General features: G+C 62.9%; 52 protein-coding genes and 5 pseudogenes (1 of these 57 running past the window's edge). 32 read left to right on the forward strand and 25 right to left on the reverse strand.

Features of this window, described 5'->3' with window-relative positions:
• Window positions 1–109: 109 nt before the first annotated feature.
• From FHS96_RS27895 to FHS96_RS27910, 4 genes are read left to right on the forward strand one after another with little or no spacing between them, the layout of a single operon-like run.
• Complete coding sequence (locus tag FHS96_RS27895; protein ID WP_429599709.1) at window positions 110–2,329, forward strand: hypothetical protein; 2,220 nt, start codon at window positions 110–112, stop codon at window positions 2,327–2,329.
• A 4-nt stretch (window positions 2,330–2,333) separates the two neighbouring features.
• Window positions 2,334–3,071, forward strand: a complete 738-nt coding sequence (locus FHS96_RS27900) for an SDR family oxidoreductase (protein ID WP_429599711.1) — start codon at window positions 2,334–2,336, stop codon at window positions 3,069–3,071.
• 32 nt (window positions 3,072–3,103) lie between these two features.
• On the forward strand, window positions 3,104–4,156 hold the full coding sequence (locus FHS96_RS27905; protein WP_429599713.1) for a zinc-dependent alcohol dehydrogenase: 1,053 nt from the start codon (window positions 3,104–3,106) through the stop codon (window positions 4,154–4,156).
• A complete protein-coding gene (locus FHS96_RS27910; RefSeq protein ID WP_429599716.1) occupies window positions 4,153–4,896 on the forward strand; it encodes an SDR family oxidoreductase in 744 nt (247 codons plus the stop codon). Before FHS96_RS27905 ends, FHS96_RS27910 begins: the two co-directional genes overlap by 4 nt.
• 140 nt (window positions 4,897–5,036) lie before the next feature.
• Here FHS96_RS27910 and FHS96_RS27915 read toward each other — a convergent pair whose 3' ends face one another.
• Entirely contained in the window at window positions 5,037–6,428 is a 1,392-nt protein-coding gene (locus tag FHS96_RS27915; protein WP_429599719.1) for a patatin-like phospholipase family protein, read from the reverse strand.
• On the opposite strand from FHS96_RS27915, the gene FHS96_RS27920 reads away from it, so the two are divergent.
• Window positions 6,351–6,638 carry an alpha/beta fold hydrolase gene (locus tag FHS96_RS27920; protein WP_429599722.1) on the forward strand — a complete coding sequence of 96 codons (288 nt, stop codon included), beginning with the start codon at window positions 6,351–6,353 and terminating at the stop codon, window positions 6,636–6,638. The genes FHS96_RS27915 and FHS96_RS27920 overlap by 78 nt on opposite strands.
• Window positions 6,639–6,978: 340 nt before the next feature.
• Here the strand turns inward: FHS96_RS27920 and FHS96_RS27925 are convergent.
• A pseudogene (locus FHS96_RS27925) lies at window positions 6,979–7,222 on the reverse strand (IS30 family transposase); the annotation flags it as partial.
• 208 nt (window positions 7,223–7,430) lie between these two features.
• On the reverse strand, window positions 7,431–8,372 hold the full coding sequence (locus FHS96_RS27930; protein WP_429599724.1) for a GlxA family transcriptional regulator: 942 nt from the start codon (window positions 8,370–8,372) through the stop codon (window positions 7,431–7,433).
• A 125-nt stretch (window positions 8,373–8,497) separates the two neighbouring features.
• Between FHS96_RS27930 and FHS96_RS27935 the strand changes: the two genes are divergently transcribed.
• Window positions 8,498–9,298, forward strand: a complete 801-nt coding sequence (locus FHS96_RS27935) for an SDR family NAD(P)-dependent oxidoreductase (RefSeq protein ID WP_429599726.1) — start codon at window positions 8,498–8,500, stop codon at window positions 9,296–9,298.
• Between the two features lie 42 nt (window positions 9,299–9,340).
• Entirely contained in the window at window positions 9,341–10,105 is a 765-nt protein-coding gene (locus FHS96_RS27940; protein ID WP_429599729.1) for an SDR family oxidoreductase, read from the forward strand.
• A gap of 363 nt (window positions 10,106–10,468) precedes the next feature.
• On the opposite strand, the gene FHS96_RS27945 is transcribed toward FHS96_RS27940, so the two are convergent.
• Window positions 10,469–10,744: a hypothetical protein gene (locus FHS96_RS27945; RefSeq protein WP_429599732.1), complete on the reverse strand. Its 276-nt coding sequence runs from the start codon at window positions 10,742–10,744 to the stop codon at window positions 10,469–10,471.
• A gap of 476 nt (window positions 10,745–11,220) precedes the next feature.
• The gene (locus FHS96_RS27950) at window positions 11,221–11,634 is read right to left on the reverse strand and encodes a BLUF domain-containing protein (RefSeq protein WP_429599734.1); all 414 of its coding nucleotides are present in this window, start codon (window positions 11,632–11,634) and stop codon (window positions 11,221–11,223) included.
• Between the two features lie 142 nt (window positions 11,635–11,776).
• On the opposite strand from FHS96_RS27950, the gene FHS96_RS27955 reads away from it, so the two are divergent.
• Entirely contained in the window at window positions 11,777–12,433 is a 657-nt protein-coding gene (locus tag FHS96_RS27955) for a response regulator transcription factor (protein ID WP_429599736.1), read from the forward strand.
• 118 nt (window positions 12,434–12,551) lie between these two features.
• Here FHS96_RS27955 and FHS96_RS27960 read toward each other — a convergent pair whose 3' ends face one another.
• The 3 genes from FHS96_RS27960 to FHS96_RS27970 form a co-directional block, all read right to left on the reverse strand.
• Window positions 12,552–14,090 carry a PAS domain-containing sensor histidine kinase gene (locus tag FHS96_RS27960; RefSeq protein ID WP_429599739.1) on the reverse strand — a complete coding sequence of 513 codons (1,539 nt, stop codon included), beginning with the start codon at window positions 14,088–14,090 and terminating at the stop codon, window positions 12,552–12,554.
• A gap of 215 nt (window positions 14,091–14,305) precedes the next feature.
• A complete protein-coding gene (locus FHS96_RS27965; RefSeq protein ID WP_429599741.1) occupies window positions 14,306–14,533 on the reverse strand; it encodes a hypothetical protein in 228 nt (75 codons plus the stop codon).
• A gap of 180 nt (window positions 14,534–14,713) precedes the next feature.
• Window positions 14,714–15,106 (reverse strand): hypothetical protein, encoded by a 393-nt coding sequence (locus tag FHS96_RS27970; RefSeq protein WP_429599744.1) that lies wholly within the window; start codon window positions 15,104–15,106, stop codon window positions 14,714–14,716.
• Window positions 15,107–15,870: 764 nt separating this feature from the next.
• Here FHS96_RS27970 and FHS96_RS27975 point away from each other — a divergent pair.
• Window positions 15,871–16,173: a DUF6894 family protein gene (locus FHS96_RS27975; RefSeq protein ID WP_429599746.1), complete on the forward strand. Its 303-nt coding sequence runs from the start codon at window positions 15,871–15,873 to the stop codon at window positions 16,171–16,173.
• Here FHS96_RS27975 and FHS96_RS27980 read toward each other — a convergent pair.
• Window positions 16,091–16,846: a Crp/Fnr family transcriptional regulator gene (locus FHS96_RS27980; RefSeq protein ID WP_429599749.1), complete on the reverse strand. Its 756-nt coding sequence runs from the start codon at window positions 16,844–16,846 to the stop codon at window positions 16,091–16,093. The genes FHS96_RS27975 and FHS96_RS27980 overlap by 83 nt on opposite strands.
• A 353-nt stretch (window positions 16,847–17,199) precedes the next feature.
• On the opposite strand from FHS96_RS27980, the pseudogene FHS96_RS27985 reads away from it, so the two are divergent.
• Window positions 17,200–17,601: pseudogene (locus tag FHS96_RS27985) on the forward strand (transposase); the annotation flags it as partial.
• Window positions 17,602–18,021: 420 nt separating this feature from the next.
• Complete coding sequence (locus FHS96_RS27990) at window positions 18,022–18,381, forward strand: response regulator (protein ID WP_429599751.1); 360 nt, start codon at window positions 18,022–18,024, stop codon at window positions 18,379–18,381.
• 415 nt (window positions 18,382–18,796) lie between these two features.
• On the opposite strand, the gene FHS96_RS27995 is transcribed toward FHS96_RS27990, so the two are convergent.
• Both FHS96_RS27995 and FHS96_RS28000 read right to left on the reverse strand, forming a co-directional pair.
• On the reverse strand, window positions 18,797–21,634 hold the full coding sequence (locus tag FHS96_RS27995) for a PAS domain-containing protein (RefSeq protein WP_429599754.1): 2,838 nt from the start codon (window positions 21,632–21,634) through the stop codon (window positions 18,797–18,799).
• A gap of 392 nt (window positions 21,635–22,026) precedes the next feature.
• Window positions 22,027–22,371 (reverse strand): transposase, encoded by a 345-nt coding sequence (locus tag FHS96_RS28000; RefSeq protein ID WP_429599828.1) that lies wholly within the window; start codon window positions 22,369–22,371, stop codon window positions 22,027–22,029.
• A 1,190-nt stretch (window positions 22,372–23,561) separates the two neighbouring features.
• On the opposite strand from FHS96_RS28000, the gene FHS96_RS28005 reads away from it, so the two are divergent.
• Together FHS96_RS28005 and FHS96_RS28010 are read left to right on the forward strand one after the other, a co-directional pair.
• Entirely contained in the window at window positions 23,562–24,386 is an 825-nt protein-coding gene (locus FHS96_RS28005) for a DUF2243 domain-containing protein (RefSeq protein ID WP_429599756.1), read from the forward strand.
• A 161-nt stretch (window positions 24,387–24,547) separates the two neighbouring features.
• A complete protein-coding gene (locus FHS96_RS28010) occupies window positions 24,548–24,670 on the forward strand; it encodes a hypothetical protein (protein WP_429599759.1) in 123 nt (40 codons plus the stop codon).
• A 309-nt stretch (window positions 24,671–24,979) separates the two neighbouring features.
• Here the strand turns inward: FHS96_RS28010 and FHS96_RS28015 are convergent, their stop codons facing one another.
• Window positions 24,980–25,543 (reverse strand): DNA-3-methyladenine glycosylase, encoded by a 564-nt coding sequence (locus tag FHS96_RS28015; protein WP_429599761.1) that lies wholly within the window; start codon window positions 25,541–25,543, stop codon window positions 24,980–24,982.
• Window positions 25,544–26,122: 579 nt separating this feature from the next.
• On the opposite strand from FHS96_RS28015, the gene FHS96_RS28020 reads away from it, so the two are divergent.
• The 6 genes and pseudogenes from FHS96_RS28020 to FHS96_RS28045 all read left to right on the forward strand — a co-directional run bounded on the left by FHS96_RS28020 (window position 26,123) and on the right by FHS96_RS28045 (window position 31,866).
• The gene (locus FHS96_RS28020) at window positions 26,123–27,565 is read left to right on the forward strand and encodes a DUF7125 family protein (protein ID WP_488168735.1); all 1,443 of its coding nucleotides are present in this window, start codon (window positions 26,123–26,125) and stop codon (window positions 27,563–27,565) included.
• Window positions 27,566–27,602: 37 nt separating this feature from the next.
• Complete coding sequence (locus FHS96_RS28025) at window positions 27,603–27,971, forward strand: response regulator (RefSeq protein WP_429599766.1); 369 nt, start codon at window positions 27,603–27,605, stop codon at window positions 27,969–27,971.
• On the forward strand, window positions 27,971–29,587 hold the full coding sequence (locus FHS96_RS28030) for a PAS domain S-box protein (protein ID WP_429599769.1): 1,617 nt from the start codon (window positions 27,971–27,973) through the stop codon (window positions 29,585–29,587). Before FHS96_RS28025 ends, FHS96_RS28030 begins: the two co-directional genes overlap by 1 nt.
• Window positions 29,588–29,817: 230 nt before the next feature.
• Window positions 29,818–30,330: a TerD family protein gene (locus FHS96_RS28035; protein WP_429599772.1), complete on the forward strand. Its 513-nt coding sequence runs from the start codon at window positions 29,818–29,820 to the stop codon at window positions 30,328–30,330.
• Window positions 30,327–31,070: an acetoacetate decarboxylase gene (locus FHS96_RS28040; protein WP_429599774.1), complete on the forward strand. Its 744-nt coding sequence runs from the start codon at window positions 30,327–30,329 to the stop codon at window positions 31,068–31,070. The genes FHS96_RS28035 and FHS96_RS28040 overlap by 4 nt, the downstream gene beginning before the upstream one ends.
• Window positions 31,071–31,109: 39 nt before the next feature.
• Window positions 31,110–31,866 (forward strand): annotated as a pseudogene (locus FHS96_RS28045) (3-hydroxybutyrate dehydrogenase).
• Window positions 31,867–32,007: 141 nt separating this feature from the next.
• Here the strand turns inward: FHS96_RS28045 and FHS96_RS28050 are convergent.
• Together FHS96_RS28050 and FHS96_RS28055 are read right to left on the reverse strand one after the other, a co-directional pair.
• Complete coding sequence (locus FHS96_RS28050) at window positions 32,008–32,430, reverse strand: hypothetical protein (RefSeq protein WP_429599776.1); 423 nt, start codon at window positions 32,428–32,430, stop codon at window positions 32,008–32,010.
• Window positions 32,431–33,369: 939 nt separating this feature from the next.
• Window positions 33,370–34,335 carry a PepSY-associated TM helix domain-containing protein gene (locus FHS96_RS28055; protein WP_429599777.1) on the reverse strand — a complete coding sequence of 322 codons (966 nt, stop codon included), beginning with the start codon at window positions 34,333–34,335 and terminating at the stop codon, window positions 33,370–33,372.
• Between FHS96_RS28055 and FHS96_RS28060 the strand changes: the two genes are divergently transcribed.
• Window positions 34,297–34,485, forward strand: coding sequence for a hypothetical protein (locus FHS96_RS28060; protein WP_429599834.1), 189 nt, complete (start codon window positions 34,297–34,299; stop codon window positions 34,483–34,485). The two genes, FHS96_RS28055 and FHS96_RS28060, sit on opposite strands and share 39 nt — an antisense overlap.
• On the opposite strand, the gene FHS96_RS28065 is transcribed toward FHS96_RS28060, so the two are convergent.
• Together FHS96_RS28065 and FHS96_RS28070 are read right to left on the reverse strand one after the other, a co-directional pair.
• Window positions 34,482–34,610 (reverse strand): hypothetical protein, encoded by a 129-nt coding sequence (locus FHS96_RS28065; RefSeq protein ID WP_429599780.1) that lies wholly within the window; start codon window positions 34,608–34,610, stop codon window positions 34,482–34,484. The two genes, FHS96_RS28060 and FHS96_RS28065, sit on opposite strands and share 4 nt — an antisense overlap.
• 5 nt (window positions 34,611–34,615) lie before the next feature.
• The gene (locus FHS96_RS28070) at window positions 34,616–34,909 is read right to left on the reverse strand and encodes a hypothetical protein (RefSeq protein WP_429599782.1); all 294 of its coding nucleotides are present in this window, start codon (window positions 34,907–34,909) and stop codon (window positions 34,616–34,618) included.
• A gap of 51 nt (window positions 34,910–34,960) precedes the next feature.
• Here FHS96_RS28070 and FHS96_RS28075 point away from each other — a divergent pair, with 51 nt between their 5' ends.
• Complete coding sequence (locus FHS96_RS28075; protein ID WP_429599784.1) at window positions 34,961–36,181, forward strand: TerD family protein; 1,221 nt, start codon at window positions 34,961–34,963, stop codon at window positions 36,179–36,181.
• Between the two features lie 5 nt (window positions 36,182–36,186).
• Here the strand turns inward: FHS96_RS28075 and FHS96_RS28080 are convergent, their stop codons facing one another.
• Window positions 36,187–36,432: a hypothetical protein gene (locus FHS96_RS28080; protein WP_429599836.1), complete on the reverse strand. Its 246-nt coding sequence runs from the start codon at window positions 36,430–36,432 to the stop codon at window positions 36,187–36,189.
• On the opposite strand from FHS96_RS28080, the gene FHS96_RS28085 reads away from it, so the two are divergent.
• Window positions 36,352–36,735, forward strand: a complete 384-nt coding sequence (locus FHS96_RS28085) for a DUF2243 domain-containing protein (protein ID WP_429599831.1) — start codon at window positions 36,352–36,354, stop codon at window positions 36,733–36,735. The genes FHS96_RS28080 and FHS96_RS28085 overlap by 81 nt on opposite strands.
• On the opposite strand, the gene FHS96_RS28090 is transcribed toward FHS96_RS28085, so the two are convergent.
• Window positions 36,624–37,511: a LysR family transcriptional regulator gene (locus tag FHS96_RS28090; protein ID WP_429599787.1), complete on the reverse strand. Its 888-nt coding sequence runs from the start codon at window positions 37,509–37,511 to the stop codon at window positions 36,624–36,626. The genes FHS96_RS28085 and FHS96_RS28090 overlap by 112 nt on opposite strands.
• A 104-nt stretch (window positions 37,512–37,615) precedes the next feature.
• Here FHS96_RS28090 and FHS96_RS28095 point away from each other — a divergent pair, with 104 nt between their 5' ends.
• Window positions 37,616–38,482 (forward strand): SDR family oxidoreductase, encoded by an 867-nt coding sequence (locus FHS96_RS28095; protein ID WP_429599790.1) that lies wholly within the window; start codon window positions 37,616–37,618, stop codon window positions 38,480–38,482.
• A gap of 152 nt (window positions 38,483–38,634) precedes the next feature.
• Window positions 38,635–39,661 (forward strand): annotated as a pseudogene (locus FHS96_RS28100) (IS110 family RNA-guided transposase).
• A 218-nt stretch (window positions 39,662–39,879) separates the two neighbouring features.
• Here the strand turns inward: FHS96_RS28100 and FHS96_RS28105 are convergent.
• The 6 genes from FHS96_RS28105 to FHS96_RS28130 form a co-directional block, all read right to left on the reverse strand.
• Complete coding sequence (locus FHS96_RS28105) at window positions 39,880–40,857, reverse strand: DUF4336 domain-containing protein (RefSeq protein ID WP_429599792.1); 978 nt, start codon at window positions 40,855–40,857, stop codon at window positions 39,880–39,882.
• On the reverse strand, window positions 40,772–42,976 hold the full coding sequence (locus FHS96_RS28110) for a xanthine dehydrogenase family protein molybdopterin-binding subunit (protein ID WP_429599796.1): 2,205 nt from the start codon (window positions 42,974–42,976) through the stop codon (window positions 40,772–40,774). Before FHS96_RS28110 ends, FHS96_RS28105 begins: the two co-directional genes overlap by 86 nt.
• Window positions 42,973–43,953 (reverse strand): FAD binding domain-containing protein, encoded by a 981-nt coding sequence (locus FHS96_RS28115; RefSeq protein WP_429599798.1) that lies wholly within the window; start codon window positions 43,951–43,953, stop codon window positions 42,973–42,975. The genes FHS96_RS28110 and FHS96_RS28115 overlap by 4 nt, the downstream gene beginning before the upstream one ends.
• Entirely contained in the window at window positions 43,950–44,450 is a 501-nt protein-coding gene (locus FHS96_RS28120) for a 2Fe-2S iron-sulfur cluster-binding protein (RefSeq protein WP_429599800.1), read from the reverse strand. Before FHS96_RS28120 ends, FHS96_RS28115 begins: the two co-directional genes overlap by 4 nt.
• A 217-nt stretch (window positions 44,451–44,667) precedes the next feature.
• Window positions 44,668–45,663 (reverse strand): SDR family oxidoreductase, encoded by a 996-nt coding sequence (locus FHS96_RS28125; protein ID WP_429599803.1) that lies wholly within the window; start codon window positions 45,661–45,663, stop codon window positions 44,668–44,670.
• The gene (locus FHS96_RS28130) at window positions 45,660–45,869 is read right to left on the reverse strand and encodes a hypothetical protein (protein ID WP_429599805.1); all 210 of its coding nucleotides are present in this window, start codon (window positions 45,867–45,869) and stop codon (window positions 45,660–45,662) included. The genes FHS96_RS28125 and FHS96_RS28130 overlap by 4 nt, the downstream gene beginning before the upstream one ends.
• Before the next feature lie 505 nt (window positions 45,870–46,374).
• Here FHS96_RS28130 and FHS96_RS28135 point away from each other — a divergent pair.
• Window positions 46,375–46,545, forward strand: a pseudogene (locus FHS96_RS28135) (3-hydroxybutyrate dehydrogenase); the annotation flags it as partial.
• A gap of 333 nt (window positions 46,546–46,878) precedes the next feature.
• Entirely contained in the window at window positions 46,879–47,040 is a 162-nt protein-coding gene (locus FHS96_RS28140; RefSeq protein ID WP_429599807.1) for a hypothetical protein, read from the forward strand.
• A 40-nt stretch (window positions 47,041–47,080) separates the two neighbouring features.
• Here the strand turns inward: FHS96_RS28140 and FHS96_RS28145 are convergent, their stop codons facing one another.
• Window positions 47,081–47,575: a Ros/MucR family transcriptional regulator gene (locus FHS96_RS28145; RefSeq protein WP_429599809.1), complete on the reverse strand. Its 495-nt coding sequence runs from the start codon at window positions 47,573–47,575 to the stop codon at window positions 47,081–47,083.
• Window positions 47,576–47,842: 267 nt separating this feature from the next.
• Between FHS96_RS28145 and FHS96_RS28150 the strand changes: the two genes are divergently transcribed.
• The 6 genes from FHS96_RS28150 to FHS96_RS28175 all read left to right on the forward strand — a co-directional run.
• Window positions 47,843–48,745 (forward strand): endonuclease/exonuclease/phosphatase family protein, encoded by a 903-nt coding sequence (locus FHS96_RS28150; protein ID WP_429599812.1) that lies wholly within the window; start codon window positions 47,843–47,845, stop codon window positions 48,743–48,745.
• Window positions 48,746–48,925: 180 nt separating this feature from the next.
• Window positions 48,926–49,849, forward strand: a complete 924-nt coding sequence (locus FHS96_RS28155; protein ID WP_429599815.1) for a nucleotidyltransferase and HEPN domain-containing protein — start codon at window positions 48,926–48,928, stop codon at window positions 49,847–49,849.
• A 956-nt stretch (window positions 49,850–50,805) separates the two neighbouring features.
• Window positions 50,806–51,849 carry an SIR2 family protein gene (locus FHS96_RS28160; protein ID WP_429599818.1) on the forward strand — a complete coding sequence of 348 codons (1,044 nt, stop codon included), beginning with the start codon at window positions 50,806–50,808 and terminating at the stop codon, window positions 51,847–51,849.
• On the forward strand, window positions 51,846–53,558 hold the full coding sequence (locus FHS96_RS28165) for an ATP-binding protein (protein WP_429599820.1): 1,713 nt from the start codon (window positions 51,846–51,848) through the stop codon (window positions 53,556–53,558). The genes FHS96_RS28160 and FHS96_RS28165 overlap by 4 nt, the downstream gene beginning before the upstream one ends.
• A 47-nt stretch (window positions 53,559–53,605) precedes the next feature.
• Window positions 53,606–56,068 carry an NACHT domain-containing protein gene (locus FHS96_RS28170; RefSeq protein WP_429599822.1) on the forward strand — a complete coding sequence of 821 codons (2,463 nt, stop codon included), beginning with the start codon at window positions 53,606–53,608 and terminating at the stop codon, window positions 56,066–56,068.
• A gap of 465 nt (window positions 56,069–56,533) precedes the next feature.
• On the forward strand, window positions 56,534–56,795 hold the start of the coding sequence (locus tag FHS96_RS28175) for a phosphorylase family protein (RefSeq protein ID WP_429599825.1). The gene runs 5,108 nt beyond the window's last position; only the first 262 of its 5,370 coding nucleotides appear in the window; it begins with the start codon at window positions 56,534–56,536; the stop codon falls past the right edge of the window.

The raw sequence follows: 56,795 nt of genomic DNA on the forward strand, positions 1-56,795 counted from the left end.
CACCGCCATCGCCGTTGATCCGTCAGCCTACACTGACACACGAGAATCAACGACGATTCCAGCCGGTTCCTTCAACCTGCCAAAGTAGTGCTAGTAGGAGGCGTTCTTCATGCCGACCAAGGCCGCGCATGCGACCTATGCGGTTACCCCGAACTTTCTGTCGCTGCGCGACGCACTTCGCGCCGTCGACGAGCCGATCGCCCGCTTTGACATGGGGGAGCTTCGGGTCGAGATCAGGGCCGTTCATGACTCAGTCTTTGCCCTAATTCGCCGCCCGGGTGCCGGGGGACTGGCGATCCGCGCCGCCTATTTGAACGCATCATTCAGCTGCAAATCGGTTCGGGCCAAATCGGGTGAAGCCGCTCGGATCGCGGTTACCAGCGGGATGGGCGAGCACGAAATCATGTTCGTCAATAGCCGTGAAGCGCTTGAACGACTGCGGATCACCGTCCGCCTGACACCTGCCACGGATCTGATCCTGCCCTTCGCGCCACGAGACATTTATCCGTTGGGCACCGACGATGACCCTTTGAGAGCTGCAGGAACCATCGAAGCCTCTCAGCGGGGCCTGAACGCTGGAATTCTGTACTTCAGGATCGACGAGCCCGCCTTCGGCAATGTCCTGTACCTGCAAAACCTCACTGCTCTGAACGACTATTTTCGGGCAACTGGAGCGAAGCCGAAGGAGGTGGTCGGCGGGGAGTGGCCCGAACTGGGTTACCTGCTGCCCACGCCCGAGGCCGACGCTTGTCCTGCTGATGTCTCGCTGAAGCAGGGCGAACCGGTGACATTGTCGGATGTGATCCTGGTTTTCCGGCATGAAGCGCCGCCACACGAGCGCGAATCGGCGCGCCAATTCGTGCAGATGCTCGGCAGCGCCTACAAGATGCTCGATCTTCCGCCCGTCCAGTTTCGCGATTGGGCAGACCGTGCAGAACGGGCGGCAGGCGATCTGGCGGAAGCGCCGGAAGCCACCATCCGACACTATGGCAACCTCTATGTGCACCCCTACACAGCAGCGGAATATCCGGACATCATGGTCCAGATGTCGGTGATCACGGCATTGCACGATTGGGGCAAGTGGCGTGGCGAGCCCCATCCGCTCGAGGCGAAACTCAAAAAGGGCCTCCGGAAATTCTACGATCCCAAGCTCAAGACCCTCCGGCGATATCTGCCGAACGTCGGGAAGGACAAAAATGCCGACGCCGTCGACAGCTGGTACCTTTATCATCCGCTGTTGAATCTTGGCATCCTCGCGCTCGACGGGGATGAGGATGCCCGCGCTCTCTTCCTCGATTCACTCGATTTTGCAATCCGGGCGGCCCAGCAATTCGACTACCGGTGGCCCGTCCAGTACGACATCACCGACTTCTCCCTCATCGAGGAGACGGCGCCGGCCGACGGGAGAGGTCAGACGGATGTCGGCGGGATTTATGCCTGGGTCATGCTTCAGGCTTTTGAGCTGACCGATGACAAGCGCTTCCTCGATGAAGCCAAGGCGGCGATCGAAGCCGCGATCGGATTGCGATTCAATATCAATTATCAGGCCAACCTGACGGCCTGGGGTGCTGCCGCGTGCATGAGGCTCTGGCGGATCACCAACCGCGACGTCTACCTCGAACAGAGCTATGTCTACCTGGCGAGCTTCCTCCACAATGCCGTGATCTGGGACAGCCAGATCGGGCACGCCGCGCATTACGAGACATTCCTGGCGGTCACCTGCCTGCAGGACGCCCCGTATATGGCGATGTACGAATGTTTCGACAGCTTTGCGGCTTTCGAACGCTATCTTGACGATGGCGGCCCGGATCTCGAGCCCGAGGCGCGAATGCTCGTGAGCGAATATTGCAAATATGCGCTGTCCCGAGCCTGGTTCTATTATCCGGACGCGCTCCCTCCTGAGGCGATCTCGCAAAAGCAGCGTGAGACGAACGGCCATATCGACTCGGAACTCTCCTTCCCGCTGGAGGACTTGTATCCCGACGGCCAGCCTGCGGGGCAGGTCGGCCAGGAGGTCTATGGCGCCGGCGCCGCCTTCATCTTCGCATCCCGCGCCTTCCATCATGTCGAAGGCGCCCCCTTCCGTGTTTACTGCGACTATCTGGTCCGCGGCATCGAGAGAACCGGTGATCGGGCGCTGACGATCACACTCCATGGCGGCGAGGCCTGCACAGCCAATCTGCGCCTCGTCCGGTTGAAGCGCCGCAAGTTGACCAAGAGCACGGTGACGACGGCTGAAGGAGACATGGTGCGACCGCATGAAACGTCGGACGATCGCATCGACTATCATGTGCCCGCAGACGGGCGCGTAATTGTTTCGTGGGAGTAGGACGATGCTCGAACACACGGACCTGTCGGGCAAGCGCATCCTCCTGACCGGCGGCACGACCGGCATCGGTCGTGCGACGTTGGAGCTGCTGGCAAGCGAAGGTGCGCGCATCCTAACCTTCGGTCGGGACGAGGAGGCGCTTGCCGACACGCTCACCGGCACCTCCGGCGGTGCTGCCGTGGTCGGGATCACAGCCGATGCCGCGACCGTAGAAGGTATCGAGCACGTCTTCCAAGCCGTGGACGCGAAACTCGGCGGGATCGATATTCTTATCGCCTGTGCGGCACTCGGAGCCGATCCGATCGATCAGATGGCCGAAGGAGACTGGCGTTACGTCGTCGAGACCAACCTCGTCGGCTATCTGGCCTGCGCCAAAGCCGCGATCGAGCGGATGGAGGCACAGGGCGGCGGCCACCTGCTGTTCGTCGGCTCGATCAGCACCGAGATCAAGGCGGTCGGCGAGAGCGTCTATTCCGCGACGAAGGCGGGCATCCAGGCCTTCGCCGAAACGCTGCGCAAGGAGGTCGCCGATCGCAACATCCGGGTCAGTGTCGTCCAACCCGGATCGGTCGACACCGATATGCAGGAATGCAGCGCCGAGGAGAAACGCGCCGCACGCTCGCGGCACGAAATGCTGCAGGCTGAAGAGGTGGCCGAAGCGATCCGCTTCATCCTCACACGCTCGCCGGCCTGCGACATCGTCAACCTGCGGATCGAGCCCCGTCTCCAGAAGACGAGTTGAGGCCGATACACCCTAAAAGCGAGACCTTGCGCATGAAGGCTGCCCTCAAAACCGCCGAAGGTACGTTCGCCGTCACCGACGTCGAGCGGCCGATCCTGCCGACATCGAACTTCGTGCTTGCGCGGGTCCGCGTGGCAGGCATCTGCGGCACCGATCTGCGTCACTGGAAGAAGCAGGAGCCGGAGCTCGAATGCCACATCATGGGGCACGAACTCGCCGGTGAAGTGGTGGAGGTGGGCGACGCGGTCACCAACGTGAAGCCCGGCGACCGTGTCGTCATCGAGACGGTGATGGGTGATGGCACCTGCGAATATTGCCGCATCCAACGCTACAACATTTGCGAGCATCTCTACGATGTGCGCACTCAATATGTGTCGCGCGCTTATGCCGAATATGTGGCGGGCCCGGCCGAGAAATTCTACAAGCTGCCCGATCATGTGAGCTTCGAGGCAGCGTCGTTGATCGACACCTTCTCGGTCTGCCTGCACGCACAGCACCTTTCGGGTCTCGGCATCAACGACAAGGTGGCGGTGATTGGGGCGGGGCCGATCGGCCTAGGCCAGATGATGCTGGCAAAGGCGAGCGGCGCCGACGTGATCATCTGCGACCTGGTGAAAAGTTCGCTCGATTTGGCGACGGAACTCGGCACGGACGCGGTGATCGACAGCGGCACGGAGGATGCGGTCGAGCGAGTGAAGGCGTTCACCGGCGGGCGCGGCGCGGACATCGTGTTCGAATGCGCGGGGGGCGAATCCATGCCGCATACCCTGCCTCTTGCGACGAAAATGGTGCGACGTGGCGGCAAGGTCGTGATCGTCGGCGGCTTCGATGCCGGCGAGACTGCGATCCCGCTCGAATGGCAGCGGATCCAGATGTCCGAAATCCAGCTTATCCCCAGCGCCAGCTTTGCCATGCACGACATCTACCGCGAGCAGGGAATGGTGCTCGACCTGATCGCGAAAGGACGGATCGACGTGAGTAAGATGATCACCCACCGATTTCCGATCGACCGGATCAATGAGGCGTTCGACGTCGCCGACCGCAAGCAAGAGACGGGTGCGGTGTTCGTGGCGATCACGTTATGAGCGACGCCACGGTCCTGGCAGGCAAGCGGGTGCTCATTACCGGCGGCGCGGGCGGCGTCGGCCGAGCGGTCGTGGCGCGAATGCTGGAAGCGGGCGCGCTGGTGCTGCTCACCGATCGGCCGGACGCGGACCTGTCCGGTATCGCAGCCCCCGCGGGTGCAACCGGGACGCTGTATCGCCATGCGGCAGACCTGGGGCATAGCGACGAGGTCGCCGCATTGTTCGACGCGGTGGATCGCCAGCTCGGTGGGCTCGACATCTTGGTCGCGTGCGCGGGTGTCGGCTCGGGGCCCTTGATGGAGATGGACGACGCCGGCTGGCGCAACGTGCTCGACAGCAATCTGGCGAGCTATGTCGCCTGCACCAAGGGGGCGGTTGACCGTATTCGCGCTGGCGGAAGTGATGAGGGGATGATCATCCTTGTCGGTTCGATCAGCGTCCACATCAAGGCAGTCGGCGAAAGCGTCTACAACGCAGCCAAAGGCGGCGTCGCATCCTTCGCCGAAACGCTACGCAAGGAACTGATGCCTGAACGCATCCGGCTGACGCTGATTGAACCCGGAGCGATCGGTTCAACGATGCAGCCCTATACCGCCGCCGAACGGCAACGCTTTGTTGAGCAGTATGAAATGCTCCCGCCCGACGAGGTCGCCGACGCTATCCTCTACGCGGCAACCCGGCCCAAAGGTGTTGATGTCGTGACGCTCAGGATCGAGCCGCTTCATCAGAAGATCTGCTAGCCGGAAAAGCCGCCGACCGCCTGCGGTTTCGCCGCCAACGCGTTCGCGCGCCTCGTGCGTGACCGGCACAACCATTTTTCCCCTATGCGCGACGTTGCCGCGTAGTGGCGATGTGAGCTTGTGATCTCTACGCCGGGTGATTAGCCGGTAAGTGGCGCCAACCCCCATTGAACGCTCGCGAGCCGGTGCTGGTCGTCGGGCGCGAGCACAGCCAGGCCGGGCTGCCCCAGGGCATGAGCCGGGGCAGAGAGCTGCTCCAGCGCCCGATCGACTGTCTCGAAGCCGGCCCGCCAGCGTCGCGCGGCCGACTTTGGAGAGAAGTCGAACGCCTTGAGGCTGACCTCGTCGGCTTGGTTCGCATAGGCGAGGTGCAACAGGGTGACCGATGCGGCATCGCCTTGCCGTGCGCGCTCGGCAAAGAGCGCCTGCCATGCCGCGATCGCCCGGCGGCTTTGCGTTGCGAACATCAGGTCCTGCGCGCGTGTGAGGGTCTCGCCCAAGTTTAGCGGGCGCGGCGCGCGGAGCGGCAGCAAGTCGATCGCGATGCAGAGCAGCGGCTTGTCCTGTGGTTGCGCGAGCACGACGTCGAGCGGCAGGTTGATCGAGATGCCGGCATCACCGAGCAGCCGCCCGCCGATCTCGACCGGCGAATAGACCGGCAACAGCGCTGCGCTGGCGCGTATATGCTCTGGCGCTACGTGTGCTTTGGCGCTGTCGAACAGGACATCCTCACCCGTATCGATGTCAACCGCGGTCGCAAAATAGCGTGTGGCGCCGCCATTGAGCCGCTCGAAATCGACGAGCTTCTCGAGCGTCGCCTCGAGCGGAAGGGCATCGTAGAGACTCGACGGCTCGAGGTTGCCGAACGGATTGAACCAGGGGCCATAAAGCGCCCGCGGGTTGAACAGACCGGGTTGGCCGAAAGCGAGTGACGATATCGCCGATCTCACGCGGCGAGCTTCTTCGGCGGACTTAAGATCGAATGTCGGCATCTCATTGTTCAGTGCGGGGCGCCACAATCTTTCGAGCGCGGCGCGGCGCTCGCCCGGCGGGTTGCCGCAGATGATCGCCCCATTGACCGCGCCGACGGAGGCGCCCGCGATCCAGTCGGGGACCAACCCATGTTGTTCCAGTGCGCACCATGCTCCGGCCTGAAATGAGCCGAGGGCATTGCCGCCGCTCAGGACAAGCGCAAAGCGATGGTCGGCGAAGGGAGGAGCTGTGTACATCTGACGGTTAACGCCCAGCCAGCATGATGGTGTCGGCAAGACGGGTTGGTGCCTCAAGAAATTGGCTGATCCATGTAAAGGGCAAAAACGGTGGCCCCGGCGCCCTGTTGGGACTTGATGACGTCGTCCTCGCTGCTCGAACCCGGCTGGAGGGAAGCCCGCCGGCGAGCCCATAACCTCGATCTGCATGTCGTCGAGGCGGGTGAGGACCGCGCTCCGCTCGTCATGCTTCTCCACGGCTTCCCGGGATCCTGGTGGGCATGGCGCAAGCAGACCACGCCGTTGGCTGAAGCCGGCTATCATGTCGTAGTGCCTGACCTGCGCGGCTATGACCGAGGCGACGCGCCCGAGGTGGTCGAGCACTATAGGCTCGGATTGCCAGTTGCCGATGCGGTCGCGCTAGCAGGCGACTATGGCGCAGGGGGCTTCGATCTGGTTGGGCATGACCCCGGGGCTTGCTCATTACCTGGTGGGCGGCAGCCCATCATTCCGAGCGGCTTAAGCACGCCGTGATGATGGACGGACCACATGCCGATGTCTGGCGGCACCAGGCTTTGGAGCACCCGACGCAGGCGCTGCGCAGCACTCATATCCTGGCGTTCCAAATCCCATGGCTGCCGGATGCAGTGCTGACTGCTTTCGGCTTCTCAGCACTCCGCACACTTATGCGGAGTAGCGCACACAAGGACATGTTTGAGCCCGGCGCGCTCGATCGCTAGGTCGAATGGTGGAAATGCGGCTCGATCACCGCTATGCTCGATTACTATCGGGCATTACGCCAGCTAGAGGATGGCAAGACGCCACGCATTCGTGTTCCGAGCCAGGGCGCGCCTAAGCCGGGCCGCCGGCGCCCCATCGAACGGCCAGAAACCAGAGCTCGCAAGATCTCTTCCCGCTCGGACGCGGTCAGCGCCCATACCGATCGCCTGCGCTCGGCCGGCCGTATCCTGCCGACGGCGACAGCACCGAAAAGATCGATGACGACTGCCGGTCGAAACGGCGACCGATCGATTTCATCGACTCGCCGCGCTGCCAACGGTCCCAAATCTCAGCCCGCTGCGCTGCCGAGTAATAGAGATAGGCTGCCGCTGCTTCATCGCTCACACCCCTTTTCGCCTCGAGAATGACGTGTTGCAACCACGCGTCGACCCCGCCTCCAGGATCCGACGCTCGCGTCTGGCAGCAGTCCACCACTTTGCGACGTCATTGATCAGCTACGCGAACGGCAGATTGAGGCAAAATTCGCTGTTCTTTGCTCCTGCATTCATCGGCAGGCAGGCACCTAAGCCGAAATGGATTGGGCATCTACGCCACTCTGGCTAGCCTGCGCAGGGTCTGCGGTGGTTGACCATATTGGCGCAGGAAGGCCTCGCGCATGCGGCGGATGTCGACGAAGCCGGCCTCGCGCGCGATCTGGTCCATCGGATGACGTGTTTCTTCGATCATCAGCCGCGCCGCCTCCAGACGCATTTGCTCGACTGCCTTGGCCGGAGTCTGGCCGGTTTCGGCGCGGAAGGCGCGGGCGAACTGGCGCGGCGACAGGGCAGCGATGTCTGCCAGTTCCTCTACCGTCAGCGGATTGGCAAGGTGCGCCTTGGCGAAGATCACCGCCTTCTGGATGCGGTCGCTGCTGGGCGCGAGTTCCAGCAGTTCGGAGTGCTGCGACTGCCCGCCAGCGCGGCGATGGTGCATGACGAGACGGCGGGCAATTGCGCCAGCCACGTCCCGCCCCAGATCCTTCTCGATCAGTGCAACTGCGAGATCGAGCCCGGCAGTGAGACCGGCCGAGGTCCACACTGCGCCCTCGTTGATGAATATGCGATCATCCTCGACGCGGATGTTGGGGAAATCCTCGCGCATCTGGCGGGCATAGGACCAGTGCGTTGTCGCGCGATGGCCATCAAGCAGGCCCATTTGCCCAAGCAGGAAAGCGCCGGTGCAAAGCCCTGCCACGCGGCGCGACTCTCTGGCCATCGTACGCAGGGTTTCAAGCGTCGCTTCATCTTGCCGTGGCGGCGGCGAGAGCCCGGCGAGCAATAGCAGGGTATCGACCTTGCCGACCTCGGCGAGGGCCACGGTGGGCACGGCAAAGCCGCTAGACGAGGTGACAGGGCCGCCAACGACCGAAGCGATTGAAAGCGTGTAATATGGCTCGCCCCTCACGAGGTTGGCGAGTTCAAAGGCTGCCTGCACGCCCAGTGCAAGGAATTGGAAGCCGGGGGTGAGCACCATGGAAACGTGTGGCACGAGCGGCTCCGAAAAGACGTCCTGAAAACGTAGTTTATACGTCATACAAGACACACAGGTTCCCGTCCATAAGGTCCGTGTCGAGAGCGATGGCGCTCTGCCCGACACGAAGAAGGACCAGGACCATGACCGCGAACTCCAAGGGAACCGCCCTGATCACCGGCGCATCGACCGGCATTGGCGCGATCTATGCCGACCGTTTTGCAGGGCGCGGCTACGATCTCATTCTCGTCGCCCGCAACAGGGACAAACTGCAGGCGCTGGCCGCACAGATTTCGGACAGGACCGGGCGCACGGTCGAAGTGCTCGCCGCAGACCTTGGCGTTGCCGCCGACCTCGCCCGCGTCGAGAAGCTGCTGCGCGAGGATGCCAGCGTGACCGCGCTGGTCAACAACGCCGGGATCGGCACGCACACCACGCTGCTCGAAAGCGATGTCGAGAAGATGGCGGCGATGGTCCAGCTGAACGTCACGGCACTGATGCGCCTGACTTATGCCGCGGTGCCCGGGTTCGTGGCACGCGGCGGTGGCACGGTGATCAACATCGCCTCGATCGCCGCGGTTGCGCCCGAGTTGCTCAACGGCGTCTATGGCGGCACCAAGGCTTTCGTGCAGGCTTTCAGCACCTCGCTCAATCACGAACTGGCCGACAAGGGCATACGAACCCAGGCCGTGCTGCCGGGCGCTACCCGCACCGACTTCTGGGCGCTGGGCGGGCTGCCCGTTGAGCACCTGCCGAGCGAGATCGTGATGGATGCCGAAGACATGGTCGATGCCGCCCTGGCCGGGTTCGATCAGGGCGAGACCAGCACGATCCCGGCGTTGCGCGACATTAAGCTGTGGAACGCCTTCGAAGCCAGTCGAGCCGCCTTGGGACCCCAGCTTTCCGCAACCCGTTCCGCGCCGCGCTTCAACGTCGCGGCCTGATTCCTCCCTCCAGCAATCCTCTACAGACAAAGGACAATTCCCGTGAAACTCACCGGCAACACCATTTTCATCACCGGCGCCACCAGCGGCATCGGCCGTGGCCTTGCCGAGGCGCTCCACAAGCTGGGCAATCAGGTGATCATCTCCGGCCGCCGCACCGCGCTGCTCGAGGAGGTGACCGCAGCCAACCCCGGCATGGCATCGATCCAATTAGACGTGACCAGCCTCGACAGCATCCAAGGCGCGGCACGCGAACTGGTCGAGCGCTTCCCTGAACTCAACGTCGTGTTCAACAACGCAGGCTTCATGCCGTTCGATGACGTGAGTGGGCCGGTTGACGACGATCTGGCGCAGGAGCTGATCACCACCAACCTGCTGGGACCGATCCGTGTGACCTCGGCGCTGATCGAGCACCTCAAGACCAGGGCCGAAGCGACCGTGCTCTATACCAGCAGCGTGCTCGCCTATGTGCCGATCGCCAGCAATGCGATCTATTCGGCGACCAAGGCGGCGCTTCACTCCTACGCGCTGTCGCAGCGGTTCCAGTTGCGCGGCACCGGGGTGCGCGTGCAGGAGATCGCGCCACCGTGGGTCGACACCGACCTGATCTATAAGAGCGGCGATCCCCGCGCGATGCCGCTGCCCGACTTCATCGCGGAGACGCTGGTGGCGCTGGCGTCCGATGCGCCAGAGGTGATCGTCGATGCCATCCGTCCGTTGCGTGACAATCCCGGCGCCAACGAACACGCCCTGTTCGAGGCCTTCAACCAGAGCCTTGTCGAAAATCCCATCCCGACCGGCGCCTGAACCGTCGTCGGCCCCCTTACAGAAGAAGGGAAATCATATTGCCCCCGTATCAGTGTCCTCGAAATCGCTGCGCCTCCCATAGGACCGCGGACCACGCTGGGCGCAATCAATGGCAAGCTGGGCCGCGTGCCCAACTTCTTCCGCGTGCTCTCCGACAACTCGGCCGTCATCAATGTCCACGCCACCTTGAGCCCGGGGGCTGGGCAAGGCTTTGGACCTCAAGACGTGCGAACGCATCGCCGTTGCGGTGGCGGCGGTAAACGGTTGCGAATAGTGCGATCACGCTCATAGCCTCGCCGGCTACACTTTCGCCAAGCTGAGCAGAAGGAAGTGGACCTTGCTCGTCAGGGTAGCTCCGGCGATTCAGATGGCGCAGCAGCAACGGCCTTTGCTCGTAATGTGGCAGAGACCCGGGGCAAGGTTTCGGCGGAAGATATCGCGACAATCCGCGACGCCGGATTTAGCGAAGGTCAGATCGTGAAGATCGTGGAGGTGGTTGCCGAGAACGTCTTCACCAACCCGATCAATCATGTTGCTGGCTGCGAGGTGGATTCCCTGGAAATCCAGGTCGCCGCTCTCAATGCTGACAAAAATTTTGCAGCCCTGTGCGGTTTCGAGACGCGCAGGGCTGCGGCTCATCGAAGGACAGCTAACGGCAACACTGGCCGTAGGTCGGATCTTCCGCGAACGACCGCAATGTCCCCAGATCGCGACAATTTGGTGCGCGATTTGTTGAACGGGGCCGGTGTCCGCTCTCGAGCGAGACGGAAACCCGCCACCAGGGCAAGGATTGGCGCTAAGCGGACAGAAGGCTTGAACATCAGACCGCGGCTGCTCGCATCCCATCTTTCGTCGAGGCCAGCGAGCCACGCCGCCGAGAGCAGCCGTTCGTTTAACTATATCAGTCGCGATTCTCCATCTCCGAGCGGCGCCTTCGAGAAAGTGCATTCAGGAACGGGTTTCAAGAAAGCGGATTCACCGGCGGCCGGCAGCGCAACCGCTTGCGCGGTTGCCCCGTTAAACCTCCCCTATCGGGAATGGCGTCATCTTCCCGATCGGTGCCGCGAGTTGGCTGATACGAGCAGAGGCTTAGGCGGTTTGTCGAGGATTGCGCTTCATGAGCGCAGCTCCTGGAGCAGCCGCATCAGCGTTTCGCGTGCGGGCTCCCCCTTCCCCACGGCATCCAGCAGCGAGATGTCGATCTTTCGGGCGATGAAGGATGCTGGTCCTGCATAGGCAAGCGCCCAGCCCGTGAAGGAACGTCGATCGACAGGTTCGAACTTCAGGGTCGTAACCTGATGATGACGGGGATCGCGCTCGATCGATGTCCTCAGGCGTTCGATCACCGAAAGCGGTCCCTCAATGAACTGCGAGAACCGACCCTGCGCCAGCACCAGCGCACCCGTGACGTCCAGCTGTTCGTTCCGCAGTCGCGATACGGAAACGATCGCGGCTGTTTCCTCATCCAGCATCGCGGGTTCGATCAAGCTCCGGCTGACGTAAAACCAGCAGTGCAGCTCCATCTTCATCATCCCGATCGCTCGACGGCGACGCTCCGAGCAGATTATAGATCGCGTCGCCCAGGCCGCGATCATATGGAGTCGGGCCAGTGTGGCAAGTTCCCCGCCATACAGGCGCGCGGCATGGTTGAGAGGCTTCGGCGGAGCTCGTATGGCAGAAGGGCAGATCATTGCCGTGCTGACGACCGATGCCGCCGTTCGTCTTGCTCTCGGCGCTGCGCTTGGGGAACACGGCTATCGCGTCCACCCGTTCATAGATGGCGGCGACCTCGTTGAGGCATTCGCTTATCTCGATCCGGTCTGCGCGATCCTCGACACCCGCCTGCCTGCAGCCAGTTCGATCGACATCGGGTCGCTCGTCGCCGATCGCCCGCAGTTGCCCGTGCTGGCGCTCGTGGCCGCGGGAGACATGCGAGCAGCAGTTCGTGCCATCAAGAGCGGCGCGATTGACGTCGTCGAGATTCCCATGATGGATCGGCAGCTTCTCGATATCCTTGATGCCCTCGTGCCTGCTGATACACCCCGCCATCGAATTGCATCGCGTCGATCACATGCGGAAACGAAGCTGGCAGGGCTGACCCGCCGCGAGCGGCAGGTCGCTTCCGGCATCCTGGCCGGCATGACCAACAAGGCGATTGCTCATATACTGGGCATCGGCGTTAGAACCGTGGAGACCCAACGCGCCGGGCTGTTCCACAAGCTTGCGGTGAGAAGCGTCAGCGAGGTGGTGCAACTGGCGCTCGAGGGCGGTCTCGAACCTTTGGATCTTGGCAGCCCCCCCGCGGCGACTGAAGCGCGCGTCGCATGAACGCTCCAGTCGAACGCGCCTCGGAAGACGTGCAGGCGTCCCGGTACGTCCGATGCCCCGATCCATGCAATGCGGCAGCCAGCTCTGCTTATTTACCGGGCTCTCCGATCGGCAGAATCTATGCCTGCAGACGATCGGGGCCGATCAACTCCAGCACGGCCGCCGCAAGCGTCTCCAGCTTGTATGGCTTTCGGATGATCGGGAATTCGCGCTGATCTGCCGGTATGAACTGCTTGCTGCTGTAGCCACTGGCGAGGAGCACCACCGTATCGGCGAAGCCTTCATTCACATGACGCGCGAGGTCCAGACCGCTTTTTCCCGGCATCACGATGTCGGAGAAGACCAGATCGAAGCGTTCACGGTCAAGCAGCCGGATGGCTTCTTCGGCATCGGCAGCTTCCGCGACAACGCATCCCAGGTCTTCCAGCAGCTGATGTGCAAAGTAGCGGACATGATCGCTGTCCTCAACGAGCAGGACGCGAAGGCCGGGCGGCAGACGGAGCGACAGCGCGACCGGCGCCCTGCTGGAAGGGTGTTTGGTGGTCGTGGGCAGGCTAATGACGAGCGCCGTTCCTTCTCCCATTCGCGAGTGGATCATGGCCGATCCGCCGGATTGCACCGCAAATCCATGGATTTGTGACAAGCCCAGACCCGTGCCCTTTCCGACCGGTTTGGTAGTGAAGAAGGGTTCGAAAACCCTTTCCAGCATGTCTTGCGGGATGCCGCTGCCGGTGTCGCTGATCGTGAGAGCGACACGGTCCTGACCGTCCACGGTCTCGTTTCTTGTGGTGATGGTGATGGAACCGCCCTCCGGCATGGCATCGCGCGCGTTCAGAACCGCGTTGAGCAGGGCGGCCTCCAGGCCCGTAGGGTCGATCTCCACCGGCCACAAGGCCGGGGCGAGGTCGAGCCGAAGCGTATAAAGGGTGCCAAGTGTTCGCTGGAGCATCTCGCCCATCGCATCGAGACGAACACTCAGGTCCATGACCTCGGGCTCGAGGGGCTGGCGCCGCGCGAAGGCAAGCAGTTGCGAGGTCAGGCTGGTCGCCCGATCCGCCGTTTCCAGCATGACGTGAAGGTAGCGCTCGCGTTTGCCAGCCGGAAGATCAGGCTGCCTCAGCAGGAAGTCTGCGGACCCGCGCACGACGGTCATGAGATTATTGAAGTCGTGTGCGATGCCGCCGGCAAGCTCGCCGAGCGCCTGCAATTTTTGCGATTGAAGAACCACCGCCTGGGCTTGGCGAAGATCCTCTTCTGCCTGTCTCTTGAGCGTGACATCGCGCGTGATCTTCGCAAAGCCGACGTGCCTGCCATCATCGTCATAGATCGGATCGATCAGCACGTGGGCCCAGAACAGCGACCCGTCCTTTCGGACGCGCTGCGCCTCGGCTTCAAACTTTCCCTCACGGAGCGCGGTTTCCAGCGCGATCCGCGGCTTGTCGAGCGATCGGTCCTCGGCAGTGTAGAACATCGAGAAATGCCTGCCGAGAACCTCGCGTTCCTCGTAACCCTTGATTGCCTGAGCGCCCGAGTTCCAGCTGCTGATGCGGCCGCCCGTGTCAAGCATGTAGATCGCGTAATCCCGCACGCCCCGCACCAGGATGCGAAACTGAAGGGCGTTGTCATGCGCCGGGTCGATTGCAGAGCCTTGGGCCAAGATCTTACTCCATACCGGATCAGGCGGGGCAGCCGATTGCCGGCATTTCTCCGCTCGTTCAAGCAAGCGGTTCCGGCATTTCCGTCGTTCATAACCTATATCAGGATCCTGGAAGAGCGACCGCGTGAGGCGCCAAGACCCGGTGCATGGGATCGAGGCATTCTCTTCCGCCGGCTGGCGCCTCGCCGGGATTGACCAACTGAGCCCATTGCGGCTCAGACCCTCGGCGCATTCCTGATCGCTTCCACCGCGAAGGCGAGGCTGCCCCACATCTCAGCACCTCGTTCGTCGCCCGCCAGATGCATGATCGCGCGACGCCCGAAGATGAAGGAATCGCAGTTTTCCAGCGTGACGAGTACGCTCGCAATTTCCGCCACTTCGCGAGCCCTCAACGGGCGGGTCGGCGATTGAAGCAGCTTCTCGTTGAACTCCGAGATGGGCATGGCAGCGATCCTGATCCCAAGGAAGCCGACAATGACCTCCTCTTCTGCCAGGCCACGGAGACCACATTGCGGTTAACCGCGAGATAAGCGGTTATCCGTATTTCTACGGAGATCTATCGCGACACGTGCCACCTCATGCCGGCTTCTGATGACGCGAACGGCCCCTCGAGCACTCGGACCCTATGGGCTTCGGGCCGTTACATCGTTCATCAGCGACATGCCCTCAAAAAAGCGATCAAGCCGCTCCATTTGGTCATCGGTAAGCCTGATGCGGGCGCTAGCAGCATCAAGGTCGAGCGATCTCGTGACTTGCCCGAGGCGTTCCATCTCCCGTACCCAACGCAAGGCGTTGGATCCGGGGACGCGCGCACGTCTGCAGGTCTCCGCAACGGTCATGTCGCGCCCTTCGCATGCTGCGACATAGAGTTCCAGCAACATATCCCAGACGGGATCGGCGAAACGGTTGAGAGAGAGGACTTCATCGCGAAGATCACGGCCGCGCATAATGAGACGCGCCCACTTGAGGCGTTCGGCGCGGGCGCCCACAGTCCTCATGTTGACCGTATCGGCCATCGGGAAAGCATCACTAAGCACGCCAACATCGCGCCTACAGCATCCTGCAAAGCATGTGTCAGGTCAAGACCGCGTCCGAGGAAGAATTTTTCTTCACGGTCCGGTCCGACTTAGCCCCAGGCCAAGCTTGAGACCATGACCGCTCCGCCTGACCACACGCAATGTGCCTTTCTCATCCCGCTCTGCCGCCTGCTGCCTGGCCCCGAAGCGACGCTCCGCGCGGCCAACGGCCTGGACCGCGCCAAAGCAAGCCAGCCGGCAGCGATCTGCACCCCGCCTCGCCGCTGGCCCCGCCGTCATCAAGGCCAGGCGGCGCCCTGTGCGCGTCAACGCCCGTCTTGCCAGATCGAAAGGCTTTCTGCCGACCAGCATCTGCATCCACATGGGATCATTTCCGACTTCTTCGACCCTGCGCTCGCCATGCTCCGCGCAGTGCTCGATGGCGAGGCGCTCTGGAGCCAGCAGGTTAGCGTCTCGCTAAGGCGCGGTCAGACCGCCAGAGCAGCCGTCGGGACAATTGGGAGCCGGTATGCAACACCCGCGACACCGTCATCGTCACTGCCTCATCGCGAGGACGTCACCGAGACGCGCTAGGCGCAGCGGGCCGTCGCCACCCTCGGTCGCAGCCGCACCGCATTGCGACCGAGATCTGCGTGCTGGTGTCCATCCGCATTGGCACGATAGACATGTCACGAGATCACGCGCTCATAAATAAATAGATTGTTTACTGATTCGTGGCAGCCTTGGGGCAGATGGAGATTCAGATGCCGCGCTATCATGTGACTTTGCATGAAGAAGAAGCTTACGTAGATACTGAAGGTCAAGAATTTCCAGATATCGACGCCGCCACACGTTTAAGTGTCAGCACTTTAGCCAACATTGCTGAAACTGTCCTTGCCGATACATTGTTGTCTTATCATGGACGCGTCGAGGTTTCGGACCAAAATGGTCGATTGCTGAAAACTGTTCACCTCGATTGCGCAGTTACCATTGTAGATGCACATTTCGATGAAGATATCGCCGATCGAAGCCAGCTACATGGTACAATTGTTGCCAGTCCAATATAATCAAATCACGGCCGCGGTTTGCAATTAAGCCGTCTGCCTTAAGACCCTGAAGCGTACGATTGGCATGGACATTCGTCATACCCGTCATGTCGCCAATTTCCTCTTGGGTGAACGGGAAAAGCACCTCATTGGGCGGCACAAGTGACACGTTCCGCTCTCGCTCATGCACTTCGCAGATGAGGTGGGCAACACGGGCGCGTGCAGATTGCTTTCCGACGTTCACAAGCCACGTCCGGGTAATAGAGGCGTCAATCATCGACTCTACCCACAATGCTTTGAGAAGCGCGGCGTGCTCGGTAGCCACGGCGAGGATATCCTCCCGCGCGATAAACGCTACGGTGGCGGGAGTTAAGGCCTGAACGCTGTGGTCGGCAACCTGCATGACGCTGTTCGGCAGATCGACCCAATCGCCGGCAAGGCTCAGATTGACTATCTGGCGCGCCCCTCTGGACGTCGTCTTATGTCGCGCGAGAAAGCCGGAGATCACTATCGCGCAACGGCGTGCAGGTTCGTCCTCTACACTGATATATTCTCCCTTCTCGACGCTGGTGAGCGTGAAGGGCAGGGAGAGCAGGGCATCACGCTCATGGTCGCTAAGAGCCGTGTGTCTGCACAACAGATCGACGGCACGATTAAGCGCAGCGCCATCCATGGGGCTTTGTTTTGTCAGCACGGAGCACTCCCGGTACGCGATACAGAGCGAGTAGAACGAACTTGAGAACGCATGTGCAGTCAAGCGACGTCAACGCCATCCGGGTCGACGCGCCTTCGCTGCCGGCAATCCAAGCACATCGACGAGAAGGGAAATGAATCGGTTCGACGGCTTTCGCGGTCGCTGTGGGAAAAGTAGGCACTGCTAGCGTCGCGGGGGCGCTGGCCGGTTTCGGCCGCACCACAAGGCAAGCGAGACGACAAGGCAAGCGAGACGACAAGGCAGAAGGATCATGGTGCGAAGCGGAAGACGCCAACACAGGAGCAGGAAGCAAGCGCTCCTTTGCCTGATGGAACGTGATTTTTTCCCCTGAGGTAGCGCGCCGGCTGATGACGATCCCCGGCATCGGCCCGATCGCTGCCACCGCGATCGTCGCGCTCGCGCCGCCGGTCGGGACCTTTGCCAAGGGTCGCGATTTCGCCGCCTCTCTCGGGCTCGCGCCGCTCCAGCACTCGACAGGAGGCAAGCAAAAGCCTGGCCGGATCTCGAAGATGGGAGAACGCACCATCCGGCGGTTGCTCATCATCGGAGGCAGCTTCGTCGTCAGGCAGGCGACCGTGCGCGGCGCGCCGGCAAGATCATGGCTGGAGCGGATGCTGGCGCGCAAGCCGCGCATGCTCGTCTCGGTGGCACTGGCCAACAAGATGGCGCGCATCGAATGGGCGGTCATGACCAGAAAAGAGGATTACGGAGGTCCGGCAGCGGCCGCGGCGTAAGCCTGGACAGCGGCCAGAGACGTCGGGGACGTCCGCGGTCGAAGGAGGGTATGGCGCACAACGGTCGGCGAGAGGGGGCCGAAGGAACCAGGGAATGGCGGAGCGCTAGCCAAGCACGGAAAGCTGATGTGGTTCCGATCCGCGAACTCCCATGCTGGCCCGCAGCTATGGCGGTGCTCGTCGAGGGCGGACAGGCGACATCATCCGACTACGTGCCGATCTACCCCGATTTACCGCTTGCATCCGTAGGGGCGTCCACAGATGCCGTTCGACCGGTTTTCTGCGTCTCCGGCCGATCGCACCTGAACTCGCCAGAATCTAACGTAGGTTATTATGACCCTGTCAAACAAATAACGCCCCCTTAAGGCTGATGAAAGACGCCCTCATTTATCCGTCTAATGTGCTCGGAAAGGCGGATTGATGAATTCCAACATATTGGCCGGCCGCCGCATCTTAGTGGTCGAGGATGACTATTACTTGGCGCGGGAGTTGGTGGAGCTCCTCGAGCGGGTGGGTGCTACGATCGTTGGGCCTTTCGCGACCGTGGGAGACGCTCTGAGTTCGCTCGAGCGGGCACCGGACGCCGCCATCCTTGATCTGTGCCTCGTTGATGAGACATCGCTGCCCGTGGCGCATCGGCTTGAAGAGAGGGGCACACCTTTCATTTTCGCAATAGGGGCGCCGAACGAGCTTCCGGCGTCACATGGCGCACATTCAGTCTTATTGAAGCCCGCGAATGACGCTTCCATCCTGCGCGCACTTCGCGAAGCGCTCGCTTAGTGTTCGCTCCCGGGCTCGTCGACTAATCTGTCTTCGTGGCAAAATTCCGACAATCAGATGCCGACTCTTCGGCGAAGCAGCGTCGCGAGGCGGCTCATGTTGATGGGCTTCTCACACCGTGGAAGATGTTTGAAGTTTCCGGGGATGGCGCATTCGTCATAGCCGGTGTCGAGCACGACCGGAACGGATCGTGCGACCAGGCTTTCATGGCGGAAATGTCCGGCTCTCCCCCGAGGTTCACGTCCACGACTGCCGCGTCGGCGCTGCTTGAGAGCGGATTGGATCCAGCGCTTCCTCAAGCGTGCCGACCGACCCTACGACGCCCGCACCTGCATCCCCGAGCTCGGTTCGGAGATAATCCCCCAGCATATTCTCGTCTTCGATCACGAGAATGCGCCGGCCGCTAAAGCTGCACTCAGGCTTGGGCTAACACCTCCGTCCTACTCTCCGAGACAGGCATTGAGATCGTGCAATGCACCCCATCCGAGCCGAGCGTATAGCTCGTCTTCGCCATCAGCTGGTAAGGCAAGGCGTGCTCGATGAGCTCGCGCCCTTGACCAGTGCCAGTCGGCCGCGAGCCAGAGGCAGGCATCTCCACCCCGCTCTCCCGCCAGTCGATATGGAGCCAGGGCTTGTTGTCGGCGCCGGTCCGCTCGATCGTCCATGTGACGGCAAGCCGCCCCTGCGGCTGCCCGAGCGCCCCATATTTCACGGCGTTGGTGGCAAGCTCGTGGAGCGCCATTGCGAGCATCTGAACTGTCGAGGAGCGGATGCGGATGCCGGCCGGCCCGACGAGCGTAACTCGGTCGGACCCGCCGTCCATGGCAGCCAGCTCCGTGCGGACCAGTTCATCGAACCTGACGCGATCATGCTCGTCCAGGCGCGAGAGCAGGCCCTGCACGCGGGCAAGCGCATCGAGCCGATCGCGAAAGCGCCTGCGGAACTCCGTCAGGTCAGAACTCGCGCGAGCGGTCTTGTCCGACATCGATCGCACCACGCCTATCAGGTTGCGTGTCCGATGCTGCAGCTCCGCGACAAGGACCTGCTGCCGCTCCGCCCCTTCGCGCCGTGCCGTGGTGTCCGTCATCGCCCCGACCATCCGGATCGCTTGTCCATTCTCGTCATAGAAGAAGCGGCCGCGCCCTTGCAGCCAATGGACCGAGCCGTCTGGATGAACCGTCCGGAATTCGTGATCGAACTCCGCGTGAGCTTCCTGGGCCTGACGCAACGCCGCTTCCGCCGCGGGACGGTCATCCGGATGGATGCGCGCCGCCCACGCTTCGTAACTCGGCGTCACCTCGCCAACCGCATAGCCCTCCATGCGGAAGTGCTCGTCCGACCAATGGATGTCCCCGGTGAGAACATTCCAGTCCCAAAGGCCCAGCCGGCCTACCTGGACCGCGCTGCGTAGCCGTTCCTCGCTTCGCTCAAGCAACTCCTGCGTGCGCTTTGCATCCGTAATGTCGGAGCCGATGCCGCCAATCAAGTTCACTGCGCCATCTTCGCCGACGATGGGAAAGTCGGTGTTCCGTAGCCAGCGGATCTCGCCGTCAACAGGACGCCTGATACGGTATTCGAACGTGACGTGCTCACCTTGGCGGACGCGGCGTATATTCTCTGCGGCCATGTTCCGGTCTTCCGGGACGATCTGTTCCAGCCACGACCTGAAATTGTCACCGGTGAGCACCTCCTCGCGGCTGAGGCCGTAGATCGCTTCAAAGGCGGGTGTCAGATATTTCCACTGCATCGCTTCCGCGTCGCGGATCCACAGGACGTCCTGCGACGCTTCTCCGAACTGGCGCAGCCGTTCTTCGCTGTCGCGCAGTGCCTCCTCGGCCAGTTTGCGCTCGCCGATGTCGTCGAACAGGATGCCCACGCGCCGCTGCTCCGGCTCGTCGACGCGAAAGGCATAGACGCTGTACCAGCGGCCCAGCGCATCCGCTCGGGCTTCGAAGCGCCTAGGCTCGCCCGTTAGCGCAATCTCGCCATAGATGTCGAACCAATGCTGCTCGTGCTCAGGTGCGATATCGCGCATGAGGCGGCCTTTGCCCTCAAGAATGCCGGTCTGGCGTTCGAAGGCGGGGTTCACGTCCAAAAACCGGTAGTCGACGGGTGCATCGCCCTCGAAGATCACTTCGATGATGCAGAATCCTTCGTCAATCCGCTCGAACAGCTCGCGATAGCGCTCCTCGCTTGCTCCCAGCGCCAACTCGGTGCGGGCGCGCACGACCTCCGCCCACAACCGCTCCGCGACTTCTTGGACGAGGGCAACCTCGGCGTCGGTCCAGCGCCGGGCCTCCTGCTGATGGACGCTGAGATTCACCAGCAGCTTATCGTCGACCAGCAGCGGGACGCTGAGCAAGGCGCCCACACCCACCTGTGCGATGGCGGCAAACGCTGGTTGATCGACGTGGCGGCGAATGTCGTCGATCCGCACCGTGCGATCGGCGCGGAGGTCGTTCAAGACGGGACCTTCGTAATCTTCCAGCTGCATGCGCGCCGGAAAGGGTGGAACGCCGTCAGCGCACCACCCGCCGAAGATGTCGGCGATGCCTTTCGCTTCATCGAACTCCGCGAACAGAACCCGCGTCGCACTTAGCCGCTCGCCCAGGCGTCGAGCTGCGACCTTGACCTTTTCGCACGCTCCGCGTTCGGCCCTCATGGCGTCGCCCAACGCGAGCAGGAAAGTCTGTCGCTCCTCACGCGCCGCCAGTCCACTGCGCGCCTGTTCCCGCTCGACCGCGACCAGAATGCGGTCGATCACCGGACCCAGCACCATGGAGTAGGTCTTGAGAAACTCGATACTCGCCAGATCAAACTCACGGGGTTCCCGTGCGTCGACCTGCAATAGACCCCACGGTCTGCGCCCAGGGAGCAGGATCGGAACATTAACGAGGGCGATGACGCCATGATCGCGCAGGAAAGATGGAAACTCGAACCGATCCTCACTGGCGATGTCGTTGGTGATGACCGGTTCCGTCCTTTCAATCGCAAAGGCTTCGGATGAGCGCTCGCTCAAGCAGACACGCTCGTGCCCTACGATCCCGGGTCGCCAGCCGACGCCGGCGCGCACGACGGCCGTGTTGCTCTCGCGCTGGATCTCCAACACCTTCGCCAGATCGGCTCCCAGCGCCTCGGCGATGAGTCGGCAGCCTTCGTTGAGGATCTCGTCCAAGTCCTCGTGATCAAGCACGAAGTCTCCGAAGTCGGCCAGCGCCCGCTGGCGCCGCATCATCTCGATTTGATTAGCCATCTTCCTTGAACGCCTCGCAGGCTGCTCGGTTTAATCATAGCTGCAATCAGCTTACTGCAGACACGCTCGATCCGAGATGAAGGTTGGCGTCTAGTAGCATGAGAATCAACCACAGCTTTGTCCGCTCCCGACAATAGCGGTCACTCGCCCGCTTCAGCGCGAACGGCAGCTAAGTTGTTTACTTGATTTTGCGCATGCGCCTTCCTTCGAGTGCCCGGATGCCAATGGTTGTCTCCGAGGTCATCGAACGGCTTGAGAAGCCTGCTGTCCGAGCCTTCATGATCGCGGCCGGGCGATGGTGGGTGGACGTCTCTGGGTCTCCAGCGAGGTTGAACCTCCACTTACCTGACGAGATCGTCCGGGCATGGCTGATCGGGATGAGGAGCGCTGGATCAGACCCAGCGGAACTCGGTCTCGGTCAACCAAACGGTGTGCAACAGAACGGCGAGTTTGCGTGCCACGGCGACTTTGGCTCGCTTTGATCCCTTGGCTTCAGCCAGCTTCCTTCCTGATTGCTGAAAGGCGAAGGGTCGCTTGACCCGGGTGAGAATGACGTTGGCCGCTTCATACAGCGCGCGGCGCAGCATCGGATCTCCGGCTCTTGAGATGTGCCCTTGCGTGTCGCGCTCGCCTGATTGGCTGCGACGGGGGACTAGGCCAGCATAGGCACCAACATCCTCGCTTCTGGCAAAGCGGCGGGGATCTTCAATGCTCATCGTGCAGGCGAGTGCGGTGATCGGGGGACTGTGGGACTGTCGGAAATTTTGTGCGTGAGGCCAGTTACCGTCATCAGATGACGAACCGTTCGCCGAAAACTACGGCGAATTGGGTCTTTGCCTCAGCCCACTCACGAGGCGGCGCGCTTCTGCAATATGCGCTGCGATGCACGCAGCTGAGCTCCGATCGCTTACATCGAAGATCGCCGTAGAATCATGCTGCGACATGCCTTCACGCCTGTTCTCGCCCCCGACACCCGAGGAGAAGCCCACCTTGTTCATCACCTGTGACACCCGGAACACGCCTCATTACCGCCTACAACTTCGGGCGCAGACTCAAGACCCTTCGAGGCCTCATCCCGAAGAAGCCATCTGCAAGCCTTGGCACGTCGAGCCGGCCCGCTTCACATCAGATACGCACCAGCAAATCCCGGGACCAACCATCCAGAGCGCTTCTCGCGCCGTGGTCGACTTCTCCGCTCGAACATGCCAGAACGGCGCAGTCATAGCGAAAATTAGCGCAAAGCGGACGTGCCGACGGATGAAGCGGTCAGCCGTCGAGCGTCCCTTCGGGGCGATCGACGTTCACTCAGCTGAGGATGACCCGCGATGCGATTTTGCCGCAGCGCATGCACCTCCGACGATTCTCCGCCGGGTATGAGCGCCTGTAAGGGCGCCACATCGTCCACTGGTGCGCAATCCGACATAGCCAATGGCTCATGATGCCACCTCATCAACAGGGGTTCGTCTGTGCTTTTCTGACGAAGATGTGCACGTCCAACGTGTTGCGAAGCCTAGGGATGAAACCCACCCCTCAATAACATAGGGCAACGACATCGCGATGGCGGCAGGAATGTCTTTGTCGTCTGCCTTTATCATCGGGTGAAAGGCAGGTCGCGGTAACGCGATGCGCTCCGGTAAACGCCCGAAAAAGACGGAAGTCATGGTTCGATAGGGAGTGCGGACGAAATCCGCCGGGCAGATTCGGACGCGCGAAGCGGTGGCCTCGGCGCCACTCTCGGCGTCCGCGACATGGTCCGACATGCAAGCGCACCAGCGCGATCCTACTAACCCAGGTGAACCCGCGGGAACTCAGCCAGCGGTCGCGCGATGGAGCCATATCGCCAGCGGGCGGCAGATGATGAACGAGGGCCTCTCGTCACCCCAAAATCGTTGAGGCGTACGATGGCTGCAGCTTCAGGAGCGGGGAAATGATGTCAGGAGGACCAATCCGCTCTGCCGCGAAACATGCGGACGCCCCTGCCCCGCGCGCTTCAACCTCGGGCCTGATCCTGCCGACGGCAGTCATCGGCATTGGGCTGAGCGGCTTCTTCGACGGCATTCTTCTTCACCAGATCCTGCAATGGCATCATCTGCTCAGCCTCGTTCCCGGCGAGCCCTTCCGGGATTTGGGAACGCAGATCCTTGCCGACGGGCTGTTCCACATCCTGATGTATGTCATCACCGCGGCGGGTTTATGGTTGCTGTGGCGCCGCCGATCGCTGCTGGCCGTTAGTGGGGGCCGGGTCGTTGCGGGCGGCGCCCTGCTCGGCTTCGGTCTTTGGAACGTTGTCGATGTCGGCATCTTCCACTGGCTTCTCGGGCTTCATCGCATTCGTGTGAACGTGCCGGATCCGCTTTTATATGATGTGGTTTGGCTGACGCTGTTCGGCTGCGGGCCGCTTAGCCTTGCCTGGCGGACCCTGCGCCAGAACGGCTTCAGCCGCAGGGGAGGCGGCGGTGTGACCATCTCCATTCTCGCGATGCTTGCCCTGGCGGGTGCAGGAGGCGCAGCCCGACCGGTCAAGGACACGCGGACCGCAATCGTCCTTTTCACGCCGGGAACGTCGCCCGGAGAGGGATTGGACGCGGCGGCGAATGCGCGTGTCCGCGCAATTTGGGTCGACCCGCGCGGCAGGATGATGGCGGTCTCGCTCGACGATCAGGGCGCCGAGCAACGCCTGTACCGTCAAGGAGCGTTGCTCGTAACCCGCTCACCCGTGCTTGCCGGCTGCGGAACTCGGCTGAGGGCATGACTCCTGAGCGTTCTTTCACCAGGCAAGGCGAAGGCAGAGCGGCGGCGGCACTGACAGGCGGAAGGCCATTCAAGGTTATTGCTACCCCTTTTGAAAGTGACGCTGTCGGAACATGGCCGCTCCCCACCGGTTGATGAAGGCATAAAAGACAGGAGAAGAAAATGGAGATGCAGCAAACCAACGACCAGAAGCCCGACCCTGAGAACGAGGCGGAGAAGAAGCAAATGGAGGATGTGCAGAAAGAAGCGGCAAAGGAGCGCAAGGAGGAAGGCGGATATCAGTAATTCTCGCATGATCCGGGTCGGTAAAACTATCCGCGTCAACCACCGGATTTTCAGCGGCCGGCTCCGGCTGAGCGCGCCCTGTCTCCGTCAGGGCAAATAGACGGCATCTGGCGCAATGCCGACGATATGATGCCAAAGATGAGTGGCGGCTGCGTGACCCGTTGAAGCCGTTAGCCGAGCGGCGAGCAAGCCTTTGCAACGCCACCGTTGCGCCGGACACCGCATGAAGCGGGTTATGCACCAACGCCTCCTCTCCAGCGTCCAGACGCGGCATTGATGGCCCTGCATCGACCGGCAATGCGCGCTCGCTTATGCGGCGGGAGAGAACCGCACCGGCCGGCTGAGAAAAGGCGAGCCTGCAGCGCAGAAACGCCAGGGCGTGTCGGTGGCGACGCTGATGCCGATGCGCGGACCGGCGACCACGACCGGCTGCCGCACCGCAGGCGATAGAGCGAAGGGCGGTCGGTCGAGCGGCACCTCGCACAAGCTGCCATCCACCGCGAGCGCCTGGCACAGCCGCCCCGGCCCGGAACATAGCAGCCGTTCCGCCATGACACCGCGACGCGCGCGCATCATCTCTTGCCCGGCCTGTGGTGCGATCGCGCGGATGAGAACACCCGCCCCATGGCCGCAGGTGAAGTTCATGCACCAGTGCAAACCGTGGCTGCGATAGACATAGGCGTGTCCGGCGGGCCCGAACATGGCGGCATTACGCGGTGTCGGTCCACGAAATGTGTGCGCAGCGGGATCCTGCGCGTCGTAGGCCTCGGTTTCGACGATCGCGCCCCCGACGCCGTCGACGTGTAACATGGTTCCGATCAGCGCGGGGGCGACGACTGCGACGTCGCGGTCAAAGAAGGATGGATCGAGCATCCATATTCAATTCGCAGCCGACGGTTCATTTCCCCAGATGCGAAGAAGCGGCGATCGAGTCGGTCCTGATTTTGCCACGCGCGGTCAGCGCACCGACTTTGCATTCCCTTCGATTTCGCGGCGACCCCGTGGAGCCTCGGCCTATCGGCAGTTCTCTCGCCCGGAAGACGTTCCCTCACTGTTCAAGACGGGCCCGTTTGCGACCGAGACCCGCTGGCTGCATCACGAACTGCCGCGACACGTTGCGGGAGAAATTGCCGGTTTCACAGCCGAACTCGCCTAACGGTACGCAGATGAGCAGCGTTTGGCGGGGCAGCCGTCCAGGACCGGTAGCGCCAGCCAGACGACCTGTTGGCCGACGGCGCGGTTCGCTCCTTTCCGCTGGCGCCGAGGACCCGAAAACTGCTTTGCGGGTCGAAAGCAAAGGGGTTCTGGTTCAGCCACTCGTCCTCTTGGTACGCCCGAAACGTCGGTGGGACAGGGCGTTGAAAAAAGCAGTCTCTCCTCAAGACGATCGGTGCTCAGGCTGCTATCGAAGGAAACAGGCCTCTCGGCCGCTTATCCTTGTGAGGTTTGTGCGTGATCCAATCCCTACCCCGGTTTTCGACGGGCATGCCCGGCCTTGATACGGTTTTCGGCGGCGGCTTCGTCGAGGGATCCTCCTACATCGTGCAGGGGCAGCCGGGCGCGGGCAAGACCATCCTCGGCAATCAAATTGCCTTCGCAGCCGCCGCCACCGGCAAGAAGGTGCTTTACGTCACCCTGCTCGCCGAAACCCATGACCGCCTTTTCCAGTCCCTTTCGACCCTGACCTTCTTCGAGGAAGATCAGCTCGGCAGCAACATCACTTATGTGAGCGTGTTTCAGACGCTCAGCAACGAAGGCCTCGGTGCGGTCGTGGACCTCCTTCGCAAGGAAACGAAGCGCCGGAATGCGGCGCTGATCGTCTTCGACGGCCTCCTGAACGCACGGGATCGCGCTGAGACCGACCTGGACGTCAAGACCTTCGTTGCCGAAGTGCAGAGCCAGGCAGCCTTCGTCGGATGTACCGTCCTCTTCCTGACCAGCGCCAGGCTTCAGGACGACAGTCCCGAGCACACCATGGTTGATGGCGTGCTGGAGCTCCATGACGAGCTCGTCGGCGTCCGCACCGTGCGTCGCCTGCGGGTCCGCAAGTCTCGGGGAAGCGCCGCGCTGGGCGGCTATCATCAGTATGAGATCGGAAGCGGCGGCGTTTCGGTTTTTCCCCGGATCGAAGCCGCGTTGAACACGCCGTTGACGGAGGACAGGCCTGACCCGACGCCGCTTGCGTCCGGGATCGAAGGTTTCGACGCAATCACCGGCGGTGGTCTTCCCAACGGTTCGATCACTTTGCTGATCGGCCCTTCAGGCTGTGGGAAGACCTCCTTCGGCATCAACTTCCTTTCAGCCGCTTCGGAAGCTGAACCGGCTCTCCACTTTGGCTTCTATGAAGCGCCCGACCGTTTGTTGCTGAAGGCGAGCGCGCTGGGTCTGGACCTCCGCGGACAGGTCGACAGTGGCGCCGTCGAGCTTCTGTGGCAGCCGCTGACCGAGAACCTTACCGACAAGCTGGCCTATCGGCTCCTCGATGCGGTGTCGGCTCGCCGCGTGAAGCGGCTGTTCCTCGACTCTTTCAGCGGGTTCGAGCGCGCGGCCGTCCATCGCCCGCGGCTTGTAGAATTTTTTGCGGCCCTGACGAACGAATTGCGCGCCCGGGGCGTTACTACCGTCGGCACGTGGGAGTTGCGTGACCTTTTCGCGTCCGAGGTTGCAGCTCCCGGCCCCGAAATTTCCAGTCTGCTCGATAACCTCATCATGATGCGACAAGTCGAGATCCGGGCCGAGTACAAGCGGGTGATGTCCGTCCTGAAAATTCGTGACCAGTCCTTCCAGGCCTCCCCCCAGGAGGTTGTCATCGATGGGCACGGCCTTGCGATCAAAGGCCCATTCGAGCCCGCAACCGGAATTTCCACCGGGCTGGCCAAGCCTCTTGAAGCGTAAGGCCCTCCATGGATCGAACGCTTCCATGGAGCTTGCGATGAAGGTCGTCGTCGCCGAGGACGAGTTCCTGATCGCCGACATGCTTGTCCTGAGCCTCGAGGAGGCCGGGCACGAGGTGCACGAGGCCGCGCACGGCGCGGCGGCGCTCAAGCTCGTTCGCGAGGTGGTGCCGGATCTCATCATCACCGATTTCATGATGCCGTTGATGACAGGCCTCGAACTCGCTGAAGCTGTGAAGGCCGACAGCACCTTGCAGCGTATCCCGATCGTCCTCGTAAGCGGCGCGCAGGGGGCCATAGCACGCGCACGCGCTGACCTGTTCGACCTCGTCTTCGACAAACCCTACGTGATGGATCGGCTGCTGGAGGCAATTACACAGCTGGTCGGCGACCGGAACGGATCCTGATGGCGGCGAACGTGGAAAGCGATGCGAACGACAGCGACCCTTGGAACGAGAGAGGTTGCTCGATCGATGCCTACCGGCTCGCGGCCATCATCGAGTCGTCCGAAGACGCCATTATCGGCACGACGCTCGGCGGGATCATCACTGATTGGAATGCGAGCGCAGAGCGCACCTTTGGCTATGCTTCCGAAGAGATCATCGGGCACTCGATCCTGACCTTGATACCGGCGGATCGCCGAGCCGAAGAAGACGAGATCATCGCTAAACTGAAACGCGGCGAGCGTCTCGAGCACTTCGAAACCGTCCGCCAGCACAAGGATGGCGCTCTCATCCACATATCGCTGACCATATCGCCGATCAAGGCAGCAGACGGCGCGATTATCGGCGCCTCAAAAATCGCCCGCGACATTTCCGCGCGGAAGCACACGGAAGCGGTCCTCGCGCAGCAGTCCGAACGTCTCCAGACGCTCAACCGAGTTGCAAAGGTGATCTCCCGCGATCTCGATCTCGACCGGATCGTGCAATCGGTGACCGATATCGGTACCGAGCTTACCGGTGCCAGGTTCGGGGCCTTCTTTTACAATGTCATCGACGGCGCCGGCGAGTCGTACCAGCTCTACACGCTGTCTGGAGCGCCCCGTGACGCATTCGACCAGTTCGGCATGCCTCGGAATACGGCGGTGTTCGCGCCCACCTTTGCCGGCGAAGACGTTGTGCGGTCCGATGATATCCGTCGCGACCCCCGCTACGGGCACAGTGCGCCCCATTATGGCATGCCGGAAGGTCACCTTCCAGTAGTCAGCTATCTGGCAGTCCCGGTCGTCTCGGTGTCGGGCGAGGTTCTCGGTGGGCTCTTTTTTGCTCATGACGAACCGGCAAGGTTCACATCCGACTCAGAACATATGATCTCCGCCATCGCCACGCAGACGGCGATCGCCATGGACAACGCACGGCTGCACAAGGCTGCGCAACGCGAAATAGAACAACGGCGGCGCGCCGAGGAGTCGAAGGAGCTGCTCCTCCATGAGCTGAAGCACCGCGTGAAGAACACGCTGGCCACGATCCAGGCGGTTGCCATGCAGACGTTCCGCGAGGCCCCCCGGACGGAGCTCAACGCCTTCATCTCTCGCCTGCTCGCGCTGTCCGGAGCGCATGATCTGCTGACCCAGCGCGACTGGGAGATGGTCGATGTCGCGCATATTGTCCGGCGCGCTGTGGATCCCTTCGCGGCCGAAGGAAGTGAGCGGTTCGACATCTCAGGAGCCGAGATAAGGATCCCTTCCGAAAAGGCGTTGCAGCTCGCCATGGTGCTGCATGAACTCGCCACCAACGCGGTAAAATACGGGGCGCTTTCCAACTCGACCGGGTCGGTGAAAATATCCTGGAGCTGTAACAATGAAGGGACTGTCCCGCTGCTAAACCTGCAATGGGTCGAACGCGGCGGTCCCGAGGCATCGCCGCCGACGCGAAAGGGGTTCGGTTCGCGCATGATTGAGCGCGCCCTCCGGGGGGAAGGCAATGGAGTGGAGTTTGATTTCGCCCCGGACGGGCTGCGCTTCGGGCTTCGCCTTTCGGTTCGCGACCAACTACCGCCGGGCACGACTGTGAACGAGCCATAAAGTTTTCTGCCGCAGCGCCGAAGGGGACAACAGCTCCGCTTGCAGTCGCAGAAAGGGGCGCCGGTGGAGGGAAGCGTTTAAGTTGCTCGTCACTGTGCCAGTGCCCGAACCCGCGGCGCATTCGGATCTTGTTTGACCCGGCTGGCCGCGCTTCCTTAATCGGGCGTCGATAATGTTCCTTCGGAGGCGCGCGTGCTGTTCCCCGTCAGGACCGACGGCGCCAGAGCACGATGCCATACGCTTGCCACCCTTGCCGATGCGCGCATCAGGGCTTCCACCGGCGGCGCCGAGGCCGCCGCATCCAGGCCCCCGTTGATGGCGCGAGCGAGACAGCGATGGTTTTCGGTGAACTGTGTCGACGCCACTCCGAGTGGACGTTCCGGGCGGTCGGCCAAGGGTTCGCTGGTGGCCTCGCGCCGCTTGCGCGATCATTCGGGATCGAGGTCGCGAAAGAGCCGCTATTATCGCAGCCGGCTCCGCCCATGACGATCTCCCTCGACAAGCCCGACGACGCCACTTCACACGATGCCGGCGGCGGCGGCGGTGGCGATTTCGCCCCGACCTTTGACAGCATCAGCCCGCCCCGGGGCGCGGCGCCGGATCACCGCCGGCAAGCTGGCGCGGCGCTCACTCCATCGCTCTCGACGAGAGAGCCGCCAACGCCAGACCAATGTATAGGCTCACACGCCCGCTGGGCATGGCAGGTTCGAACATCATTGGTCCCTTGGAGAATTCTCGCATGACGCGTGACGAGATCCTGCAGACGCCGTCGATGCCGGCGTTCGCGCCCAGCTATCCGCTCGGGCCCTATCGCTTCTTCCAGCGCGAATATCTGATCATCACCTATGAGACGGATCCGGATGCGCTGCGGGCCGCGCTCCCGGAGCCGCTGGAGCCGGCACCCGGCAACCTCGTCTTCTACGAGTGGATGAAGATGCCGGACTCCTCTGGCTTCGGCGACTATGAGGAGAGCGGGACCGGGATCCATGCGCTGTGGCAGGGCGAAGCCTGCAACTTCTCGGTGCAGATGTATCTGGACGACGAGCCGCCGATCACCGGCGGCCGCGAGATATGGGGCTTCCCCAAGAAGTTCGGCGTGCCGCGGCTCAAGGTCGTGAAGGACACGCTGACGGGCACGCTGCACTATGGCGATGAACGCGTCGCGATGGGCACGATGCAATACAAGGTGCGCGATCTGTCCGATCGCCTCGACGCCGTCGCCGCCGGGATCGGCAAGCTCAACGTGAACCTGAAGCTGATCCCCGATGTGGACGGCTCGCCGAAGGTGGCGCAGCTTGTCGGCTACAACCTCGAGCGCGTGACAGTGCACGGGGCCTGGGAGGGCGATGCCCGCCTGCACCTGATCCCGCATGTCAACTGCCGCGTCGCCGACCTGCCGGTCAGGCGGATCGTCGGCGGGCGCCACCAGCTTGTCGACTTCGTGCTGCCCTATGGCCGCGTGCTCCACGATTATCTCGCCTGAAGGAGGAAGACACAGGAGCCTCAAGACCGCAACGCCGTCATCACCGGATCCACCAGCGGCATATGGCCTCGCTTATGCCCGAGCATTTGCCGCCGAGGGCGCCGACATCGTCATCAACGGCTTCGGCAAGGCGAACGACATCGAGCGGGAGCGTGCCGCGATCGAGAGCGAGTTCGGGGTAAGAGCCCTCTATTCGTCCGCGGACATGACCAACCGGAGGGGATCGCCGGGCTGGTCTATCTCGCCGCAGGGCGGCGCGGCGGCGTCGACAATTTGATCAACAATACGGGGATCCAGTTCGTAGCGCCGATCGAGGACCTTCCTGTCGAGAATGGAACCAGATCATCGCCATCAACCTCTCTGCGGCCTTCCACGCCATGCAGGCGGTGATCCCGGTGATGAAGAAGGCCGGCTGGGGCCGGATCATCTCGACCGCGTCGGCGCACTCGCTTATCGCGAGCCCGTTCAAGCCGGCCTATGTCGCGGCCACGCACGACATCGCCGGCCTGGCGAAGACCGCAGCGCTGGAACCCGCCACCGACAGGATCACCGTCAACTGCATCAGTCCGGGCTATGTATGGACGCGGCTCGGCGAGCAGCAGATCCCCGACACCAGGAAAGCCCGGAATCTGACACGCGAGAAGGTGATCAACGACATGCTGCTGGCTCCCAGCCCACCAAGCAATTCGTCACGCCCGAGCAGATGGCTGCCATTGCCGTTTTTCTCTGCTCCGACAGCGCGGCGCAGATCACCGGGGCGAACATCTCCGTCGACGGAGGATGGGTCGCTCACTGAAGGAGCACGCGCGTTCCGGAGGGCCCTTACCGCCATGGCTGCCGGATCATAACATCCTTGATTCTCAACATATCGGGAGGTCCGGTCTCACTGGTCGAAACGGCATCGATCCACTGCGAGAGCGCATGACCCGCTACGCTCTCATTGATCTCGGACGATCGTGTAGAGCCGGTTGTTCAGCGCGAACATCGCCGTGCCGTCGTCTATGAAGTGGAAGTCGATCAACCCTTCGCATCCGGTCTTCAGCGTCGGGATTTTCGCGGTGCGGAAGCCGAGCGAACGCGCGTCGGCCGCAGGCTGGCGCAGGGAGCCCTGAAACAGATAGTCGGGCGGGACGTTCGCGATGCGGTACGCGGGCCGTTCGCAGTTCAGTGGTTCGGGCGCCGAAATTTGGTTGGAGCGGAAGTCGATCGACCTGCCATCTAGCATCATTTCATCCGAGGCTCGCGCCTCCTCGGTTGAAGTAGCCCAAGGCGCAACCTGCGAATCCTGGATCTTCCAGCGGCCGGGCGCAACCTCGGCTGCCGACGCAGCCGCCCCGGACAGGGAAAAAAGGATCAGCACAGCGAGGTGTCTCATGCTTGGCATGGCAGCATGATACCGAAGCACCCGTGGGCTGCCTATGTCGAGAGTCACACAAGGCCTCCTTGGGCACCGCTGCGTGCGGAAATCTCGCTCGACCAGTCGTCACACGGGCGAGCACCTAAGCGATGCCGGCTGTGCGTCGCCGTATCGACGCATGTTGAACGCCTTAGTTGCATTCGCGGCAAGCACGCTGCTGCGGGATGGCCGCACTCTTCAGGCATCCTCGCCTCCCCCAGGGTCGAGCCCTCAGACTCGGCCCTTCTCCCGGCGCCGTGAGAGTGTCGGTACGCGAGACCGCCCCCGCGCTTTCGCCAGAAAAGCACTGAACCTGGCCGGCGCAAGAAGCGGACAGAGGCCGGTGAACGCCTGGCCTTCGTCATGCGGCGGGTCAACGAAAGGGTGAGACTCACCTGCGAGTAGAGCGATCGATGATCTCAATCTCCGAGATCACGTGGTCGCCTCCTCGCGTTCCCTTCGGCTCGCACGAGCATCGAAGGCCTGCGACACTGTCTAAGCTGTTTCCCGCTGCTCCGCGCCGCGGTCTCACGCAGACCTGGGAACCGACGACGAAACCGACCGCCGGAAGCTGGACCAGACACTGTCGCGCGGTCCGACACGCGAACGGCGCCGAGCCGCCCGCCCCATCCAGACGAACGCAATGACGGCTATCGAGGCCACGCCGTCGACCAGGATGGTCTGCTCGCCGTGGCTCCATGCCCCCAATGATCCCGCAGTGAGGCTTGTCAGCGGGATCAGCGCGGTCGAAGGCTGCAGCCCACAGCAACTCCACCCCGCCGCGCGCGGCGCCGCGCGCCAGCGCCCAGCCGATGGCATGCAGGAATACGGCATAGTAGATGCGGCTATGCCACGCTGCCAGGTTGGGTGATCCGCTGGGAAGCCACTTCGCCGCAGCGAGGGTCACCGAGATGCCAGCAACGCAGCCCAACGGCACCCCAACGTCAACGCTCCAAGAATGCGCGTCGCCCGGGTCTGTTCGACAGCGCCAGCCTTGCGCTCCTTCTTCCTGCGGCTTTCGATCCACAGCAGATTGCCCGAATAGAAGATGAATGCGCCGGAGAGGTCCAGGAAAAAATAGGACCAGCGCACCGGTGGCCCGCCGAAAATCCCGAAATGTGCCGCGAAGAAGCTCGTGATCGTCGCAAACCAGCCGTCCTGTTCGCCCGGGAGGTAATCGGCTTCGGTGATGGCGCCGGTCTGGGTGTCGATCTCGCCCATGCCATAGGTCGGCGCGCGCAAGCCGTAGCGCGCGTCGTGACCCAGGATGTGACCATGATCGCCCTCTTCATCATTATAGTCGTAGCTCATGCTGACGAGCGTGAGGCCGGGTCGCTTCTGCGCCACCCGCTTCAAGATCTCGACCGGAGCCAAGACGTCCTGGACCGTTGCGCGATCGGCGGGCACCGCCTTTGGATCCGGCCGCCGCGGCCTGCTCCGCTCGACCTGCTCCCTGCCGATCGCCTGCACCGCACCCTGCGCGTCGCAGATCTGGTCGTGAAACGCGAAGATGACGGCCGTCAGCGCCATGACGATGTGAAACGGCAGGCTGAACAGCTCGAGTACATTGTGCAGGTCGAGCCACATCCGCTTAAGGTTGCTGCCGAAGCGCAGCGCGAACAGGTCCTTGACCAGGCTGGGCAGAAGGCAAATCACACTGGAAATGAGCGCAATTGCATAGAGCAGGGCGATAATCTCCATGATCGGCATTGCGATCTCGTGACCGAATGGCAGCCCGACCTGCTGGTGGAGGGCGTCGATCAATTCCGCGACCGGTGACGGCTTGCGCATCGAGACCTGCAGCGAACCGTCGCCCGCAAGGCTGGCGGAGTGTGTATCTCCCGGCTGACGCCGGGTGCGGTCTCCCAACTCACCCGCGCCGGCCGCTCGGGGCCGGTTGCGAAATTCACCTTGAAGGATTTCCGCGCCTCCGGGTGCGCGTCCAGCACCTTGTCGATGAGTTCGGGTGTCCGTTCGAGCGATGGAGGGGGCGACAACGCACTCGGCGGCGTCGCCTAGCGCTGGAGCGGCTCCTCGAACATCGTGATCGCCCCGGCATTAAAGGCGATGAACAAGGCCAGGCCGGCGATGATGCCGACCCAGCTTTGGATGTCCTTGTAGGTGCGAATGATGTCGGTACGCATGTGGTTCAGCCCATGACCAGGCGGGCGCCGGCGCAGATCGTCCAGGCAACGTGATTGGCCGTCGCCAGCCAGATCCATGCACGCACGCTGGATCGAAAAAGGAAACACAGCCCCAGGATCAGGCACCAGATCGGCGACGCCAGCCACATGGCAAGCTGCCCTTGGGCAGTGAAGTGAGAATCGCCGTGCGAGAACAGGACGCAAAAGGTGCAGGTCAGCGCGAGCGTCAGCGTAAAGCCGAGCACGACGGCCGCCGTTGCCTTGCCCAGCCAGTCGCGGCTGGTAAGACTTTGCCGCATTAGCAAGTATCGGTGTGAATTCCTTGGGCGGCGGCGCGTCGGATTACCAGTGTGCCCGCTTGCTGTTTACACCTGCATCGCGGATTGCTCTGTGGGAGACTGAGACAGAGCCACACCGCATCGGTGATGAGCCCGCGTTCTGAAAGGGAATCGATGGAGCTTCAGAAAGGTGGCAACACGCTCATCGGGCGGGGCATGATCGACATCAGGGTAAGTTTGATCGCGCCGGCCGGGTGCGATGTCGACGTTTCTGCCTTCCTTGTCGCCGAGGACGCGAAAGTGCGCGGCGATCATGACATGATCTTCTATAACCAGCCCGAAAGCGACAGCGGAGCCGTCCGGCTTGCGGAAAGGGGAAGCGCTGGCGCACGCTTCGAAGTCGACCTACTTCGGCTTTCGGCCGAGATTGCGCGCGTGGTGTTCTGCGTCACGATCGACGAGGCCAAGGCGCGCAGGCAAACTCTTAGTATTCTTGCTGGCGCCCGCATAGCGGTTTGCGCCGGCGGCGCCGAGGTAGCTGGTTTCAGCCCGCCGTTGCAAGGCGCGAGCGAAGCCGCAATGATTTTTGGCGAACTCTATCGGCGCGACGCCGAGTGGAAGTTCAGGGCAGTCGGCCAAGGGTTCGAGGGAGGCCTCGCACCGCTCGCGCGCGCCTTCGGGATCGAAGTGGCGGACGCGCCGCCACCGCTTCCGTCGATCACGCCCGCGATGATCTCGCTCGAAAAGCCGGACCAGTCGGTGAATCTCGAGAAAGGCGGCGGCGCGTTCGGCGAGATCGTCGTCACCCTCAACTGGAGCCGTACCCCAAGCGCGATCGACCTCGATCTCGGCTGCCTATACGAGATGCAGGATGGCGCGATTATGGTGGTGCAAGCGATCGGCGATGCCTTTGGCAGCCTCGACCAGCCACCCTATATCAGGTTGGACGGAGACGATCGTACCGGCGATGCGGGTAATGGCGAAACCATACGCGTCAACGGCGCCTATTGGGACAGGATCAAGCGAATCGCCGTGTTCGCTCACATCTACCAAGGTGTGCCGAACTGGCGCGCGACCGATGGTGTCGTGAGGGTCTCCATGCCCGACCAGCCGGCTATCGAGGTGCAGATGACCGAGGGGCGCGACGACCGCTGGATCTGCGGCGTCGTGCTGCTCGAGAATGATGATGGCGCCCTGCGGGCGACACGGCTGGTGCGCTATTATGCCGACCGCGAAGCGCTCGATGCCGATCTGCACTGGGGCATTCGGTGGATCCCGATGAGGAAGGACTGACAGCGCTATTTCCGCGTCTCGCCTTTTCTACCTTCAGCGACGGCGACCATGCATCGCTCTTCCGGTGAGACCGCTTTCATATCTTCCTTCTTTACGCGACATCGATGATCGACGTGCGGCGGCATTGTCTCGACGATGCGAACACCGATGCGGGCGACAAGACAATCGTCATGGCGCATCTGCTCAGCCTTGTTCCCGGCGAGCCGTTCCGGGATTTGGGAACGCAGATCCTTGCCGACGGGCTGTTCCACATCCTGATGTATGTCATCACCGCGGCGGGTTTATGGTTGCTGTGGCGCCGGCGATCGCTGCTGGCCGTTAGCGGCTGGCGAATTGTTGCGGGTGGAGCCCTGCTCGCAGGACCTTGCCCGCCCTTCGATTTTTGCGGCGACCCCATGGAGCCTTGGCCTGTCTGCCGTTCGCTCGCCCGGAAGGCGCTCCCTCACTGTTCAAGATGGGCGGCGAGTTCTTCCGGAGCGCCGGTCGGGAAGGCCTGGCGCAGGAACTCCATGAAGGCGGACACCCGCGGATTGAGCAGCCGGCGTGTAGGATAGAGCGCCCAGAGCCCGATGTCCGATCCCGCAACGTCGCCCCAATGTACCATCCTGCCAGCGGCGATGTCGCGACTGACGAGCGACAGCGGCAGTCGCGCCGCCGCCACCCCTGCCAGCACGGCGTCGCGGATCATCACCAGCGACGATAAACGCAATACAGGATCGACGGTGATATCCAGCGGTCCGTCCCGCGTGGTCAACGCCCAGTTGGATATCGCAGATTCGCCGCGCTCGGCGGCGGGAACGACAAGGCCGGACGTCCGCGGCATCTCGAACGCGGCCACCGCCACGAGCCGATCGTGCAGGAAGCGCCGCCCGACCAGCGCATCGTCCGGCGAGGGATCCACGCGGACCACGATATCGTAACCCTCCTCGATCATGTCGACGGCACGGTCGTCAGTCGACACCTCCAGCCGCACATCGGGATAGGCGCGCACGAACCCGGCCGCCAGCCGGCCCATAGCGGTCTGCCCGAAAAGCAGCGGCACGCTGATCCGCAGCCGTCCGCGCACCCTCTCGCTGCGCGACGCGATCGCGACGGTCGTCTCCTCGAGTTCGGTCAATAGCACCGTCGTGCGCTCGTACAGCGCGCGCCCTTCCTCGGTCAGCTTGAGATCGCGACGGCCCCGCTCGAACAGACGCAGCTCAAGGCGCGCCTCCAGCTCCGCGACGCGCCGGGACAGTGTCGCCTTCGGGCGTCGTGCAGCACGCGCAGCCTTACCGAACCCGCCATGGCGGGCAACGAGCGTGAAGTCGGCGAGAGCGAGAAGATCCATATCGTTCCACCAGCGAGACAGCGCGTCCAGATTGAGCGCCTGTTTGTATGGATCTGGATCACGCATCTTCCGTCAGTCATCAAGACACAATGAAGGAAACTGCAATGACCATTCTCGTCACCGGTGCCACCGGCCGCGTCGGCCGCCACGTTGTCACGCAACTCGTCGGGCGCGGAGCGACCGTTCGCGTCCTGACCCGCGATCCCGCCAAGGCCTCCTTTCCCGTAGATGTGGAAATCGTGCAGGGCGATCTGCTCGACATCGAGGCCGCGCGCGCCGCCCTTGCCGGTGTCCGCACGCTTTTCCTTCTCAATACCGTAAGCGGCGACGAGTTCACCCAGGCGATCATCACGCTCAACCTGGCACGTGAAGCCGGCATCGATCGCGTTGTCTACCTCTCGGTGTTCGATGCCGACCGCGCGGTCAACGTGCCGCATTTCGCGGTGAAATACGGTGCCGAGCGGATGCTGGAGGCAATGGGCTTCAGCGCGACAATCCTTCGCCCGACCTACTTCATCGACAATGAGGCGATGGTGAAGGACGTGATCTTCCAGCACGGCATCTACCCCATGCCCATCGGAGGGAAGGGCGTTGCAATGGTGGACGCGCGCGACATCGCCGAGGTCGCTGCGCTCGAACTGATCCGTCGCGACGCAGCAGACGGGACCCTGCCGATCGAGACGATCAACGTCGTTGGTCCGGAGACGCTGACTGGCGAACAGGTTGCGACGATCTGGTCTGACGTGCTCGGCCGGCCGATCGCTTATGGTGGCGACGATCCCAGCGGTTTCGAGTCAAACATGGCGTCTTTCATGCCCCGATGGACCGCTTATGAGATGCGGCTGATGGCGGAACGCTATGTCAGCGACGGCATGATCCCGCTCGCCGGGGATGTCGAACGGCTGACCGCTCTGCTTGGACGACCGCTGCATGGCTATCGCGAAACTGCGCAGACACTCGCCAGGGCTTGACGACAGGCTTTGGAGGAGCGGCCGCATCGGGAAAGCCGCACTCGGCCTGTCCCGCTCAATCGCCACATCGCGAACCGTGCGCGCTGAGCCCCCCCGATAGGTCGCCTATCCACCCATCCATCGTAACGCCCCGAATTGGAGCACTTCGACGGGTGGGTGACCACTTCACGAGCGGTCTGGATATCGCCAAGCATGTTTTGCACGCGTATGGAGCGGATGAGCGCGGCCACCTGGTTTTCAGCAAGCGGATCGGCCGCGGGAAGTCGCTGGACTTTCTCTACACAGCCGAGTTGCACCGTTGCGCTCGAGGTGTGCGGGAGTGCGCATCATTGGGCGCACCGACTCATCCACCTCGGTCATCAGGTCCGGTTGAAACCGCCGGCTTATGTGAAGCCCTTCGTGAAGCGGCATAAAGACGACGCGATCGTTGCGGAAGCGATCTGCGAGTTGGCACAGCGGCCAAGCATGCGGTTCATGGCTGTGAATGGTGAAGAGCAACAGGCGGCGGCCCTCGTGTTCAGAACCCGCGACCTGCTCGTCAAGCAGCGCACTCACCTTGTCAACGCGGTCCGAGGGCATCTTGCTAAGTATGGATGGGTGGCGCCCAAAGGTCCGTGCCCTGGAGCAATGCTGGCGGATCTGCTCGAGGACGAGGAGATGGCGAGCACGCTGCCGGAAGCGGCACGGTCGATGCTGCGCGCGATGCTCGATCTGCTGAGCCATCTTGATGAGTGGATCAAGGACCTCGACAAGGAGATTGCCCGCCGCGCCCAAGAGGATGAGATCTCTCGTCGGATGATGACCATCCCGGGTATCGGGCCGATCGGCGCGACTGCGATCGCGGCGCTGGCGCCGCCTGCTTAAACATCCGCCGAGTGCGATTTCGCAGCCGCTGGGGTCACTCCACTTCAGAAATCAACCGGCGGCAAACAGAAGCTCGGCGCGACGTCGGAGATGGGCGAGCGTACACTTCGACGTTTTCTCATCATTGGGAGCAGCGCTGTCGTGCTTCAGGCGAACGAGAGAGGCGCTCCCAAGGGCTCATGGCCTGAACCGATGCTGGCGCGAAAGCCGCGCATGCTGGTGACGGTCGCGCTAACGAACAAAACAGCCCGCGTCGTCTGGGCGCTGCTGAAGAAGCAGAAGGATCACAAGGCTCCGGTCGCAGCTGTGGCGTAAGCCAGAGCAGATCTGAGGTCGTCGGAGGTGTGGGCGGGCGAAGGACCGTATGGCGCAATATTCGGCGATACGGGACCGGATGAACCAGATACACTCATCGTGCCCCGAGCACGCGTTTATGATGTGGTTCCAATCCGCAAACTCCCGAACGGGCCCGCAGCTCCATCGCTGCATTTGAGGCGGACAGATGGCAGCATCCGACTACACGCCAGCCAACTTCAATTACCGCTTGCATCTGAAGGGGTGTCCACAGATGACTTTACGTCCTCACCTGTCCAGCTGAATGCATTGCGCAGCTTGCGCGCGGCATCCTCCTCGAAGGGGAGGCCATGGGCGAAAAGAACGCGCTCAGGATTGAGTTCGATCATCCGCTGGATGGCGGACCTGGTGTCCGCCCCACCGAGCCGCAGCGCGGTTCGGACATGGCGCGCGGTCGTCGCATGCGTCCCGCCCGCCAATCGAGCCATGATACCCGTTATCGGCGGCAGCTTGGCAGATTCCAGGTTCTGGACCGTGTCGCACAGGATGAGCGTTCGGCTCGCCTTTTGGAACATGTAGCTTTCGCAGAACAGATTGTCGCCGCGCAGAAGCCCCTGCTCCACCTCATCCCGCCACGCCGCGGGAGCAAGGTCCTGAAGATCATCGTCGATCCGCACCCCCGCCTTGCGAACCTGCGCTCGATCACGCAGCCCCGGCACCGCCCACGTCCTTGTCTCTGGGTAAGCCTGCTGCCACTCCGGGAGATGCGTCCAGTGGGCAGTCGTGGGCGCCAGAAGATGGCGGACAGTCCCAAGATCCGCCAGTGCCGCTTTCAGTCCTGGCGTACAGGCGACTGGAGAGTGGAGCATCAGCGCTCCACCTCGGAGCCGCAGGACGGTCATCCGAATGGGGAGCGACATGCCACTTACCACTATGGTGTCGTCGACGATCCAAAGATCCTTCGCGAGCGATTTTGGGATGCCAAGGGGGGGATAACCGACTTGGTCGGGCGCGGAGTACCTCAAACGAGAGGCCCACCACCGATAGAGAATTATGAGACCTGCGCCGCCGGCAGCCACGCCTGCCGACACGGCGAACATTCGACTGCGAGGCATCCTCCCACGTCGAGCGTCAGACATCGGGCAGGCCAGCCAACACCTTGTCCGGTGTGATGGGAAAGCTGCGTGCACGCACACCACAGGCGTTGTAGAGGGCATTGGCGATGGCGCCGGCCGCCCCGCAGATGCCCAGTTCGCCAACCCCCTTCGATTGCAGCGGGCTACCCGCCGGATCACGCTCTTCCACCAGGATCACGTCGAGGTGCGGCACGTCGAGGTTCACCGGAACGTGGTACTCGGCAAGATCGGGATTGACGATGTGACCGTCGCGACGGTCGAAGGTCAGCTCCTCGGTCAGTGCGCTCCCGATGCCCCAGACCATTCCCCCCATGCATTGCGACGTGGCGGTCTTGGCGTTGAGGACGCGGCCGAGGGAGAACGCGCCGGTGAAGCGACGCACGCGGACCTCCCCGGAATAGGCGTTCACACCGACCTCGGCGAAAAACGCGCCGTACATGGCGGCGGAAAACGCCTCGGTGATCTTGCCGGGCTTGAAGTGGCCGACCTCGACCAGGTCCTCGCCATCCAGCAGATCGGCGAACGTGATCTTGCGGTTGCCGGACAAGGCATGCCCGTCCTTCAGCGTCAGCGCAGCCTCGTCGCAGCCCAGCTTCGCAGCCAATGCCGCTCGGATGCCCTCGCAGGCCTCGAACACCGCCGAGCCGGTGGAGCATGCACCCCAGCTCCCCCCCGAACCGGAGCCTGGCGGAAAACGTGTGTCGCCCAGACGTACGTCGACGGCGTCCTGACTTAGGCCGAGCATCTCGCCCGCGACCTGACCAAGCACCGCATAGGTGCCGGTGCCGATGTCCGTCATGTCGCTGGCGACTTCGGCGGTGCCATCCGCCTTCAGGGTGACGCGGGCATGGGCTTCGTTCAGGTTGTGCACGCGGGTTGCCGTCGCCATGCCGGTGCCGATCCACCACTCGCCTTCGCGCCGCATGCAGGGCTTGCGCGGGCCTGCATCCCAGCCGAAGCGCTTGGCGCCGCGGCGCAGGCACTCCTCCAGCTTGCGCGAGCTATATGGGATGCCCTCGCTCGGGTGCTTCTCGGGGATATTGCGCAGCCTAAGTTCGACGGGGTCGATGCCGCTCGCCTGCGCCAGTTCGTCCATCGCCGCTTCGAGCACCTGCATGCCCACCGCCTCGCCTGGCGCGCGCACCGAGCCGGCGGTCACGCGATGGATGCGGCCCAGTTGCAAGTCGAGGACGCGGTTCTCGCCCGCGTAAAGAAACTCGCTTGCCTGCAACACGGGCTCGGCGAACTTCTCGCCCGGCAAGTTGGTGACCCAGGCCTCATGCCCGAAGCCGCTCAGGCGACCCTGGTCGTCCGCGGCCAGGCGCACGCGCTGCCGTGTCTCGGAGCGGCGCATCACGCACTGGAACACCTGGTGGCGCAGCATGACCACGCGTACCGGGCGCCGCAACGTGATCGCCGCCACGGCCGCGGCCACGGCTTCCGGACTGATGCCGAGCTTGGACCCGAACCCTCCGCCCACGTAGGGCGACACAAGCCGCACCTGTTCGGTATCGATTCCCAACGCGTCGGCCAGTTCCTTGCGGTTGAAACGCAGCATCTGCAGGCTGGAATGGAGCGTCAGCGTCTCGCCATCCCACTCGGCGATGCTGGCGTGCGGCTCCATCGGCGCACTGTTGTGACATTCGGTGGTGTAGGTCACGTCGACGCCGTGCGCTGCCTCGCGCATCGCCTTGTCGAGATCGCCCTGGACGGTCGGCTCCTCGAACGGCTCGAAGGCGATCGCCTGATCCTGTGCGTCCACTATCGCCTCGGCATCTTCGCGATATTCAACCCGCAAGTGCTTGGCGGCGTGGCGCGCCTGCTCGAAAGTTTCGGCAACGACCAGTGCGATCGGCTGGCCGAAATATTGGACCTCCCGCACCTTGCGGACCGGAGACTTGCCCGCGCCGCCCTGCGCCGCGCGGGCAGTCATCCGATCGTCGCTGATGACCGCGATCACGCCCGGCAGATTCCGGACCGAAGCCTCGTCGATGAGCGTCACCTCGCCCTTGGCGATCGTGGCGGTGACAAGGACACCTTCGACGCGGCCGTCCATGCGGTATTCGGCAGCGTATGTGGCGGTGCCCGAGGTCTTGAGCGGACCTTCCGGTCGGTCGAGCGGCTGCCCGATTACGCCTTGCGCCATGGCATCGAGCCGATTGCGCTCGTCCGGCGCGTCCATGATGTAGGAGCGGGTCATGCCTGTTCTCCCGTCGCTTCGCGCAGCACGGCCTTGAGCACGCGGCGCGTCATTGCGATCTTGAAATCGTTGTGGCCGTAGCCGCGGGCACTATCGAGCAGCATGTCGGCCGCTTCGTCGAACAGCGCGTCGGATGGCGTGTTGCCGGTCAGCAGTTCGTTGACGCGCGCGTCGTGCCAGGGCTTGTGAGCAAGCCCGCCGAAAGCCAGCGAGGCGCTCGAGATCCGGTCCCCGTCCATCTTCAGCACGCACGCTATCGACACGAGCGCGAAGGCATAGGACGAACGATCGCGTACCTTGCGATAGATCTGCGTGCCACCGACAGGCGCGGGCAGCGTCACCGCAGTGATCACATCGCCGGCTTCAAGCACGGTATCGCGTTGCGGCGCGTCTCCGGGCAGGCGATGGAACTCGCGAACCGGAATACTGCGCGCGGTGCCGTCCGGCCCCGCCACCTCGACTTGCGCATCGAGTGCTGCGAGCGCGACGGCCATGTCGCCCGGATATGTCGCGATGCAGCTGTCGCTGGCGCCAAGGATGGCGTGGATGCGGTTTGCGCCGCCCAGCGCGCCGCAACCGCTGCCTGGGTCGCGCTTGTTGCAGGGCTGGTCACGATTGTAGAAGTAGTAGCACCGGGTCCGCTGGCACAGGTTGCCGCCGGTCGTCGCCTTGTTCCTTAGCTGGAAAGTCGCTCCGGCGAGGATCGCCCAGGCTAGCACCGGATAGTCGCGGCGGACACGCATATCGGCGGCGCAGCTGCTGTTCGTCACCAGCGCGCCGATGCGCAGCCCTTCGTCCGCCTCCCCGATTTCACCGAGAGCAAGTCGGTTGATATCGACGAGGATCTCCGGCGCCTCGACCTCCAGCTTCATCAGGTCGAGCAGGTTTGTTCCGCCTGCGATGAGTTTCGCGCCGGCACGGGTCTGCTCGCAGACATCGGTCACCGCCTCGGCGCGGCTATAGGTGAACGCCTTCATCGCGTCGCCTCCAGCACTTCGGCGATGGCTGCGACGATGTTCGAGTAGGCGCCGCATCGACACAGATTTCCGCTCATCCGCTCGCGTATCTCATCCGGCGTTAGCGTCGGGGGCTCGGAAAGATCGGCGCTGACGAAGCTTGGCCAGCCGTTCGCGGCCTCGTCGATCATGGCCTTGGCAGAGCAGATCTGGCCCGGCGTGCAGTAGCCGCACTGGTAGCCGTCGTGGCGCACGAAGGCGGCCTGCAGCGGGTGAAGATCTTCGGCGCTGCCAAAGCCCTCAATCGTCGTCACCGCATCGCCTTCGTGCATAACGGCTAGGGTAAGGCAGCTGTTGATGCGCTGGCCGTTGACCAGCACCGTGCAGGCGCCGCACTGGCCATGATCACAGCCCTTTTTCGTCCCCGTGAGGCCGCAGTCCTCGCGCAGGAAGTCGAGCAGCGTGGTTCGTGGATCACCTGTGAAATCGTGATCCGTGCCGTTGATCGTCAGTGGCATTCTTCCCTCGCAGGCGGTAGCGGACCTCGTCGAGCAACGAGGTTCAGGGGCATGGTGATCGTGAGGACCGGAACCCAGCCAACTTTTTGGCGACGAATTCGCTGCTGCTGACCAGCGCGGATTTCCTCGGCGGGCTCTTCCTCTTCTTGCCCTCCATCGGCAGCTGCAGCCGTTGGAACAGAAGGCGCGGGCATCTCGAAGGTCGGATCATTCGGGATCATGCGCGGTGCACCGTTCTGCGCACCATGAGTGCTGCGCCGCCGAGCGCGAATGCGCTCAAAACGGCCATGGTCGCGATCCCGGCGCGCTTCCGAGACGGCGAGCGTAGGCCGCCATCAATGCGTGCACCATCTCCAGGTGGCGTCAGCACATTGCCCTCGGTGATCGGCGCCAGATCCGCTTGAGCGAAATAGCGCTCGAACGCCGCCTTGATGCCGCGCGCGTTCAGCGAGGGCGAGATGAAGTGGCTTAGCCGCGAAGCCCAGCTCGGCGACCCGAGAATGACGCTCGATCGCGGATGATCCGCAAGGCGCACGACCGCGGCAGCAATGGTTCGCGGATCGAGAAGCGGCGGCGGCGCGGAAAGCGCCTTGCCGGTATAGTTGCCGGCGTGGCGGATCGCAGGCGTGTCCACGAAGGAAGGATAGACGTCACAGATGTGGACGTCCGGATGGTCGGCAAGCTCCGCACGCAGCGCCTCCGAGAAACCCTTGAGCCCGAACTTGCTCGCGGAATAGGCGGCAGCAAAGGGCGCCGCCGCGAAGCCGCCGAGCGAGATCATGTTCACGAAGACACCATGACCCTGCTCGATGAACATCGGCAGAGCGGCATGCGCATCGTTCATATGGCCGATGAGGTTCGAACGGACGATCTGATCATGGATCGCCATCGGCACGTCCAGGAACTTGCCCACCGCCCCGACGCCGACATTACTGAACCAGAGGTCGATCGGGTCGGCGAACCCCCGGGCTAGCCTTGCCAGTGCGCGAACCGGTTCCGCGTCGCCGACATCGGTCGGCACGACCAGAACTTGCGCGCCTGCCGCGCGGCAGTGCGCGGCGACCGTTTCAAGATCCTCGTGGCTGCGCGCGGCAAGCACGAGGTTCCAGCCGTCTGCCGCAAACGCCTCGGCGGTCGCCTGGCCGATCCCGCTGGACGCACCGGTGATGACTGCGGTGCGACGGCGAGCTTGAGGGGTGTCGACCTTGCTCACCGGTTGGTACGATCGAGGCGGTCGGGATCGACGCTGCCGGCCCTTTGCGGATCGCTCTCGATATCTCCCTCGACGGTATTCTGGCCTTCGGCGTCATCCAGTTCCTCACCAGACGCATAGGCACCTTGGGACTGGCCTATGCCGGGGTTTTCCTCAAGATCTTCGTCCTGCTTGGGCCCTGCGTTGCCTTGCTTGTTGTCAGCCATGGTGACGAGGTCCTTCGCGCTTCGATGCTTCTTCGAGGCAACTGGACTGGAGAGAGAGAGTTCCGCGAGGGGACGGGCAAAAGGTCGGCGTACGCGCCCAGGCGAGCGCATTACTGATCCATGTGATCCAATAGCGTCGGTAATCACACAGGCGCCACGGTTCGGCTGCAATCAACCTGTCTCGACTCCTCACGCGGGAACCGCGCCGCTCGGGAGGCGATTCTTCGCCAGAGCCTCAAGGAGTACCAGCGATGAGCGGCTCGCCGAAGGTGGCGCAGCTTGTGGGCTACAACCTCGAGCGCGTGACAGTGCACGGGGCCTGAGAGGGCGATGCCCGCCTGCACCTGATCCCGCATGTCAACTGCCGCGTCGCCGACTGCCGGTCAGGCGGATCGTCGGCTGGCGCCACCAGCTTATCGACTTCGTGCTGCCCTATGGCCGCGTGTTCCACGATTATCTCGCCTGAAGGAGGAAGACACAGGAGCCTCAAGACGGCAACGCCGTCATCACTGGATTCATCAGCGGCATAGGCCTCGCTTATGCCAGAGCATTTGCCGCCGAGGGCGCCAACATCGTCATCAACGGCTTCGGCAAGGCGAACGACATCGAGCGGGAGCGTACCGCGATCGAGAGCGAGTTCGGGGTACGAACCCTCTATTCGTCCGCGGACATGACCAACCGGAGGGGATCGCCGGGCTGGTCTATCTCGCCGCAGGGCGGCCCGCATCGATATCAACCGCTTCCGCGTGCTCTATCTGGGCTTGCCGCTCAAGGTCCCCTTCCTCGAGACGATCATGCGCGCCCGACGAGATCAGTCGGGCGCGACCTGCTGACCGCAGAGCCGAGATCACCGACCGGCTCCTCTCGCAGGTCAGCGTTACGCAGGCCTGACGCTCGTCGACCTTCACGGGAGACACGGCCGTCCGCATGGCCCCTCCGAACGACATCATTCACCGTCGCAGCCGGAAGCTGGCCCGGATCGTCGCTGGCGATGCATGAGCATCGCGACATGATCAACGGCCTGCTCCATCCCTCAAGGCTCAACCCCGAGATCCATCTCGCGATCGCTGACCATGCGGTCGCGAAGCTGGCGCCGATGCACACGCAGCGGCTGGATTGCACGCCCGGGATGGGCCGTCTCCTCTACGACTTCCAGGTCGCCCCGACCTGAAGTGGCCACTCCTCGCTGGACGCCGAAGGCGAGGCGCGACCTATTTCACGCGGGCGGCCCGCGTGCGCTTCGGCGCGGGCTCCGCCGGCGTCGCGATACCGAGCTTGCGCCGCCCCGCCTTGACCTCCGGCACCTTCGGCGCCGCCGGCTTGCGCCCCAGCCCTGCCGCCAGCGCCAGTTCCTTGCGCCGCGCCGAATAGTCCGGTGCCGTCATCGGATAGTCCGCGGGCAGCTTGTACCGCTCGCGATAGGCTTGCGGAGTCAGGCCATGCGTCGACAGGTGGCGGGTCAATGTCGAATAGGGCTTCCCGTCGATCATGGAGATGATCTTCGCCGGGTTGGCGAGGCTCTTCCGAACGGTGGTGGCGGCAGCGGGAACCGGCTCGGCAACGGTCTCCGGCTCAGCACCGAGACCCGCCAGCGCAGTGTGCACCTGGGTGATCAAACCGGCGACATCGGCAATCGGCAGCTCATTATGCGCAACATAGTTGACGACGATGTCAGCCGTCATCTCTGTCAGATCGGACGCAACCAATTCATATCTCCCTTGCACCACATGAGCTGAACGCGCCAACCGGCGCGCGCCGACCCTATCAACATACCCACATATCATCCAGCGACGATAAATTATGATGCAAGACAGGAAACATTACGGAGTTTTCATATATTCGAACTCATGAGTGGGAGATCCGCCAGCCAATACGAATGACTACGGCCAAGTCTCCGTCACCAAGGACGACGTCGTCGCCAAACGCAGCACGGTGGGATTGCCGATGCGCGGCTCGCCCGGCACAAGGGCTGCATGATCCGCAGCTTCGCCGCCCTCGCCCTGCTGTCCGCGACCGTCGCCTGCAGCGCACCCCGAACCGCCCCCGAATCCCAACCGCCGGCAGCCGCGCATCCACTCAAGGTCGCGAGCTGGAATCTCGAATTCCTCGCCGAGAAGGACGGCACCGGCTGCCAGCCGCGCACCGCGGCCGACTATCAGGCGATGCGCACGATCGTCGACGGTCTCGATGCGGATATTATTGCGTTCCAGGAAGCGGAATCGGTGAAGGCTGCCGAGCGCGTGTTCGATCCGGAGCGCTACACGATCGTGATGGAGGAGCGTGCAGGCGACCCGAGCGGCACCTGCGGCGGGCGCCACCCCGACCAGCCCTTCATCCGCCAGGCCGTGGGCTTCGCGATCCGCAAGGACATCCCGTTCGACCGCCACTCCGACGTTACCAGTCTGATGCTCGGCAATCCGCAACTGCGCTCGGGCGTCGATATCACGGTGCGTCCGAAGGGCAGCGCCCCGCTCCGCCTCCTCGGCATCCATCTGAAGTTCGGCTGCTTCTCCGGAACCCAGGGCACCGCCTGCCCCATCCTTATCGAGCAGATCCCGCAGCTTGAGACGTGGATCGACGCCGCGGCCGCGGGCCCGACCCGGTTCGCCGTCCTCGGCGACTGGAACCGCCGCCTCGCGCTCCCCGGCGACCCCGTATGGAAGGAGATCGACGATGCCGAACCCGCCGACGCTGATCTCCGCCTCGCCGACGAGGGCACGCCGCCCGGCTGCGACCCGCGCTACGACAGCTTCATCGACCATATCGTCCTCGACAGGCGCGCCGGCGACGCGATGGTCGGATTCAGCGAAGCGCGCTACCCGCCGGGCGCCAGGCATGTCTCCGATCATTGCCCCATCGCCGTGACGCTGCGATAGTTCCTGCCCCGGCCCCATCCCGAGGCGCGCCAGACATCCGACGCGCCCGCAACGCTATCGATGCATGAGGATATCGCCTATCGGCACCGAGGCGGCAGATACACTGCCACCCCGAACAAAATGAATACATCTACCGTTCCGGAGGTGGCACGCGCCCGCCGGACCGGCTAAGGCACGGGAATGCGGACCGATCTCGACCATCTGCCGGCGCACAAGCAACGCGAGCTGCAGCGCGTCGTGCAGATCATCTTCGAGGAGTTCGAGGACGCCTTCGCGCTCTCGCGCCACGAGTGGAAGAAGAAAGGCCGCATCGAGAAGATCATCCTCTACGGCAGTTATGCCCGCGGCGGCTGGGTCGACGAACCCTATACCGCAAAGAGCTACAAATCCGACTATGACCTGCTGATCATCGTCAACGACAAGCGGCTCACCGACCATATCAAATATTGGGCGAAGCTCGAGGACCGGCTGATCCGGGAATATGGGATTACCGGTACGATCCGAACGCCGGTGAACTTCATCGTCCATACCCTTCAGGAGGTGAACGATGGCCTCGCACACGGACGCTATTTCTTCATGGACGTCCGCCGGGACGGGATAGCACTGTACGAGTATGGCGATACCGAGCTTCATGAGCCAAAGCCGAAGACGCCCGAGCAGGCACTGGCGCTGGCAGAGGAGTATTTTAAGGAATGGTTCCCTGCCGCAATGAAGCGCTTTGAGGGCGGGAGATTTTATGCTGAGCGTGGCTACAACAAAGATTCGGCGTTCGATTTACACCAATCAACCGAGAGACTCTATCATTGCATACTTTTAGTCTGCACATTTTACACGCCTCATGTCCACAATCTGACGTTCCTAAGAACTCAGGCCGAGCGTCTTGACAGGCGCTTGGTTGAGGTTTGGCCTCGCGAGCGAAAGAGCGATCGAGCACTCTTCGAGAAATTGAAGGACGCCTATGTAAAGGCGCGCTATTCGAAACATTATCGGATCACCTCCGAGCAATTGGCATGGCTGGCTGACCGTGTAGAAGACTTGGGCCAGACGGTCCATGTCATCTGTTCGGAACGAATAGAGGTTCTCAAGCGCTCGGCGGCTGCATAGGGGCCTAAGAAGCTGGCGCGGTTGTATCTCACGGAGTAATGATGCGCATTCCCGCATTCCACGTGATAAGCGGAACCGTAGACCCCGGCCTTGGATCGCATGGCTCGATGGACGTGACCATCACCGAGCAAGAAACGCCTATCGGTGCCTAGCATAAATTTACGATGAATTCGTTTTAGGAGCCTGCTGCCGCCACCGAATAATGTTGCGCATCTGATCGCCTGCGCAAACTGTGTCGTGGTTGGCGGCGTTATAATGTATCTTCTCTACGACCGGAGCGTTGTTTGCTCTTGATCGCTGCTATTGCACGGATCCTGGTAGGCTGGACGGCCATCACCGCCGATCAGAAATGCGCGGCGGATCGCTGACATTCACGCTTTGCTCGACGAGCTCGGAATAGTCGAGGCAGGCGCCGATAAGAGTGGGGACGCAGTGCTTTCGGCAGCCTGAAGATCCATCCCTCAGGCCATCGATCATGGATTCATCGACCGCTCGGGTGCCCACTTCCGACCAACACAAGCCGTTCCACGGCGCGCGTGCGAATGGCCGCTTCTGCTGGAACCCGCCATTCCTGTCCCTTTAAGCGTTCCGGCACCAAAGCGCCGTAAAATCGGTCGTTCCGCTAGACCGTTGGCGACACCAGAAGCAGCCGTTGTTTATGGCGCACGACCACGGCTGTGAACGGCGATCTTTGAAGACAATCTAGGCTGTACGGGATAGTGGTTCCGGGCGAACTAATCCGACCTTAAATTTTACATTCGGGATGGTGCTGATCCGCGGCGAACCAAGCGCGCGAGTCAATCCGTTTTGGAGAGGAATTTACGTTATCGGAACAGTACTCAATCGCTAAGGAGTGAAACCGGATCGAACCTCCGATAGGATGGGCTACGGGGCGCCGATGCCCGCAAGGTCGGCGGTATAAGCTCGGGCGCGATTGAGGAGGGCAAGACAGCATTATGACGGCGATCGGGCTTTCCGCAATTCTTCCCAATATCGGCAGCGGCCTCAACAATAGCGGCTTCCTGTTCGGGGCCGGGACCTCGCTCGAGGCGGGCTATCCAATGATGGCAGGGCTCACCCGCGACGTGGTGGGCGCGCTGTCGAGCGACGAGCGCGCCGCTCTCGACGAGGCGTTGGCAGTCACCTCAATGGTCTATGACCCTGCCGCCGGCGAGCCCAATATCGAGCTGATCGCGGATCGGGTGATCGCCCATTCGATCAATTCGGGCGAGCCGCGTTTCGCAGCCCTCGAGGCGCAGCTGCGGGCGCTGGTGACCGACGTCATCCTGAGCGTTGCGAGCCCCAAGCTCGACCATCATGTCCGGTTCCTCGAGCTGCTCAAGGCTCGGACCTATGGCCGACCGTGCTGCATCTACATCTTTACCACCAATTATGACGTGCTGTTCGAGCTGGCCGGCGCGATCACGGGAGTGGTTGTCGAGACGGGCTTCGTCGGCTCGGTCGAGCGCTTCTTCGACCCGCAGCGCTTCACCACCGCCTGCGGGTCTATGCTCGCCCATTCCCGGTTCAGCGAGCATCCCGCGCTGACCGTGCGGCTGGTCAAGCTGCACGGCTCGGTCTCCTGGTTCGCCCGCGATGGTGCGATTTTCGAGCGGCATCCCGATGCGATCGCGGGCGGCGACAAACGCATCATGGTGCTGCCTCGCCGGGGCAAGGTGATGGATACGCTCCAGCATCCCTATGACATGCTGTTCCGGGTGACCGCCCAGGCACTCGGTACCCAATGCAAATATCTGGCGAGCTGCGGCTTCAGCTATGGCGACGACCATATCAACGCCAATCTGCTCGTCCCGGCGGTGGCCGACGCCCGGATCCGGCTGTTCGCGCTCTCGGCGGTGGAAAGTGCGGGCATGGCCGCGATGAAGGGCGTGCCGGCGTTCAGCGCGGGCTTCGATGGCGACGGCATCGCCCAGGGCGTCGCCCATGACACCGGCACCGACCTGTGGAAATTCAGCAAATTCGTGGAGCTGTTCGCATGACTGACCCGGCAAGCGCCTATCGCATCGGCAAGGTGGTGGCGGTCACCGGCGACCAGGTCTTCGTGGCGTTGGCCGATCCGGACATGGCCGAGCCCGCCTCGGGCGTGCCGCCGTCGATGACAGTCGACATTCCCAGCGCCGCGGGGCCGACACCGCTGCTGATCGGCCAGCCGGGGACCTTTGTGATGGTATCGCTGCCCGCGGGCTTCCTGCTCTGCATGGTCACCGGTATCGAGATGAGGGAAGAGCGGATCTCGTCCGCCGACCTCAAGCAGGCCGACCAGGAGGCGACCCTGCTCCTCGACCGGGTGTCGCGCAGCCTGGCGACGGTGCCGGTCGGCACGATCAACACCAGCGGCCTGTTCGAGCGCGGCACCGACACGATGCCGACAGTCAATGCCCCGGTCTTCGCCGTCGATGCCGGCATGATCGATCGGATCTATGCCGGCTATGCCGAAGGCGACTTCTCGCTGGGCGCCCTGTCGCTGATCCCGGGCCAGGCGGCGAAGATCAATCTCGATGCCTTTCTCACGCGCCATGCCGCCATCCTCGGTCAGACCGGCGGCGGGAAGTCTTGGACGGTGGCCTCGGTCGTCCAGAAGATATGCGAGTTTCCCCAGTCGACGATCGTGATGTTCGACCTGCATGGCGAATATGGCGCGACCTTCGGGGATTGCGCCGACGTGATCTCAGCGGCCGATCTCGAGCTGCCCTATTGGCTGATGAACTCCGAGGAGCTGCTTGGCCTGATGGTCGACCGCAGCGAGTCCGCGGCGCCCAACCAGATCGCCAAGTTCAAGGAGCTGCTCCAAGCCGCCAAGGAAAGCCATGGTGAGAATCTGGCGCTCGGCATCCCCAAGATCACCATCGACACGCCGGTCTATTTCGATTTCGCCGCGCTGGTCGATCGGTTCCGAGCGCTCGATGTCCAGATGGTCCAGGGCTCGATCAAGGACATCAAGGGCCCGCTCCATGGCCAGTTCACCCGGCTATTGATGCGGATCGATTCGCGATTGAATGACCGGCGCTACGACCTCATCTTCAACCCGACGACCTATGCGACCAGCGCGTCGATGGACGTGCTGTTCCGCCGGCTGCTCGGTGAGACGGCAGGCGCACGCAAGAAGGTCGTGGTCATCGACATGAGCAACGTGCCGTTCGACGTGCGCGCCTCGGCAATCTCGCTGATCCTGCGCTGCCTGTTCGACTTCGCTTATTGGTACCGGCGTCTCAACCGGGTCAAATATCCGATCGCGGTCTTCGCCGATGAAGCCCATCTCTATCTGAGCGATCGCGACAGCAATGCCGAGGCGGCGCGCAGCTCGGCCGAGCGGATCGCGAAAGAAGGCCGCAAATATGGCATCAGCCTCACCGTGATCAGCCAGCGGCCGCGCGAATTGTCGAGCACGATCCTTTCGCAATGCGGCAGCTTCCTGTGCCTGCGCATCTCCAATCCCGACGACCAGGCCTATGTCCGCAACCTGCTGCCGGACTCGGTGCGCGGGATCACCGCGATGTTCTCTACACTGCGGCGTGGCGAGGCGATCCTGCTGGGGGATTCGGTGATGATGCCGACGCGGATCCGCATCGACCGTCCCGAACCCGCGCCCGAAAGCGACGATGCGTCTTTCGCGCGGGCCTGGGCGTTGCCGCCCGTCGATATCGACATGCCGGCGGTGCTCGCCGCCTGGCGCAACCAGAGCGTCTGAGCCGACGATGAACGCCGACCTACGCGCGCCGGAAGGACAGTGATCCGATGCGGAGCACTACCCAGAAGGGCAATGCGTTTCGCGATGCGGTCGCGCAATTGCTGCGGGCGGCGGGCTTCCGCGCCGAGACCGAAATTCAAATCGGTTACAAGAATGCCGATGTCGTGGGGATCTGGTCGCGCGACGAGATGGCGGGCAAGCAGCGCTATGCCTTCGAGGCGAAGGACTATGAGGGCACGCTGCCGCTCGGCCAATGCACCAAGTTCGCGCATGATTATGCGAACCTCGTCGCAGAGGACGAGATCGATCACGCCTGGCTCATCTCGAAAGGCGCGATCTCGCCCGAAGGCCGCAAGGCGGCGCAGAGCCGGCGCGGGCTCCAGGCGATGACCTTCGCCGAGCTGCAGCGCCGGCTGCTGCTGCTCGATCCCTACCTGAAGGACCTGATCGGAGCGCATGATGCGAGCCGCCTGGCGGATTATTATATCCCGCCCGAGACCCCGCATGGCGAGGATCTCGAGGCGCATGTCCGCGCCTGGATCCAGGCGGCCGATGCGCCGCCGCTGTTCGTGCTCGGGCCCTATGGCAAGGGCAAGTCCACCTTCGCCAATCATCTCGCGGCGACCTTCGCCAAAGAAGCGATCAGCGATCCGACCGCGCGCGCACCAATCCTGGTCCGGCTCGGGGAGATCGCCGACGAGCAGTCGCTCGAGGGGTTGCTCGGCAAGGTGCTGGCCAGCCAGCACCGCGTGCAGGGCTATCATTTCGAGACCTTCCGAGAGCTCAACCGCGTCGGCCGCTTCCTGATCATCTATGACGGCTTCGATGAGATGAAGCATGGCCTGACGCCGGCCAAGTTCCAGCAGGTGCTGACGGAGCTGATGAAGCTCGACGAGGGCGACGCCCGCATCCTCGTGCTGGGGCGCGATACCGCCTTTCATGACGACGCGGAATTCCGCGCCGTCATCGACGGAATGGTGGTCACCGGCGCGGGGCGATTGGTGCCGGCGCCCGATCGCCGTCCCTATCGTCATGTCGACATTCGCGGGTTTACGCCCGAGGAGGCGCGCCGCTTCGTCGAGCGTTATCTGCCGATCCGGATCGAACGCGAGGGTCGCTCCCCCGATCCCGCCTGGATCGCCGGCCGGGTGGCCGAGCTTGTCTCCGGCCAGTATGATGAACTGCTCAAGCGGCCGGTCCATGCCCAGATGCTGTGCGAGATCGCGGTGCATCCCGACCAGCTGCGCCCCAATATGTCGGTCTATGAGCTGTTCGACACCTTCGTCCATTATCTGCTTCACCGCGAGGTCGGCAAACGCGGCCGCGACAGCGATTTCCCCATCGAGGTCCGGCGGCGCTTCAACGCCAGCCTTGCTTGGTGGCTGTGGGAGCGCGGCGGCGCCTCGACCACGACGCTGAGCGACATTCCGCAGGCGCTGTGCGACGATGCGGTGCGCGATATCCGCCACGGCCTCACCCGCGACGAGATGCGGCGCGAACTGATCCAGGGGTGCCTGGTCGAAAAAGGCGCCACGACAATCTATTTCCACCGCTCGTTGCAGGAGTTTCTCGCGGCCGAGCATCTGATCGAGACCGATCTACTGATGCGCTCCACGCCGTCGATGGGCTGGCTACAGGCGGTCACTTCGGCGCTAACCCCCGAGGTGATCGAGTTCATCGTCGCGGGGATCGATGTCTCGCCGGGACGGCGGCACCGGGCGGTCGACTGGATCGGTTCACTCGGCACGGCGGTGGCCTATCGCGTGCCTTTTGCCGGCTTCGATCTATTCATCCAGCTCGCCCGGGTCACCGTCGCCGATCTCGGTGCGCTGCCATCGGCACCCTGGCTGATCTGGCTCGCTTTTTTCCAGCGTAGCGGCGCCAAGGATTTCACCCATCGCGACCGCAACACCTTCGCGGTCCTCGCCGATTTCCTGATCGCCGCGCGCAGTGCTTCCCGTGAGCTGCAGGCGGCGGTGCTCTACGCGGTAGTGCGCACGCTGTTTCACCCGGTCGAGCGCAATGGGCTGGCAGCGGCGCCGGTGTTCGCCGCGATGATCCCCATCGCGCGGTTGCGCGAGGCGGTGTCCCAGGCCCAGGTCAAGAAATCCGAACGGCAGATCATCAACTATGATGAGGATTTTCTGTTATGGGCGTTGCTGCGGAGCTGGAGCGTCACGACCGACGATCAGGATCGCCAGGTGCTGGTCGTCGACCTGCTCCGGCTGCATCAGGATGTGCTGGGGATTTCGCCCAACGGCTTCGCCCAGGATGAGGATCCCGGCCAGACCTCGATCAGCATCCCGGTACAATCGCTGTATCGGGCGCTTGCCGCGCAGCGGCCCGCGGTGAGCGAGCGCGACATCGAGGCGCTGCGGCCCTTCTTCAACGACGCGGCGGTGCGCGAGGCTTTCGCGCCGATCCAGATCGAGCATCGGCAGGCGCCGCAGATCACCGAGGGCGCCCCGATCAACAAGCGCAAGAGCAAGCCTATCCTGGGCTTGCGCTAGGCCCGCCTGCAGGAACGGTCGGGAACTCCGCTTAAGCTCGTTTTTCACCGCGAGCGATGATGGCGTACTATTGGAGGATTTGAAATTGAGCACGCGCCAATTCTGGCGGAACGTGCACAAATCCATTCTGGGACGCCGTCTCGCGTTTCGAAGAGCCGCTTCGCCTAGCTTTAATCTGAAACCTGCCATTCCGCTATCGGCCCAGCTTTACTCGTAATTCGTCGCTGCTGCGAACCAGCGGGAACGTCCGATCTTCGAAGGCCGCCCGCCAGGACGAGCAGCTACCAGGCGAAATCAGCTTCCACGCCGCCACGCGGTGCTATGAGGATTGCCCTTCTGCTTGTTGGGCAAGGCGCAGGCCAACGCGCAGCATACTGTTCTGATGGCTCGGAAAATCCCCTCCCGCACGCGGAGGGTATCCGTGCTATGGCGAGTTGCAATGAAGAGACAGAATCGGCTCAGCCGATGAACTCACCTATCAAGGCCGCTGGCGGCACGGGTTACTGCACCCTGGAGGATATTCGGGCGAAGGTAGTAGCTCAGAAGCTGCGTTTGGCGTTCTTTGTCACGGCGCTGCCACTTGAGCTCGCGGCGGTGCGTGCGCACGTGACCAACTTGGGCGCCATCAGGACGGTCGATGGGACCATATTCGAGTGCGGTACTTTTGCGGACCGGGGGCAGAAGTGGTTGATCGTCATGGGCGAGACCCGAGCGGGGACGCACAACG

This window comes from Sphingomonas zeicaulis, assembly GCF_050433225.1.
Lineage (GTDB): Bacteria > Pseudomonadota > Alphaproteobacteria > Sphingomonadales > Sphingomonadaceae > Sphingomonas_D > Sphingomonas_D zeicaulis.

Bases quoted from the DNA above. Each gene is read 5' to 3' on its own strand.
- FHS96_RS27895 (WP_429599709.1), top strand. From the start codon at position 110: ATGCCGACCAAGGCCGCGCATGCGACCTATGCGGTTACCCCGAACTTT.
- FHS96_RS27900 (WP_429599711.1), top strand. From the start codon at position 2,334: ATGCTCGAACACACGGACCTGTCGGGCAAGCGCATCCTCCTGACCGGC.
- FHS96_RS27905 (WP_429599713.1), top strand. From the start codon at position 3,104: ATGAAGGCTGCCCTCAAAACCGCCGAAGGTACGTTCGCCGTCACCGAC.
- FHS96_RS27910 (WP_429599716.1), top strand. From the start codon at position 4,153: ATGAGCGACGCCACGGTCCTGGCAGGCAAGCGGGTGCTCATTACCGGC.
- FHS96_RS27920 (WP_429599722.1), top strand. From the start codon at position 6,351: ATGCTTCTCCACGGCTTCCCGGGATCCTGGTGGGCATGGCGCAAGCAG.
- FHS96_RS27915 (WP_429599719.1), bottom strand. From the start codon at position 6,428: ATGATAGCCGGCTTCAGCCAACGGCGTGGTCTGCTTGCGCCATGCCCA.
- FHS96_RS27935 (WP_429599726.1), top strand. From the start codon at position 8,498: ATGACCGCGAACTCCAAGGGAACCGCCCTGATCACCGGCGCATCGACC.
- FHS96_RS27945 (WP_429599732.1), bottom strand. From the start codon at position 10,744: ATGAGCCGCAGCCCTGCGCGTCTCGAAACCGCACAGGGCTGCAAAATT.
- FHS96_RS27950 (WP_429599734.1), bottom strand. From the start codon at position 11,634: ATGAAGATGGAGCTGCACTGCTGGTTTTACGTCAGCCGGAGCTTGATC.
- FHS96_RS27955 (WP_429599736.1), top strand. From the start codon at position 11,777: ATGGCAGAAGGGCAGATCATTGCCGTGCTGACGACCGATGCCGCCGTT.
- FHS96_RS27965 (WP_429599741.1), bottom strand. From the start codon at position 14,533: ATGCCCATCTCGGAGTTCAACGAGAAGCTGCTTCAATCGCCGACCCGC.
- FHS96_RS27970 (WP_429599744.1), bottom strand. From the start codon at position 15,106: ATGGCCGATACGGTCAACATGAGGACTGTGGGCGCCCGCGCCGAACGC.
- FHS96_RS27975 (WP_429599746.1), top strand. From the start codon at position 15,871: ATGCCGCGCTATCATGTGACTTTGCATGAAGAAGAAGCTTACGTAGAT.
- FHS96_RS27990 (WP_429599751.1), top strand. From the start codon at position 18,022: ATGAATTCCAACATATTGGCCGGCCGCCGCATCTTAGTGGTCGAGGAT.
- FHS96_RS27995 (WP_429599754.1), bottom strand. From the start codon at position 21,634: ATGGCTAATCAAATCGAGATGATGCGGCGCCAGCGGGCGCTGGCCGAC.
- FHS96_RS28005 (WP_429599756.1), top strand. From the start codon at position 23,562: ATGATGTCAGGAGGACCAATCCGCTCTGCCGCGAAACATGCGGACGCC.
- FHS96_RS28010 (WP_429599759.1), top strand. From the start codon at position 24,548: ATGGAGATGCAGCAAACCAACGACCAGAAGCCCGACCCTGAGAACGAG.
- FHS96_RS28015 (WP_429599761.1), bottom strand. From the start codon at position 25,543: ATGCTCGATCCATCCTTCTTTGACCGCGACGTCGCAGTCGTCGCCCCC.
- FHS96_RS28025 (WP_429599766.1), top strand. From the start codon at position 27,603: ATGAAGGTCGTCGTCGCCGAGGACGAGTTCCTGATCGCCGACATGCTT.
- FHS96_RS28030 (WP_429599769.1), top strand. From the start codon at position 27,971: ATGGCGGCGAACGTGGAAAGCGATGCGAACGACAGCGACCCTTGGAAC.
- FHS96_RS28035 (WP_429599772.1), top strand. From the start codon at position 29,818: ATGCCATACGCTTGCCACCCTTGCCGATGCGCGCATCAGGGCTTCCAC.
- FHS96_RS28040 (WP_429599774.1), top strand. From the start codon at position 30,327: ATGACGCGTGACGAGATCCTGCAGACGCCGTCGATGCCGGCGTTCGCG.
- FHS96_RS28065 (WP_429599780.1), bottom strand. From the start codon at position 34,610: ATGCGTACCGACATCATTCGCACCTACAAGGACATCCAAAGCTGGGTC.
- FHS96_RS28070 (WP_429599782.1), bottom strand. From the start codon at position 34,909: ATGCGGCAAAGTCTTACCAGCCGCGACTGGCTGGGCAAGGCAACGGCG.
- FHS96_RS28085 (WP_429599831.1), top strand. From the start codon at position 36,352: ATGGCGCATCTGCTCAGCCTTGTTCCCGGCGAGCCGTTCCGGGATTTG.
- FHS96_RS28090 (WP_429599787.1), bottom strand. From the start codon at position 37,511: ATGGATCTTCTCGCTCTCGCCGACTTCACGCTCGTTGCCCGCCATGGC.
- FHS96_RS28095 (WP_429599790.1), top strand. From the start codon at position 37,616: ATGACCATTCTCGTCACCGGTGCCACCGGCCGCGTCGGCCGCCACGTT.
- FHS96_RS28105 (WP_429599792.1), bottom strand. From the start codon at position 40,857: ATGCCCTCTACAACGCCTGTGGTGTGCGTGCACGCAGCTTTCCCATCA.
- FHS96_RS28110 (WP_429599796.1), bottom strand. From the start codon at position 42,976: ATGACCCGCTCCTACATCATGGACGCGCCGGACGAGCGCAATCGGCTC.
- FHS96_RS28115 (WP_429599798.1), bottom strand. From the start codon at position 43,953: ATGAAGGCGTTCACCTATAGCCGCGCCGAGGCGGTGACCGATGTCTGC.
- FHS96_RS28120 (WP_429599800.1), bottom strand. From the start codon at position 44,450: ATGCCACTGACGATCAACGGCACGGATCACGATTTCACAGGTGATCCA.
- FHS96_RS28130 (WP_429599805.1), bottom strand. From the start codon at position 45,869: ATGGCTGACAACAAGCAAGGCAACGCAGGGCCCAAGCAGGACGAAGAT.
- FHS96_RS28140 (WP_429599807.1), top strand. From the start codon at position 46,879: ATGATCAACGGCCTGCTCCATCCCTCAAGGCTCAACCCCGAGATCCAT.
- FHS96_RS28150 (WP_429599812.1), top strand. From the start codon at position 47,843: ATGATCCGCAGCTTCGCCGCCCTCGCCCTGCTGTCCGCGACCGTCGCC.
- FHS96_RS28155 (WP_429599815.1), top strand. From the start codon at position 48,926: ATGCGGACCGATCTCGACCATCTGCCGGCGCACAAGCAACGCGAGCTG.
- FHS96_RS28160 (WP_429599818.1), top strand. From the start codon at position 50,806: ATGACGGCGATCGGGCTTTCCGCAATTCTTCCCAATATCGGCAGCGGC.
- FHS96_RS28165 (WP_429599820.1), top strand. From the start codon at position 51,846: ATGACTGACCCGGCAAGCGCCTATCGCATCGGCAAGGTGGTGGCGGTC.
- FHS96_RS28170 (WP_429599822.1), top strand. From the start codon at position 53,606: ATGCGGAGCACTACCCAGAAGGGCAATGCGTTTCGCGATGCGGTCGCG.